This window comes from Bartonella sp. OC68QHHN (assembly GCF_042193875.1).
GTDB classification, from domain to species: Bacteria; Pseudomonadota; Alphaproteobacteria; order Rhizobiales; family Rhizobiaceae; genus Bartonella; species Bartonella grahamii_A.
Map to the genome: position 1 here is coordinate 79,472 of NZ_JBHIME010000019.1, position 57,671 is coordinate 137,142.

At 35.5% G+C, this 57,671-nt stretch carries 52 protein-coding genes, 2 tRNA genes and 8 pseudogenes (1 of these 62 cut by a window edge); 32 read left to right on the top strand and 30 right to left on the bottom strand.

Annotated features, from left to right (window positions below):
* The 7 pseudogenes from ACFIJ0_RS02140 to ACFIJ0_RS08825 form a co-directional block, all read left to right on the top strand.
* Positions 1-186: pseudogene (locus ACFIJ0_RS02140) on the top strand (exonuclease); the annotation flags it as partial.
* A gap of 74 nt (positions 187-260) precedes the next feature.
* Positions 261-323, top strand: a pseudogene (locus ACFIJ0_RS02145) (DNA-binding protein); the annotation flags it as partial.
* A gap of 5 nt (positions 324-328) precedes the next feature.
* Positions 329-496: pseudogene (locus ACFIJ0_RS02150) on the top strand (exonuclease); the annotation flags it as partial.
* A 73-nt stretch (positions 497-569) separates the two neighbouring features.
* Positions 570-683: pseudogene (locus ACFIJ0_RS02155) on the top strand (helix-turn-helix transcriptional regulator); the annotation flags it as partial.
* Positions 684-685: 2 nt separating this feature from the next.
* Positions 686-922 (top strand): annotated as a pseudogene (locus ACFIJ0_RS02160) (hypothetical protein); the annotation flags it as partial.
* Positions 923-957: 35 nt separating this feature from the next.
* Positions 958-1,263, top strand: a pseudogene (locus ACFIJ0_RS02165) (hypothetical protein); the annotation flags it as partial.
* A pseudogene (locus tag ACFIJ0_RS08825) lies at positions 1,261-1,356 on the top strand (DNA-binding protein); the annotation flags it as partial. The pseudogenes ACFIJ0_RS02165 and ACFIJ0_RS08825, both read left to right, overlap by 3 nt.
* Positions 1,357-1,455: 99 nt before the next feature.
* On the opposite strand, the gene ACFIJ0_RS02170 reads toward ACFIJ0_RS08825, so the two are convergent.
* From ACFIJ0_RS02170 to ACFIJ0_RS02185, 4 genes are all read right to left on the bottom strand, one after another.
* Positions 1,456-1,531 (bottom strand) — tRNA-Thr (locus ACFIJ0_RS02170).
* Between the two features lie 202 nt (positions 1,532-1,733).
* On the bottom strand, positions 1,734-3,092 hold the full coding sequence (gene accC / locus ACFIJ0_RS02175; protein ID WP_375623694.1) for an acetyl-CoA carboxylase biotin carboxylase subunit: 1,359 nt from the start codon (positions 3,090-3,092) through the stop codon (positions 1,734-1,736).
* Positions 3,093-3,106: 14 nt separating this feature from the next.
* Entirely contained in the window at positions 3,107-3,604 is a 498-nt protein-coding gene (accB, locus tag ACFIJ0_RS02180; protein ID WP_375623692.1) for an acetyl-CoA carboxylase biotin carboxyl carrier protein, read from the bottom strand.
* 242 nt (positions 3,605-3,846) lie between these two features.
* Complete coding sequence (locus ACFIJ0_RS02185; protein WP_375623689.1) at positions 3,847-4,704, bottom strand: DsbA family protein; 858 nt, start codon at positions 4,702-4,704, stop codon at positions 3,847-3,849.
* Between the two features lie 347 nt (positions 4,705-5,051).
* On the opposite strand from ACFIJ0_RS02185, the gene glpD reads away from it, so the two are divergent.
* The 3 genes from glpD (at position 5,052) to cobT (ending at position 9,647) form a co-directional block, all read left to right on the top strand.
* Positions 5,052-6,581 carry a glycerol-3-phosphate dehydrogenase gene (gene glpD, locus ACFIJ0_RS02190; RefSeq protein ID WP_375644179.1) on the top strand — a complete coding sequence of 510 codons (1,530 nt, stop codon included), beginning with the start codon at positions 5,052-5,054 and terminating at the stop codon, positions 6,579-6,581.
* A 686-nt stretch (positions 6,582-7,267) separates the two neighbouring features.
* On the top strand, positions 7,268-8,248 hold the full coding sequence (dusA, locus tag ACFIJ0_RS02195) for a tRNA dihydrouridine(20/20a) synthase DusA (protein WP_375623685.1): 981 nt from the start codon (positions 7,268-7,270) through the stop codon (positions 8,246-8,248).
* 391 nt (positions 8,249-8,639) lie between these two features.
* Entirely contained in the window at positions 8,640-9,647 is a 1,008-nt protein-coding gene (cobT, locus tag ACFIJ0_RS02200) for a nicotinate-nucleotide--dimethylbenzimidazole phosphoribosyltransferase (RefSeq protein WP_375623684.1), read from the top strand.
* Positions 9,648-9,674: 27 nt separating this feature from the next.
* Here cobT and ACFIJ0_RS02205 read toward each other — a convergent pair whose 3' ends face one another.
* From ACFIJ0_RS02205 to topA, 7 genes are all read right to left on the bottom strand, one after another.
* The gene (locus tag ACFIJ0_RS02205; RefSeq protein ID WP_330167634.1) at positions 9,675-10,166 is read right to left on the bottom strand and encodes an Lrp/AsnC family transcriptional regulator; all 492 of its coding nucleotides are present in this window, start codon (positions 10,164-10,166) and stop codon (positions 9,675-9,677) included.
* Positions 10,167-10,187: 21 nt separating this feature from the next.
* On the bottom strand, positions 10,188-10,817 hold the full coding sequence (locus ACFIJ0_RS02210) for a uracil-DNA glycosylase family protein (RefSeq protein WP_375623683.1): 630 nt from the start codon (positions 10,815-10,817) through the stop codon (positions 10,188-10,190).
* A 28-nt stretch (positions 10,818-10,845) separates the two neighbouring features.
* Positions 10,846-11,424 carry a thermonuclease family protein gene (locus tag ACFIJ0_RS02215; protein WP_375623681.1) on the bottom strand — a complete coding sequence of 193 codons (579 nt, stop codon included), beginning with the start codon at positions 11,422-11,424 and terminating at the stop codon, positions 10,846-10,848.
* A gap of 313 nt (positions 11,425-11,737) precedes the next feature.
* On the bottom strand, positions 11,738-11,905 hold the full coding sequence (gene rpmG / locus ACFIJ0_RS02220) for a 50S ribosomal protein L33 (protein ID WP_004864083.1): 168 nt from the start codon (positions 11,903-11,905) through the stop codon (positions 11,738-11,740).
* Positions 11,906-12,252: 347 nt separating this feature from the next.
* Positions 12,253-12,549 (bottom strand): hypothetical protein, encoded by a 297-nt coding sequence (locus ACFIJ0_RS02225; RefSeq protein ID WP_375623679.1) that lies wholly within the window; start codon positions 12,547-12,549, stop codon positions 12,253-12,255.
* 725 nt (positions 12,550-13,274) lie between these two features.
* Positions 13,275-15,551 carry a ribonuclease R gene (rnr, locus tag ACFIJ0_RS02230; protein ID WP_375623678.1) on the bottom strand — a complete coding sequence of 759 codons (2,277 nt, stop codon included), beginning with the start codon at positions 15,549-15,551 and terminating at the stop codon, positions 13,275-13,277.
* Between the two features lie 3 nt (positions 15,552-15,554).
* A complete protein-coding gene (gene topA, locus ACFIJ0_RS02235; RefSeq protein ID WP_375623676.1) occupies positions 15,555-18,128 on the bottom strand; it encodes a type I DNA topoisomerase in 2,574 nt (857 codons plus the stop codon).
* A gap of 264 nt (positions 18,129-18,392) precedes the next feature.
* Here topA and ACFIJ0_RS02240 point away from each other — a divergent pair, with 264 nt between their 5' ends.
* On the top strand, positions 18,393-18,599 hold the full coding sequence (locus ACFIJ0_RS02240; RefSeq protein WP_005773510.1) for a hypothetical protein: 207 nt from the start codon (positions 18,393-18,395) through the stop codon (positions 18,597-18,599).
* Here the strand turns inward: ACFIJ0_RS02240 and dprA are convergent.
* The 4 genes from dprA to ACFIJ0_RS02260 are packed head-to-tail and all read right to left on the bottom strand — an operon-like array spanning position 18,529 to position 22,625.
* Positions 18,529-19,743, bottom strand: a complete 1,215-nt coding sequence (gene dprA / locus ACFIJ0_RS02245; protein WP_375623674.1) for a DNA-processing protein DprA — start codon at positions 19,741-19,743, stop codon at positions 18,529-18,531. The two genes, ACFIJ0_RS02240 and dprA, sit on opposite strands and share 71 nt — an antisense overlap.
* Positions 19,718-20,350, bottom strand: coding sequence for a glycerol-3-phosphate 1-O-acyltransferase PlsY (gene plsY, locus ACFIJ0_RS02250; protein ID WP_375623672.1), 633 nt, complete (start codon positions 20,348-20,350; stop codon positions 19,718-19,720). The genes dprA and plsY overlap by 26 nt, the downstream gene beginning before the upstream one ends.
* Before the next feature lie 11 nt (positions 20,351-20,361).
* On the bottom strand, positions 20,362-21,663 hold the full coding sequence (locus tag ACFIJ0_RS02255) for a dihydroorotase (protein ID WP_375623670.1): 1,302 nt from the start codon (positions 21,661-21,663) through the stop codon (positions 20,362-20,364).
* The gene (locus ACFIJ0_RS02260; protein ID WP_375644180.1) at positions 21,660-22,625 is read right to left on the bottom strand and encodes an aspartate carbamoyltransferase catalytic subunit; all 966 of its coding nucleotides are present in this window, start codon (positions 22,623-22,625) and stop codon (positions 21,660-21,662) included. Before ACFIJ0_RS02260 ends, ACFIJ0_RS02255 begins: the two co-directional genes overlap by 4 nt.
* A 125-nt stretch (positions 22,626-22,750) precedes the next feature.
* Here ACFIJ0_RS02260 and ACFIJ0_RS02265 point away from each other — a divergent pair, with 125 nt between their 5' ends.
* Positions 22,751-24,370 (top strand): acyl-CoA dehydrogenase family protein, encoded by a 1,620-nt coding sequence (locus tag ACFIJ0_RS02265; RefSeq protein WP_375623666.1) that lies wholly within the window; start codon positions 22,751-22,753, stop codon positions 24,368-24,370.
* On the opposite strand, the gene ruvX is transcribed toward ACFIJ0_RS02265, so the two are convergent.
* Complete coding sequence (gene ruvX / locus ACFIJ0_RS02270; RefSeq protein ID WP_375623664.1) at positions 24,355-24,834, bottom strand: Holliday junction resolvase RuvX; 480 nt, start codon at positions 24,832-24,834, stop codon at positions 24,355-24,357. The two genes, ACFIJ0_RS02265 and ruvX, sit on opposite strands and share 16 nt — an antisense overlap.
* A 138-nt stretch (positions 24,835-24,972) precedes the next feature.
* Between ruvX and gatC the strand changes: the two genes are divergently transcribed.
* Both gatC and gatA read left to right on the top strand, forming a co-directional pair.
* On the top strand, positions 24,973-25,260 hold the full coding sequence (gene gatC, locus ACFIJ0_RS02275) for an Asp-tRNA(Asn)/Glu-tRNA(Gln) amidotransferase subunit GatC (RefSeq protein WP_375623662.1): 288 nt from the start codon (positions 24,973-24,975) through the stop codon (positions 25,258-25,260).
* 31 nt (positions 25,261-25,291) lie between these two features.
* On the top strand, positions 25,292-26,776 hold the full coding sequence (gene gatA, locus ACFIJ0_RS02280; protein ID WP_375623660.1) for an Asp-tRNA(Asn)/Glu-tRNA(Gln) amidotransferase subunit GatA: 1,485 nt from the start codon (positions 25,292-25,294) through the stop codon (positions 26,774-26,776).
* Positions 26,777-26,871: 95 nt separating this feature from the next.
* On the opposite strand, the gene ACFIJ0_RS02285 is transcribed toward gatA, so the two are convergent.
* From ACFIJ0_RS02285 to ACFIJ0_RS02305, 5 genes are all read right to left on the bottom strand, one after another.
* Positions 26,872-27,582, bottom strand: coding sequence for an ABC transporter ATP-binding protein (locus tag ACFIJ0_RS02285; RefSeq protein WP_375623658.1), 711 nt, complete (start codon positions 27,580-27,582; stop codon positions 26,872-26,874).
* Positions 27,569-28,351 carry an ABC transporter ATP-binding protein gene (locus tag ACFIJ0_RS02290; protein WP_375623657.1) on the bottom strand — a complete coding sequence of 261 codons (783 nt, stop codon included), beginning with the start codon at positions 28,349-28,351 and terminating at the stop codon, positions 27,569-27,571. The genes ACFIJ0_RS02285 and ACFIJ0_RS02290 overlap by 14 nt, the downstream gene beginning before the upstream one ends.
* On the bottom strand, positions 28,348-29,406 hold the full coding sequence (locus tag ACFIJ0_RS02295) for a branched-chain amino acid ABC transporter permease (protein WP_375644182.1): 1,059 nt from the start codon (positions 29,404-29,406) through the stop codon (positions 28,348-28,350). The genes ACFIJ0_RS02290 and ACFIJ0_RS02295 overlap by 4 nt, the downstream gene beginning before the upstream one ends.
* Positions 29,406-30,482: a branched-chain amino acid ABC transporter permease gene (locus tag ACFIJ0_RS02300; RefSeq protein ID WP_375623653.1), complete on the bottom strand. Its 1,077-nt coding sequence runs from the start codon at positions 30,480-30,482 to the stop codon at positions 29,406-29,408. The genes ACFIJ0_RS02295 and ACFIJ0_RS02300 overlap by 1 nt, the downstream gene beginning before the upstream one ends.
* A gap of 114 nt (positions 30,483-30,596) precedes the next feature.
* Positions 30,597-31,730 carry an ABC transporter substrate-binding protein gene (locus tag ACFIJ0_RS02305; protein WP_375623651.1) on the bottom strand — a complete coding sequence of 378 codons (1,134 nt, stop codon included), beginning with the start codon at positions 31,728-31,730 and terminating at the stop codon, positions 30,597-30,599.
* A gap of 323 nt (positions 31,731-32,053) precedes the next feature.
* Between ACFIJ0_RS02305 and ACFIJ0_RS02310 the strand changes: the two genes are divergently transcribed.
* The 4 genes from ACFIJ0_RS02310 to ACFIJ0_RS02325 all read left to right on the top strand — a co-directional run bounded on the left by ACFIJ0_RS02310 (position 32,054) and on the right by ACFIJ0_RS02325 (position 34,998).
* Positions 32,054-32,629, top strand: a complete 576-nt coding sequence (locus ACFIJ0_RS02310; protein ID WP_015856414.1) for a cold-shock protein — start codon at positions 32,054-32,056, stop codon at positions 32,627-32,629.
* 250 nt (positions 32,630-32,879) lie between these two features.
* Positions 32,880-33,392 carry a DUF192 domain-containing protein gene (locus ACFIJ0_RS02315; protein WP_375623649.1) on the top strand — a complete coding sequence of 171 codons (513 nt, stop codon included), beginning with the start codon at positions 32,880-32,882 and terminating at the stop codon, positions 33,390-33,392.
* Positions 33,389-34,162, top strand: a complete 774-nt coding sequence (locus tag ACFIJ0_RS02320; RefSeq protein WP_375623647.1) for an alpha/beta fold hydrolase — start codon at positions 33,389-33,391, stop codon at positions 34,160-34,162. Before ACFIJ0_RS02315 ends, ACFIJ0_RS02320 begins: the two co-directional genes overlap by 4 nt.
* A 623-nt stretch (positions 34,163-34,785) precedes the next feature.
* Positions 34,786-34,998 carry a DUF3126 family protein gene (locus ACFIJ0_RS02325; protein ID WP_375623645.1) on the top strand — a complete coding sequence of 71 codons (213 nt, stop codon included), beginning with the start codon at positions 34,786-34,788 and terminating at the stop codon, positions 34,996-34,998.
* A gap of 44 nt (positions 34,999-35,042) precedes the next feature.
* Here the strand turns inward: ACFIJ0_RS02325 and radC are convergent, their stop codons facing one another.
* Genes radC through sfsA form a run of 3 tightly spaced genes read right to left on the bottom strand, consistent with a single transcriptional unit; the run spans position 35,043 to position 37,394 of the window.
* Positions 35,043-35,837, bottom strand: a complete 795-nt coding sequence (radC, locus tag ACFIJ0_RS02330) for a DNA repair protein RadC (protein WP_375623643.1) — start codon at positions 35,835-35,837, stop codon at positions 35,043-35,045.
* Positions 35,838-35,854: 17 nt separating this feature from the next.
* Positions 35,855-36,685 carry a type I methionyl aminopeptidase gene (gene map, locus ACFIJ0_RS02335; protein WP_375644183.1) on the bottom strand — a complete coding sequence of 277 codons (831 nt, stop codon included), beginning with the start codon at positions 36,683-36,685 and terminating at the stop codon, positions 35,855-35,857.
* On the bottom strand, positions 36,678-37,394 hold the full coding sequence (sfsA, locus tag ACFIJ0_RS02340; RefSeq protein ID WP_375623639.1) for a DNA/RNA nuclease SfsA: 717 nt from the start codon (positions 37,392-37,394) through the stop codon (positions 36,678-36,680). The genes map and sfsA overlap by 8 nt, the downstream gene beginning before the upstream one ends.
* Before the next feature lie 282 nt (positions 37,395-37,676).
* Here sfsA and ACFIJ0_RS02345 point away from each other — a divergent pair, with 282 nt between their 5' ends.
* From ACFIJ0_RS02345 to ttcA, 4 genes are all read left to right on the top strand, one after another.
* Positions 37,677-38,507, top strand: a complete 831-nt coding sequence (locus ACFIJ0_RS02345) for an RNA methyltransferase (protein WP_375623637.1) — start codon at positions 37,677-37,679, stop codon at positions 38,505-38,507.
* Entirely contained in the window at positions 38,507-39,334 is an 828-nt protein-coding gene (gene murI / locus ACFIJ0_RS02350) for a glutamate racemase (RefSeq protein ID WP_375623635.1), read from the top strand. The genes ACFIJ0_RS02345 and murI overlap by 1 nt, the downstream gene beginning before the upstream one ends.
* 171 nt (positions 39,335-39,505) lie before the next feature.
* On the top strand, positions 39,506-40,123 hold the full coding sequence (rpsD, locus tag ACFIJ0_RS02355) for a 30S ribosomal protein S4 (protein ID WP_375623633.1): 618 nt from the start codon (positions 39,506-39,508) through the stop codon (positions 40,121-40,123).
* A 264-nt stretch (positions 40,124-40,387) separates the two neighbouring features.
* Positions 40,388-41,263: a tRNA 2-thiocytidine(32) synthetase TtcA gene (ttcA, locus tag ACFIJ0_RS02360; protein ID WP_375623631.1), complete on the top strand. Its 876-nt coding sequence runs from the start codon at positions 40,388-40,390 to the stop codon at positions 41,261-41,263.
* A gap of 543 nt (positions 41,264-41,806) precedes the next feature.
* Here ttcA and rimO read toward each other — a convergent pair.
* Positions 41,807-43,120, bottom strand: a complete 1,314-nt coding sequence (gene rimO, locus ACFIJ0_RS02365) for a 30S ribosomal protein S12 methylthiotransferase RimO (protein WP_375623629.1) — start codon at positions 43,118-43,120, stop codon at positions 41,807-41,809.
* A gap of 439 nt (positions 43,121-43,559) precedes the next feature.
* The gene (gene lexA / locus ACFIJ0_RS02370; protein ID WP_375623627.1) at positions 43,560-44,273 is read right to left on the bottom strand and encodes a transcriptional repressor LexA; all 714 of its coding nucleotides are present in this window, start codon (positions 44,271-44,273) and stop codon (positions 43,560-43,562) included.
* Between the two features lie 1,198 nt (positions 44,274-45,471).
* On the opposite strand from lexA, the gene ACFIJ0_RS02375 reads away from it, so the two are divergent.
* A tRNA-Lys gene (locus tag ACFIJ0_RS02375) sits at positions 45,472-45,547 on the top strand.
* Positions 45,548-45,662: 115 nt separating this feature from the next.
* On the opposite strand, the pseudogene ACFIJ0_RS02380 reads toward ACFIJ0_RS02375, so the two are convergent.
* Positions 45,663-45,847: pseudogene (locus ACFIJ0_RS02380) on the bottom strand (integrase); the annotation flags it as partial.
* Between the two features lie 277 nt (positions 45,848-46,124).
* Between ACFIJ0_RS02380 and ACFIJ0_RS02385 the strand changes: the two are divergent.
* The 8 genes from ACFIJ0_RS02385 to ACFIJ0_RS02420 all read left to right on the top strand — a co-directional run bounded on the left by ACFIJ0_RS02385 (position 46,125) and on the right by ACFIJ0_RS02420 (position 54,683).
* Entirely contained in the window at positions 46,125-47,024 is a 900-nt protein-coding gene (locus ACFIJ0_RS02385) for a septal ring lytic transglycosylase RlpA family protein (RefSeq protein WP_375623625.1), read from the top strand.
* Positions 47,025-48,118: 1,094 nt separating this feature from the next.
* Positions 48,119-49,282, top strand: coding sequence for a D-alanyl-D-alanine carboxypeptidase family protein (locus ACFIJ0_RS02390; RefSeq protein ID WP_375644185.1), 1,164 nt, complete (start codon positions 48,119-48,121; stop codon positions 49,280-49,282).
* Positions 49,283-49,309: 27 nt separating this feature from the next.
* Complete coding sequence (gene tmk / locus ACFIJ0_RS02395; RefSeq protein WP_375623621.1) at positions 49,310-49,954, top strand: dTMP kinase; 645 nt, start codon at positions 49,310-49,312, stop codon at positions 49,952-49,954.
* Positions 49,951-50,994 carry a DNA polymerase III subunit delta' gene (locus tag ACFIJ0_RS02400; RefSeq protein ID WP_375644186.1) on the top strand — a complete coding sequence of 348 codons (1,044 nt, stop codon included), beginning with the start codon at positions 49,951-49,953 and terminating at the stop codon, positions 50,992-50,994. Before tmk ends, ACFIJ0_RS02400 begins: the two co-directional genes overlap by 4 nt.
* A 76-nt stretch (positions 50,995-51,070) precedes the next feature.
* Positions 51,071-52,630 (top strand): methionine--tRNA ligase, encoded by a 1,560-nt coding sequence (metG, locus tag ACFIJ0_RS02405; RefSeq protein ID WP_375623617.1) that lies wholly within the window; start codon positions 51,071-51,073, stop codon positions 52,628-52,630.
* Entirely contained in the window at positions 52,620-53,393 is a 774-nt protein-coding gene (locus tag ACFIJ0_RS02410; RefSeq protein WP_375623615.1) for a TatD family hydrolase, read from the top strand. Before metG ends, ACFIJ0_RS02410 begins: the two co-directional genes overlap by 11 nt.
* 11 nt (positions 53,394-53,404) lie before the next feature.
* On the top strand, positions 53,405-54,214 hold the full coding sequence (locus ACFIJ0_RS02415; RefSeq protein WP_375623613.1) for an MBL fold metallo-hydrolase: 810 nt from the start codon (positions 53,405-53,407) through the stop codon (positions 54,212-54,214).
* 109 nt (positions 54,215-54,323) lie between these two features.
* Positions 54,324-54,683: a hypothetical protein gene (locus ACFIJ0_RS02420; RefSeq protein WP_375623611.1), complete on the top strand. Its 360-nt coding sequence runs from the start codon at positions 54,324-54,326 to the stop codon at positions 54,681-54,683.
* Between the two features lie 351 nt (positions 54,684-55,034).
* Here ACFIJ0_RS02420 and ACFIJ0_RS02425 read toward each other — a convergent pair whose 3' ends face one another.
* From ACFIJ0_RS02425 to pcsA, 3 genes are read right to left on the bottom strand one after another with little or no spacing between them, the layout of a single operon-like run.
* On the bottom strand, positions 55,035-55,448 hold the full coding sequence (locus ACFIJ0_RS02425) for a DUF6163 family protein (protein ID WP_375644187.1): 414 nt from the start codon (positions 55,446-55,448) through the stop codon (positions 55,035-55,037).
* Entirely contained in the window at positions 55,445-56,491 is a 1,047-nt protein-coding gene (locus ACFIJ0_RS02430) for an enoyl-CoA hydratase/isomerase family protein (RefSeq protein ID WP_375623607.1), read from the bottom strand. The genes ACFIJ0_RS02425 and ACFIJ0_RS02430 overlap by 4 nt, the downstream gene beginning before the upstream one ends.
* A gap of 21 nt (positions 56,492-56,512) precedes the next feature.
* On the bottom strand, positions 56,513-57,328 hold the full coding sequence (gene pcsA / locus ACFIJ0_RS02435) for a phosphatidylcholine synthase (RefSeq protein WP_375623605.1): 816 nt from the start codon (positions 57,326-57,328) through the stop codon (positions 56,513-56,515).
* A gap of 181 nt (positions 57,329-57,509) precedes the next feature.
* On the opposite strand from pcsA, the gene ACFIJ0_RS02440 reads away from it, so the two are divergent.
* On the top strand, positions 57,510-57,671 hold the start of the coding sequence (locus tag ACFIJ0_RS02440) for a UbiH/UbiF family hydroxylase (RefSeq protein WP_375623603.1). The gene runs 1,050 nt beyond the window's last position; only the first 162 of its 1,212 coding nucleotides appear in the window; it begins with the start codon at positions 57,510-57,512; the stop codon falls past the right edge of the window.

Below are 57,671 nucleotides of genomic sequence, written 5' to 3' on the forward strand. Positions count from 1 at the left end.
GGACGCAAATGGTGTGATTTCATGAGTTATAATCCAAACTTTGTAGGCAAATCTACTGGTTTGAGAATGAAAATCAAACGCATCAATCGTGATGAGAATCACATTGAAGAGATTAATAAAGCTGTCGAAATCTTTTTAGGGGAAATAGAACAAGAGATGCAAAAGATTTTGACAAAAGCTGCTTAAAGTTTATGGGGGTGCTTTCTCCTCCCAGCACCCCCGCCCATTTACATAACATAAACAAAGAGAAAGGTAATGAGATGATATTTGATGATGGCGATAGATATGTAACGACACGTGAATGTGCACAGCTTTTTAGTGTATNCATTTCATGAGTTATAATCCAAACTTTGTAGGCAAATCTACTGGTTTGAGAATGAAAATCAAACGCATCCACCGTGATGAGAAACACATTGAAGAGATCAATAAAGCGGTCGAAATCTTTTTAGGGGAAATAGAACAAGAGATGCAAAAAATTTTAACAAAAGCCGCTTGAAGTTTATGGGGGTGCTCTCTCCTCCCAGCACCCCCGCCCATTTACATAACATAAAAAAGAGAAAGGTAATGAGATGATATTTGATGATGGCGATAGATATGTAACGACACGTGAATGTGCACAGCTTTTTAGTGTATCCACAACAACGATTCGCAATTGGGTGATTCAGGGGTTGTTTCCGGAGCCGTNCTGACAGATGAAACAATCGAAATTGGGCGCAAAACGCTCCGCCGCATTCGTGCATTGAGAGATTTTGGGGACGTCAAGAAAGGTGATCTTGGCGGCTATATCGAGAAAGAAGACAACCTATCGCATCATGGTAATTGCTGGATTGGGGGTTATGCCAAGGTTTATGATGATGCTAAGGTTTACGAAAATGCACAAGTTTATGGTTATGCCGNGTTTAAAGAAAAAATCTATATTTTTTAATGTGTTAAACATACAAAATGGTGCCCAAAAGGCGCGATTTAATCGAAAAAACCAAGATTGTGACTAAAACACGCTACAGACATAAGCAATGTAGTATCACAAATCCAGCATGTATAAACGGTGCAGAAGAATGGGACGGTCCTACTTTTACCCAAACACCCAAACGCACTTATGATGCTGTTTACGGCACGATTGAAGCTGGGGGAACGCTTGATGCCAAGTTGACAGGCACTATTGATAATCATGCGGTGCGTGAGGGGGTTGAGCAAGTTGGCTTAAGCTCTGGCGATAAAGGTTTGGCTGGTGTTAAAAACACCGATTTTGACGGCTCCAAACCACNATATAAGCTAGGGAGAGCAGTGAGATGGAGAAAAAAAGAGATCTTAGCCTTCACTCCAAAGAAAAATAAGGAGCAAATAAGAACAAATTAGGTAAAGTTGTATAAACTGTAGAAGGTGGTCTAAAAGGTGGTCTGAAAATGGTTATTTAAAGAAAAAATCTATATATTTCAATATATTTAAGAAATAAAATGGTGCCCCCAGAGAGACTCGAACTCCCGACCCCCTGATTACAAATCAGGTGCTCTACCAACTGAGCTATAAGGGCGTAACAATGTAGCAGTTAGCACAAACTTACAAAAAGGAAAACAGAAAATTATCAAATTTTGTACATATTAAAAGAAAACTATATAACAAATAAAAAATAACTAACTTATTCCTTTTTTACCACTTTTTACAGCAAGGTTGGAATTATCCTTATGTTGATATCTTATAGAATTTTTATAAGAATTCATCATTTTGCTATCGAATTACGAATCTGAAGACTTTGATTGATGAGCAAGATATTTTTCTAGCCAGTGAATATTATAATTACCATCAGCAACATCTTGGTTATTGATAAGATCGCGAAAAAGAGGTAGTGTAGTTTTTATTCCATCGACGACAAATTCATCTAGAGCACGCCGTAAACGCATCATACATTCTAAACGGGTACGTCCATGAACAATCAGCTTTCCAATCATGCTATCATAATAAGGAGGGATACGATAACCTGAATAAGCACCTGAATCAACACGAATCCCTAAACCTCCGGGAGTATGAAAATGTGTAATGGTTCCAGGTGATGGCGTAAAGTTAATAGGATCTTCTGCATTAATACGGCATTCAATGGCATGACCAGAAAAATAGACATCATCTTGTGTCACTGAAAGCTTGCAGCCTGATGCAATATGAATTTGTTCATGAACTAAATCTATACCTGTAATTGCTTCAGTTACAGGATGTTCGACTTGTAAACGCGTATTCATTTCAATAAAATAAAATTTGCCATTTTCATAAAGAAATTCAATAGTACCAGCTCCACGATATCCAAGTTGGGCACAGGCGTTTGCAACAATACTGCCAATTTTTTTTCGTTCAGTTTCATTAAGTGCAGGTGACGTAGCTTCTTCCCATACTTTTTGATGCCGTCGTTGAAGTGAACAATCACGTTCTCCTAAATGAATAGCATTTCCTGCACCATCACCTATGACTTGAATTTCAATATGACGGGGTTTTTCTAAATATTTCTCTATGTAAACAGCGTCATCACCAAAAGCAGCTTTCGCTTCTGAACGCGTTGTTTTGAGAGCTATAGAAAATTCTTGTTCAGAATGAACGACTTTCATACCACGTCCACCACCACCGGCAGAAGCTTTGATAATAACTGGATAACCAATTTCATGAGCAGTGCGTAAAGCATCTGATTCTTCAGTGATTGCTCCATCTGAACCTGGAACTACAGGAATACCAAGCTTTTTGGCGGTTTTCTTTGCTTCGATTTTATCGCCCATGATTCGGATATGAGTAGCTGTTGGACCGATGAATGTAATATCATGGGCTTCTAGAACATCTGCAAATTTTGCATTTTCAGAAAGAAAGCCATACCCTGGATGAACAGCATCAGCCCCTGTAATTTCACAAGCAGCAATAATTTGCTGAATACTCAAATAAGAATCGCGAACGGGAGGAGGACCAATACAAACACTTTCATCAGCAAGACGAACATGCATTGCATCTGCATCAGCGGTAGAGTGAACAGCTACGGCTTTTATGCCCAGTTCTTTACATGCACGTAAAACGCGAAGAGCAATTTCTCCCCGATTAGCAATGAGGATTTTTCGAATCATGGTTGCCCCTCGCTTTATTCAACAATAATAAGTGGTTCACCAAATTCAACAGGTTGTCCATCTTTGACAAGAACAGTGGTTACCGTGCCTGAGCGTGGTGATGAAATTTGATTCATTGTTTTCATGGCTTCAATAATAAGTAATGTCTCCCCTTCAGAAACATTTTGTCCTATTTCTACAAAAGGTTGTGCGCCTGGTGAAGGTGCAAGATAAGCTGTTCCAACCATCGGAGAGGTTATTGTGTTTTTTGATTTATCTTCTTGGATAGATTGTATAGGAGATTCAGTTGTTGGGGCTGGAGAAGATGTTACAGAAAAAGTAGGAGTAGAAACAGGAGCATAGATTGCTTGCTCAGAAGAAGTTAAGGTATTTTGGCGTGAGACACAAATACGAAGTTCTCCTTGTTCAACTTCAATGTTCGTTAAATTTGTATCATTCAAAATTTCAGCAAGATCACGAATAATTTTCGTATCAATTGCGGTTTTTACCGAATCCATTTTTTTTGTTGCCATTTTATTTCTAACTCCTTGATCAATGAAGATCGTCATTATCTCATTTTATGAGTGAATATCTCTAGATTAGGGATGACATCTTTTGAGGCTTTAAAGATTTTTATTTCCTTTAAATCATTATACTTTGCAATTTAAAACTCGTATCTGCTTCACGCAAAATTGCACTTATAAGCCTGTTATCAAAAAAGAGAAAGCATAAAATTACCTCATTTACAGTATTCTTCCTAAAACTGATCAGGTATTCACTGTGTATTGTCTATTGCTTGTTTTAGAATATCTTGTCTGGCTGCGCCAATGAATATTTTATTACCAATGATGTAAGAAGGTGTTCCCGTAATATGAAGTGTAGAGGCAATTTGAATATTTTCTTTAAAAGCGTTTTGCAGAGTGGGATCTTTTATTGCATTACGTAGTTTTTTTTCATCTGCTCCTAATGAAACAGCTATTTTAATAGCTTTTGCTTCATTTGCGCGACCTTGATACATTAAAAGCATTTTATGAAACTGAGGATATTTCTCTGGAAATTGTTTTCGAAATGCGTAGGCGACAGTATGGGCCGCCATAGAATCAGAGCTTAAAATTGGTAAATCCTTAATAATAACCTTTAAATCTGGATATTCTTTTATCAAGTCTTCTATATGTGAATAGGAAATTTTACAATATCCACAGTTGTAATCAAAAAAATTGATAAGCACTCTTTTACCATTTGGGTTTCCCAAAACAGCGTCATGAGGAGAATGAAAAATTTCTTTTTCTAATATTTGTATTTGGTTTTCGTATTCATTCTGTTTTTCCAGTTTATCTTGAAGAATAAGCTGCATTTCAATCAAAATTTCTGGATGAGTAAGAAGGTACTCTCTAAAAATTTGTTGAATATGATGAGAATCAGTATGTGGTACCATTTTTTCTTTAAACTTAGATAAAAAGCTATAATCTTCCAAAAGTTCTGTTTTAAGCTTTTCTAAGCTTAAATGATTTGCTGTTTTTGAGTGTGATGTTGCGTTTGATAAAGAAGGTAAAAAGATTAAAATACTCGACATAACTGGGACTAAAATTTTTGAAAGAAGTGTTCTTTTCAAGTTTTGAGAGTGACAAGTCATCTGTATACCTTCACATTTTCTAGTGTGTCATTGAGTGAACTATATGAAAAGCGTTATCTATGTGCAATAAAGCATTTAGCTATAGTGTGTATTTAAGAATGAGAAAAAACATCAATTTTTCTCTAAAAAGATTTCATATGATAAACCGTGGCTTGGCAAGGATTATGTTTTGTAAAAGATAAAAAAATTCTCTTTAATTTGTCAAATGTTGTTTTGATGTATAAGGGTATCAAAAAGCTTTTTATGCGTGTTTATTTTAGGAAAAAGTACGTTGATAATACAATGAAGAACACTTGATATTATTTTTTCCTGTTGCTTTATTGAGTACTGAGAAACAAAATTAAATAATGAAAAGTGAAATTATGAAAACCACAACACATTATGAACTGTTTATCATTGGGGGAGGGATAAACGGGTGTGGATTGGCAAGAGATGCAGCAGGACGCGGATTTAAAGTGGGATTGGCTGAAATGAACGATCTTGCATCTGGAACCTCAAGTGCGTCAACAAAGCTTATTCATGGTGGACTTCGTTATCTTGAACACTATGAGTTCAAACTTGTTCGTGAAGCATTGAAAGAACGCGAGATCATTTTACGTATGGCTCCACATATTGTGCGTCCTTTGCGTTTTCTCCTTCCTTATCATAAAGAATTGCGTCCTGCTTGGATGTTGCGTTTTGGACTTTTTATTTATGATTATTTAGGGAATTGGAATCAGAAATTGTGGCGCAGTAAAACGATTAATTTTTCAAAAAAATTTTGCTCTACATTAAAGAAAGAATATCAGAGAGGTTTTGAATATTCTGATGCAAGAGTAGATGATGCGCGTTTAGTTATTGGCAATGCTCGTGATGCAGAAAAGTGGGGAGCTGATATAAAAGTACGAACAGAAGTTCTCTCTTTAAAAAAAGAAGACAATAAATGGCGTATCGTTCTTCAAGACAAGTTAAATAGTAAAGAATATAGTGTCACAGCTTCTTATGTCGCGAATATGACAGGACCTTGGATTAATCATGTTTTGGCAAGCATATTAGACTGTAAAGAACATCCACCAGTACGGCTTGTTAGAGGTTCTCATATTTTAGTTCCCAAGCTTTATACTCATGATCGTGCTTATATTTTTCAAAATGGTGATGGGCGTATTATATTTGCTATTCCGTATCAAGAAGAGTTTACCTTGCTTGGAACAACAGATTGTAATTATCAAGGAGATCCAGCTGACGTTCATATTACTGATACAGAAATTGATTATATTTGTGCAGCAGCCAGTGAATATTTCATACAACCAGTGTTGCCTGAAACGATTGTCTGGTCTTACTCTGGAGTTCGTCCACTCTATGATGATGGAGCTTCAAAAGCACAAGAAATTACACGCGATTATGTTTTAAAAGAAATAGGAACAGGAACAACACCAAAGATTCTTAATCTTTATGGTGGAAAGATTACAACTTATCGTAAGTTGGCTGAAGATGCGATGAAATTTGTTGAAAAAGCGCTTGGTAAAAAGGGAGAATCATGGACGGCTAAGACAGTACTTCCAGGGGGTGATTTTTCCTATAATCAATTAGATATAATCGAAAATAGGATTGCTCTTTTGATGCCAGATTTAGATGCTTTTACACATCGCAGACTTGCACGCTCCTATGGTACGGAAGCATTAGTGATATTTGCATATGGTAAGGCAAATAGAGGAAAAAATTTTGGACATGGGCTTTATGAAGTAGAAGTTAAATGGTTGATGGAAAAAGAATGGGCTAAAGCATGTGAAGATGTGTTATGGCGTCGTTCAAAACTTGGTCTCCTATTTAATGAACAAGAGGTTGATACTCTTTCTTCCTATATGCAAAGCCAACAAGAGATTGAACAACGTTTATGATCATTTCATTTTACAGATTTTATCTGCAATATTGTAAAATATTTTTCTTCAAGAGATACTGATGTCAGTCATACATATTAAAAGACAATGGTTGTCTATAATCTAATTTTAGTTTTTTATAAGAATCATAAAATGGCAAAATTAGATAGAATATTTAGGATGAAATTTGTTTATCTTATAAAGTGAAATCCAAGAGTAACTCATTGAGAAAAAATGATTTATAATTAGATTTCGTACGAAATAAGGATTTTGGTTCATTCTTGAAGAGAAGATAGAAGTACTTTCTGTAGCGTTTATTTGCATAATAAGTTAAAAAAATTTAAAGAAAATTAAATCGATCATGAAAAATTGTATAATGTGTTAGTTTATCATTTATTGTCTTAAACGCTGTGCTAAATCATGTAAGGGTAGAAGCTTGATGAGCGTAAGAAGAAGTTGTAAATAAGTTTCTTATATTATAGTAAAAATCTTCTTTTTTCATGTTTATATACCTCAACACTAATCTATGAGAAATGCGATAATGTATTTTATCATGATTGATTGTAGTAAGCCTTTATATCAATTGAAGATAATGAGCTGTTATTATATTCATGATAGTATAAGAGAATAAAACTTTCCGTAAACTAAGAGTAAGTATTTTTCTATGTATAAAGATAGAACTATAGGGATATGAGAGTAATGCCCTTATGATATTTTACAACCTTCCATCGCCTGTAAAATTTGCAGTAGCACCAATGTTGGACTGGACAGACCGACATTGCAGATTTTTTTATCGTCTTTTAACAAAAAAAGCACTCCTTTATACGGAAATGATGGTAGCAGATGCTGTCATTCATGGTGTTCGCGAACAATTGTTAGCTTTTAGCGATAAAGAACGTCCAGTTGCATTACAATTAGGTGGGGCAGATCCGAAAAAGTTAGCAGAAGCTGCACGAATTGCTGAAGATTTTGGCTACAACGAAATAAATCTCAATGTTGGTTGCCCATCAAATCGTGTTCAAGCAGGTGTCTTTGGGGCTTGTTTGATGCTACATCCAGACATTGTGGCAAATGCCGTGGAAGCGATGAAACGAGAGGTTACTATACCTGTAACTGTCAAATGTCGGATTGGAGTGGACGAACAAGATGAAGAGTTAGCGTTAGATCTTTTGGCTAATCAGGTTTGGAATGCGGGATGTGATGCGCTCTGGATACATGCACGCAAGGCATGGCTACAAGGATTGAGCCCAAAAGAAAATCGCAATATTCCGCCCCTTAATTATGAAAGCGTTTATAAATTAAAACGTAAATATCCTCATAAATTCATTGGGATAAATGGTGGAATTAAATCGATTGATGAGATCAAAAAACACTTAACTTTCTGTGATGCTGTCATGCTTGGTCGCCAAGTTTATCATGATCCAGCTTTGTTAAAACATATTGATTTTGAACTCTATGATGAGGCGCAAAATAATCTGCGTGAGAGTGATCTTATTGAGGTTATGTGTGATTATGCGGCTCGACATATTGCATCGGGAGGGCGGCTTTCTCATGTGACGCGTCATATGATTGGTTTATTTCATGGGCGGAGTGGGGCACGTCGATGGAGGCAAATATTATCAAATGATGCGACGAAACCAAATGCAGATATATGTATTCTAAAAGAAGCTTTTTATGCTCTCATTTAATAACAGCCTGACAATTAACATATGTTAAAGTTGAGATCCTTTGTGTTTTGATTTCTTTGCGATAATTTTGATCCCTTCAATTTTATAAGTTTTTGAAAGTTTATAACTTTTGTTATAGAAGGAATGTTAAAATTTATATATTAAACAACATGCTGATTGCTCCTATTTAATAGAGAAATAGGTTAAGAGCATAATGTAAAAATAGTAATAAAATATTGATAATATTTTAAATCTTGTATGTTTGTTATTTGATTATAAAATAGAATATAGAAATTATTGCTCTCATAATATTTAACTTTTTAAAGAACTGTTTAAAAAAACAACAAATTATTCATATCCTGTATATATGACGTGATTTTCATAAACATTGTAGATTTTAAAAGGTATCCTTATGACCGCTAGTCCATTTGATGATTTTCGTGCTTTGCTTACAAATTTACCTGTTGCTGATGAGTTTTCTATAATTTTGGCAAAAAAACGTCAAAAAAACTTAACAAAAGAGCAAGGAACATTGGGAAAACTGGGAGATATTGCTGTTTGGTATGCAGGATGGAGGGGGACAGAAAAACCTATCGTAACGCGACCTTTGGTCGCTATTTTTTCTGGAAACCATGGTATAGTAGAAGAAAATGTTACACCATTTCCACAATCTATAACACAAAAGATGGTGCAAAATTTTGCATCTGGTGGAGCTGCTATCAATCAAATTTGTATTGCTTATGATCTTGGATTAAAAATATTTGATTTAGCATTGGAATATCCAACAATGAATATTACGAAGGATGCTGCAATGGATGAGCGGAGTGCAGCTGCTACAATGGCATTTGGAATGGAATCTATTGCGGGTGGGGCAGATCTTTTATGTATTGGAGAAATGGGAATTGGAAACACAACAATAGCTTCAGCTTTATGCTTAGCATTGTTTGGAGGAGAAGTGGAAGAATGGACAGAAAATGGTATGGAATCAGAAGGTGATTTTTATCGGCGTAAAATTGCAGCGGTTAAGACAGCCATTTCTTTGCATAAGGATTATTTTAATGATCCTTTTGAGATAATGCGTCGCTTAGGAGGACGTGAAATTGCTGCTATGGTTGGTGCTATTTTAGCAGCAAGAATGGAAAGAATACCCGTTATTTTAGACGGTTTTGTGGCAACAGCAGCTGCAGCGGTTCTTTATAAAATGCATCCAAAAGCTCTTGATCATACCCTTGTTGGACATCTTTCTTCTGAGACAGCCCATCGTAAACTTTTAAAAAAAATTGGCAAAGAACCACTTCTGGATTTGGGGATGCATCTTGGTGAAGGGACAGGAGCAGCTATGGCAGCTGGCATTGTCAAAGCTGCTGTTTTAATACATGCACAAATGGTGGTTTTTAAACAAGAAAGTTTGAATGCCTAAAAGATAATGAGACGATATAAAAAACTCTTAAGAGTTGTGTTCATGCGTCTTGTCGTGTAATTTAATGTAATTAAGAGGAAGCTCCGTTGTATATTTAATCTGTTCCATTGCGAAAGAAGATGAAACATCACGGATGTCAATTTTGGAAATTAATTTTTTATAAAAAAGATCATAAGCTTCAATGTTGGGCACAACAACACGCAATAAATAGTCAATATCTCCACTCATTCGATAAAATTCAATAACTTCACGGAATTCTTGCACAATTTTTGAAAAACGCTTAAACCATTCATGACTATGTGTGTTTGTGCGAATAGACACAAAAACAGTGACGTGCGCATTTACTTTTTCTGGAGAAAGAACGGCAACACGACGCTGAATGACGCCATCTTCTTCAAGTTTTTGAATTCTACGCCAGCAAGGAGTGGTCGAAAGTCCCACTTTTTTAGCAATATCAGCAACAGAAAGTGTTGCATTTTCTTGCAAAAGATGTAAAATTTTTCTATCAAGACGATCCATATTTTTTCTCAATATTTTAATTTATAAAAAATTACGCACTAAACGACGCAGATATACAATAAGCTCATCGTTAAACCATGGGTTTTTCTGTAACCAAGAAGTATTTCGCCATGATGGATGAGGCAAAGGCATAACATTATAGCCTTGAGGTTGGGGGATGGGAAGAATATTTCTCCAATCACTAACGGTTGCTGAAACAGTTTTATGTTTTAATCCTCTAATATGCCACTTTTGCGCATAACTGCCAATAGCAAGAACAAGCTTTATTTGAGGCATCGCTTGAAATATCTTTTCATGCCATATTTCTCGACATTCACGCCTTGGTGGTAAATCAGCTTTATTGTTGTCATAACCTGGAAAACAAAATCCCATAGGAACAATAGCAAAAAGAGATCTGTTATAAAATTCTTCTTTCGTTACCCCCAGCCAATCACGCAGCCTTTTGCCAGAGCGATCATTAAAAGGGATAGAAGTTTCATGGACACGCAATCCTGGTGCTTGTCCTGCAACCGCAATCGAAGCCGTATCAGATAAATAAACGACGGGATTTGGTTCGTGAGGAAGAGGAGGGAAATAATGTGGTTGTTGGATACAAACACGACAGGAATAGATTTTTTTTTCAAGTGTAATAATCTGATTACATCGTTTCATTGGTCAATGAAATTAAAAAATATTTTTCTTATTCAGTGCGAGGATTTGCTTTGCGCCATTCTCGCGGTCGTTGAAAACTTGATGCCCATATTCCTTTCTTTTTCCTTCTAGCTTCTTGTTCTTCTTTAGGGTATTCATAATAACTTACAGCCCAACCATTATGTACAAGCGTTGCATTGATATTGCTCACTTGTTTTGTTTTACATGTTGCAAGAACACGACGGTATTGGTCTGTTTTATGCCAGTGACATGTAACAGTTTGATTTTCTAGTAGTTGTTCTAAATATTTTTTAGCCTCAAGCCCACAAGGGTAGCGTTCCTCCTTTTTTCCACAAAATTGGTGGAGTTCAGGAGCATCAATTCCAACCAGTCGAATCTTAATTGAAGAAATCATGATAGAATCGCCATCAATGATTAATGCATTTCCTCTAACAGAGTTTTGAGAAGAAAAATTTTCTTTTTGAGGAAACGGCTGATTCTGCTTAAAATAAATTAACATAACAATAAGAATGCTAGCAGCAACAAAAATATTGAAACCAGTGATTTTTTTTAAGCCTCTTAGATTAAAATGAGAATTTTTTTCATGAAACAACGAAACTGCTAACATTATTATAACGCACTCTATTTTAGTATTGCTTATAATTCGTCCAAGAAACTTTACTCATATGACGAAACAATGTTTCGTTTTAATGACAAAATTTTCGTTAGATATCACAATAATGAAATACTCATGTAGAATATATGTAAGCAACTTAAATAATAAATCAACTTATCCAAATCCGTACAAAACATACAAATTTTAAAGTAAACTTTTTAAACTTAAGGAAACAGAAAAAACATCTTTCAAAAAATAACTTTGAAGAGCAATATCCCCACATTTCTTTTGGAGTATAAATCTATCAATTCAATGATAAGCCTATTTATTTAATTTTTGTTTCTTTAAATTCAACGTGCTTTTTTACCACTGGATCATATTTACGCTTGCTCATTTTATCTGTCATTGTACGGCTGTTTTTCTTTGTTACATAGAAAAAACCAGTATCTGCAGTTGATAAAAGCTTGATCTTAATGGTTGCTGCTTTAGCCATAATGTAAGAACCTTATTTATACTGAAAAAATATTATCTTGCTATCAAAACCTATTTCTGATGTCATCAGATTTTCCAGCAACACTACGGATGTTCTCAAAAAAGTCAAGAGCTGATTAATTTTCTCATAAGTTGGACAAACATCAAAGTGGCATATAAACTAAAAAACAGCCATGGCTATTGAAAAATCGAAGGGATTAAAGATATCCATGGATTTTCCGATAAAGGTCGGCCAGATAGACATACCCATTTCATAGCAAAAAATAAAAGCAGAATTAGCAGCAGTAAGTTTTTGTCCCTTGAGACGTGCCCCTAGATGTGCAAGACCGATTGTATAAAGGCTCGTTGCTACACACTACCAAGAAGGAACAGATCAAGCATCAGAATCCATGGATATTGAATGATCCATGGTACCATGAAAGTTCCAACAAAACCTAAGATAGCGCAACTTATCAGCGGATAGAGTTGATCTTTGGCATAATCGCTTATAATGCTGATAGGAATTAAGAGGAAAACATTCCCGAGCGCAAGGGTTGCCATAAAGTATGCTGCTTCATTCTCATTATAACCAATGGATAAACTAAAGGGAGTAATAAGAGTTAATGCGCCCATTTGAATAGCACCGTAAACCAGTACTGCCATCATTGCGCTTGGAACGTGAAAAAGATAACGAAAAAATGGTGTATATTAGCTTTTTTGAAATTCTAGACTTAATTTCCAAGCGACAAGAATTGGGATAGCAGCCAATATAATAAGACTATTGCCAACAGCGTTGGACCTACCGCAAACTCTAATCCTAGAACAATAGCATAAATGGGACAGAACCAAACCACGTCTTTTAGGAGGAGCATAACTGTTGATCTAAAACTCTGACAGTATAAACATAACAGTCATAGTAAAATGTAATATAAACCTTAAAATGAACCAAACCCATATAGATTCAAAAAAATAGTATCCTAAAAAACTTAAAGATCCTATGGACATCATAAATAATATCGTTTTAGAAATGCCTAGGCATAAGGCGATTCGATAAGTAAAAACAGCTGCAATAATTGCATGCAAAGAATTGTTTTGAGAGTTAAAAGCTTTTCTCATTCCATGAGTATAAAAAAATGCAAGATTTTTACATGGTTATTATATATATAATGATAAAATAAACCCTCTTATATACTAAAGAAAGAAGATTGTACACATAAAATAATACCTAATTATAGGTCATTTCTTAAATTGAATTTATTATTATTTTATTATTCATATTCTATTTAATGGAGGACAAGAAGATTAATTTTTTTCAACAAAAATTTTAGATTTTAAAATAAAAAAATAAGACAGTAAAAATTATAAAAATGTTTTTTACTTTTTATTTTTAATTAATATTTTCTTTTCCCATAAAAACTACGCTTTTGTTTTTTTAATTTATTTTTATGATAGGATGTCGGTGAAAATTTTATTGGACGAGGTTTTGTTAAGAGCTCAAAGCATAAAGCGCCAGCAAAAGGTTGTACAGTTATAAGTTTTACTTCTACAACATCACTGAGCTGATAGCCTTTATGGCTACGCTGTCCTACAAGAACATGTTGTGCTTCATCAAAATGATAATAATCATTTTTAAGTGTAGAAATATGGATAAAACCATCTGTATTGAGTTTATCAAGTGAGACAAAAAGACCTGCTTTTGTAACTCCGGAAATGCGACCTGTAAAAATATGGCCGATTTTATTCGTTAAATAGTGAGCAACAAGCCTATCAATAGTTTCTCTTTCAGCCATCATTGCACGGCGCTCGTATAAAGAAATTTGCGTAGCAATTTCTGCAAGATTTTGTTCTTGTGTATCTGTTAATTGATCATTTCCTAATTTCAGGGCTTTAATGAGTGCTCGATGAATAATGAGATCAGCGTAACGACGGATTGGTGATGTAAAATGTGTATAATTATGTAGGTTTAAACCAAAGTGGCCGATATTTTTTGGATTATACTCAGCTTGAGATTGTGAGCGCAGAATAACTTGGTTGACTAATTCTTTTTGTGGCGTATTCGTCACTTTTGCCAGAATGCTATTAAGGTGCGCTGAGGTAAGTTCGCTTCCGCGGGAGAGTGGTATCCCCAAACTTTGAAGAAATCTCCGAAGTATTTCTTGCTTAGCAAGAGAAGGTTTTTCATGAATACGGTAAATGAGGGGCTGGTGATGTTGTTTTAATGTTTCAGAAGCTGCAATATTGGCTTGTATCATAAACTCTTCAATTAAATGATGTGCTTCTAATTGTGTTTCACTCACAACATCTTTTATGCATCCATTTTGATCAAGAATAATCTTTTTTTCTGCTATTTCTAATTCTAGTGGTTGGCGACGATTTCGCGCAGCTTTAAGGCATGCATAGGCTTCCCATAAGGGATGTAAGATATTCTCAAGCAAGGATACACTTTTTTCATTAATATGCTCTTTTTTTACCAATTGCATTTCTTGATAAGAAAGTTTGGCTCTTACACGAATCATAATACGATGAAAACTATGTTTTCGTTTATTACCGTTTTCATCAAAAATCATACGAACAGCTAAAGCTGGTCTTTCTTTTCCTTCACGCAGAGAACATAAATCATGAGAAAGGCGTTCAGGTAACATTGGCACAACGGTATCGGGAAAATAAACAGAATTTCCGCGTTTCAATGCTTCTTTATCTAAAGCGCTTCCTGTTTTGATATAGTAAGAAACATCTGCAATGGCCACAATAATAATCCAACCATCATTATTGGTTGGGTCCTTATCCTTGGTTGCATAAACTGCATCATCATGATCTTTTGCATCTGGTGGATCAATTGTAATAAATGGTAATTGTCGCCAATCTTCACGATTATCCATATTGGCAGCTTTGATATGTTTGACTTGCTCAAGAACACTTTCAGGAAAAATATAAGGAATTCCTTTCGAAAGAAGAGCAATCATAGAGAGTGTTTTTTCACTCTTAATATGCCCTAAAACATTCTTTATTTTTGCGCTCTTTAATCCGTAACCAGTATTTTTTTTAATTTCGACTTCAACGAGATCACCAATTTCAATCTTCATTTCTGGAGACATTTCAACGATGAGTTCATTGGTTTTACGGTCTATAGGATCAAGGCGCCATTGATTATTTTCCAATTTTCGTACAACAGCAAATGCGCTTTTGGGAGATACATCAATTTTACGAATAATTCGTCCCGTATAAGGGAGTCTTGAGCTTTCAGAATTTTTATTTCGAAAAACTTTTACAAGAATATGATCTCCAACACCAATAATACTTCCTTTTATGTGATGAAAAGACTGTATTTCAATATTGGGCTTTGGAGAATCGTCCCATTCAAGAGGTTGTGCAATAAAACTTCCATCTTTATCACGTCCGCTAATTTTTACTAAAGTAACAGGAGGTAATTTTCCTTTGTTTATTGCTCTTTTGTGCTGTTTAGATATAAGATTTTGATCCTTCAACTCACGTAATATATCTCTCAGCCAAATACGAGAATCGCCTTTTAAGTTAAAGGCTTTGGCGATTTCTCGTTTACTTGAGTGATTAGGATTCTCATTTATAAAGGAAAGGATTTCTTCCTTATTGGGAAAAATTTTCCCCTTGAATGAAGAGAGATTTTTTATGTTTTTTTCACCTTTAGCCAAAATTTATGTCTCTTTTATTTTTGCTTTTGTTTTAGAAGAAGCTCTTTTTGAAGTTGTTTTTTTACTCGATGCTTTAGCCAATATAAGTTCTAATGCTTCTGGAAGTGTTACGCTGATGGGATCTTTATCTTTTGGCAATGTTGCATTAATTTTACCCCAATTAACATAAGGACCATAACGCCCATTGCGTACAGTAATGGTTCCTCCTTCGGGATGTTCTCCTAATGTTGCCAATGCTGTAGGTGTTGGTCTGCTTTGCTTGGTTTTGTTTTCTTGTTGTTCTGCTAATATTGTAACAGCGCGATTGATACCAATATCAAAAACTTCATCTGCATGAAGAAGGCGCGCAGATTTTCCGTTATGGCTAAGATAGGGACCATATCGTCCAATCGTAGCCGTGATTGTTTTTCCAGTCTCAGGATGAATGCCAATTTCACGGGGAAGGGAGAGTAAAGCCAAGGCTTTATCAAGGGTTACATTTTCTGCACGCCATTCTTTTGGTAATCCTGCACGCTTAACTTCTTTGCTTTCACCAAGTTGAATATAGGGACCAAACCGGCCATTGCGAAGAGAGATACCTTTTCCTGTTTCAGGGTCACTACCAAGTATAATAGGTTCATCATTGCGTACAGCTTCATTCTCTTCTCCATTATCTGTACCAAGTTGGTGTGTGTACTTACATTCGGGATAATTGGAACAGCCAACAAAAGCACCATAACGACCGAGTTTTAATGATAATTGACCACTTTTACAAAGAGGACAGGAACGCACATCACTTCCATCTTCGCGTTCAGGAAAGGCGAGAGGTGCTAATGTTACATTTAAAACATCAAGGACATTGGTTATACGGAGTTCTTGGATATTGCTAATAGATGCATTAAATCCATCCCAAAAATCTCGCAATACGTCTTTCCAAGAAAGTTTGCCATCAGAGATAAGATCCAGCTTTTCTTCAAGATCTGCTGTGAAACCATATTCTACATAGCGATTAAAAAAATTTTCAAGAAAGGCTGTAACAATACGTCCCTTAGCATCGGGAATAAGCTTTCGTTTATCAATTACAATATATCCACGGTCACATAATGTCGCCAATGTGGAGGCATAAGTTGATGGACGACCAATTCCTAACTCCTCAAGCTTTTTAATTAATGAAGCTTCAGAATAACGAGAAGGGGGCTCTGTGGTATGTTGTACAGATTCAACTTTTTCTTTTGTAAGTGCTTCACCAGTGTTTATTTGTGGTAAACGTGTTGTTTCATTTTCTTCATTATTTTCTTCGTCTCGTTGATCGGTGTAGACGGAAATAAAACCATCAAAGCGAATAACAGATCCTGTTGCTCGTAGATTTGCACGGTTTTCTCCTTGCTGTGCTTCAATTTCAACAGTTGTACGTTCAATTTCAGCAGAACGCATTTGGCTGGCAATAGCACGCTTCCATATCAGCTCATAGAGCTTTGCTTGATCGCTATCGAGAAAATTACGGACTTGACTAGGATTGCGTTGAAAATCTGTTGGACGGATCGCTTCGTGTGCTTCCTGTGCATTTTTTGCCTTTGTTGAATAAAAACGTGGTTTTTCAGGAATATAGTCTTTACTGAAAGTTTCATGAATAACTTTTCGTGCTGAATCAATGGCCTCTGGTGCTATTTGCACACCATCGGTACGCATATAAGTAATAAGCCCTGCTGTTTCACCATTAATTTCAATGCCTTCATAAAGCTTTTGGGCAATTTGCATAGTGCGAGAAGCTGAAAATCCTAATTTTGAAGAAGCTGCTTGTTGTAGTGTGGAGGTTGTAAATGGAGGAAAAGGATTTCTCTTTGTAGGTTTTGCTTCAACACTGAGTGTATGATATTGGGCTTTCTCCAACATAAAGCGAATTTGGTCTGCTTGTTCTTGAGATTGGATATCAAGCTTGCCTATTTTTCTTTGATTGAACATTGTCAATCTTGCTTGGAAACTATCATTTCGGATGGTTTTTAACTGTGTTGTAACGGACCAATAATCTTCTTTGATAAAATGTTCTATTTCTGCTTCACGATCACAAATAATACGCAAAGCAACCGATTGAACGCGTCCTGCTGAACGCGCACCAGGGAGTTTCCGCCATAAAACAGGTGAAAGTGTAAAACCAACGAGATAATCAAGAGCGCGACGTGCAAGATAAGCATCTACAAGTGATGTATCAATATCACGTGGATTGTTCATAGCATCAAGCACAGACTTTTTGGTGATGGCATTGAAGACAACTCTTTTAATAGGTTTATCTTTTAAAACTTTTTTTTGACGAAGAACATCCAGAATATGCCATGAAATAGCTTCTCCTTCACGATCAGGGTCTGTTGCTAATATAAGACTATCGGCTTCTTTAACGGCTTTTGCTATTTCATTTAAACGTTTAGCGGCAGCAGAATCTATATCCCATTTCATAGAAAAATCTTGATCTGGTAAAACAGAACCATCTTTTGCAGGCAAATCACGAACATGTCCAAATGATGCGACAACTTTGTATTGAGACCCAAGATATTTATTAATTGTTTTTGCTTTTGCTGGAGATTCAACGATAACGATATTCATAATTTTACCCAAATATTGAAATAAAAAACTTTTTTATAAACGCCTTTTATACGAATAGCTAATGACAATTGCTTAAGAGCACATAAAAAATATTAGCCATATAAAAAACATGAATATTGTACAACTTATGATTGTTATTATTAGAATACACCCTATATAGAATTACAAGATTTATTTTCCACTGTTATTACAAAAACATACGGCGAAATACTAAGATAGCGTCTATTGAGAGGTAGGAGGGGAAATGCTCAAGGATAGAGGATTATGTTTATAAATCATTTAAAAGTTATCCAATATATTACAGACATGTCAAAGCAAATGAATCAGATGGCGCGTCAGGCGCATAGTCCGCTTTTAGCATTGCTTTTGGATATGGTTGCCAAAGAAGGGCAAAGCATTATTAATAGTGCTGAGGCTCTTGGGGAAGATCAAGATTCGACAATGACACACAACCACCAGAGTGTCGAATAAGCTTTCCAGCAAGGTCGAGTTCTACCAATAAGAGGTAGAGTGTTGGAAGTGAAATACCTGTGTGGGTACTGAGTGTGTCTAAATCGATTGGCGTTGTTGAAAGAGCGGAGAGAACTGCTGCACGTGCTGCATCATCACCTGCTAAAGAGAGGCTGCTGTTTTTTTCATCTGCTAAATTAAAATTCTTCTTTTCAAGTTGTAAAGAGGATGGTTCCTCAAAAAAATTGAGTTGGGAATTTGAAAGCGGTGAAATTAATGGCGTAAGTGTTTCTATAATGTCAGAAGGATGTGTGGTGAGTAGAGCACCGTCCTTGATAAGATTGTTTGTACCAACAGATCTTGGATCGAGTGGAGAACCGGGAATGGCAAAAATTAACCGTCCCATTTCAGCTGCTTGACGTGCGGTAATTAAGGACCCTGAGCGCAGGGCTGCCTCTACAACCAAGAGACCAAGTGATAGAGCTGCAATAATACGGTTTCTTCTTGGAAAATCGATAGCACGTGGCTTCCAAGAAATGGGCATTTCACTGATGATGGCTCCACCGTTGGCGATAATATCTTCATGCAACTTTTTATTTTCAGGAGGATAGATATGATCAATTCCTCCAGCCATGACTGCAACAGTTCCTGTTTTTAAACTTGCTTGATGCGCAACGCTATCAATTCCACGAGCGAGTCCAGAAATTGTTACAAAGTCCGCTTCTCCGAGAAAACGCGCAAATTGAGCTGTAAGCTTTTTTCCAGCAGCTGAAGCATTTCGAGAACCTATAATTCCAATAGAAGTTTTTTGAAAAATTGAAATATTACCTTTGATAGCAATAAGCGGCGGAGGAGCTTCTGTAACCTTAAGAAAAGCTGGATAATCTGGTTCTCCCATGCCGATAAACCGAACACCTAATCTTTTAGCTTTTTGTATTTCTTTTTCTGCATCTTCTAAGCTTGCTATTTTAATAGATACAGAACCACTACCTTTTCTACTAAGCTCAGGTAACGCTGCTAGAGCATTTTCTGCTGTTTTATAATGATCAATGAGATTGCGAAAACTCACTGCTCCAATATTTTCACTACGCAACAACCGTAACCAGTTTAGACGTTGACGATCAGTGAGCAGGATTCCTTTATTTATCCCCGTTCTGAGTCCCAATCTTAATTTCTTTCCCAACTAATAATCTACCGATATTTGCGTAATGCTTTATATACACAAATATGCTCATCGTAATCAGCATAAAATAGAAATAAGGATCGGAAAAGTAAAAAACAAATATCGCAGTTATAATAACAGCAACAAGTGCGGATAATGAAGAATAGCGTGTGAGTAGAAAAATCGCCATCCACACAACAATGAAAACAATTGCTGCTGGCCAGTAGACCCCTAAACACACACCAAGATAGGTAGCAACGCCTTTGCCACCTTTAAATTTAAGCCATACGGGGAAAAGATGTCCTAAGAAAGCAAAAAAACCCGCTAGAGAAACAAGGATACTATGGTCTAGCGGATCACTAAAAAACTTTATAACGAAAACAACGATAGTTCCCTTCAACATATCACAAAGAAGTGTTAGAGCAGCAAGCTTTTTATTTCCTGTTCGTAAAACATTTGTTGCTCCAATATTGCCGGAACCGATTGTTCTTATATCACCAATTTTGGACAATCTCGTAAAAAGAAGACCAAATGGAATCGAGCCAATTAGATAAGATATGAGGAAGATAAACCATGGAGTGAACTGAAAAAATATTTCTGCTTCATTCATTAAGAATCTCATTAAGTTTGTTGATCAAGTTTAAAAACGGTTTTCCCTTTTACAAAGGTCTGGAGCACGCGTCCTTGAAAACGTGCATTCTCAAAAGGGGTATTTTTTGAACGTGAATAGAGCTTTTCTGTTGACACAACCCATGGTTCTTCAAGATCAACCACAATAAGGTCTGCATGAGCACCTTTCTTTAGTGTTCCTGCATTAAGTCCAAAGAGCTTTGCAGGTGCCGTTGACAAAAGTTCAGTTATCCGTAGAAGAGATAGGCTTTCATCATGATAAAGGCGTAAGGCTGCGCTCAATAAGGTCTCCATACCAATAGCGCCGACTGCCGCGTCATTAAATGGTAAATGTTTTGTATCTGTACTCTGAGGATCATGAGAAGAGACAATAACATCTATAGTCCCATCCTTTATTGCTTCAATCATTGCTATACGGTCTTCTTCTGTACGCAATGGGGGCATTAAGCGAAAAGAGGTGCGATATTCACCAATGTCATTTTCATTGAAAGATAAATGATTAATAGATACGCCCGCTGAAATTTTCTTACTGCGTTTTTTACCGAAACGAAGTGCATCAGCAGAGAGTGCTGTCGATATTTGAGCTGCATGATAGCGTGTTTGCGTTAATATTGCTAATCGCAGATCCCTTTCAAGTGGGATAACTTCTGCTTCGCGGGGGATGCCAGAAAGACCAAGCCAACTGGCGAGCAGTCCTTCATTCATCACACCTTGGCCTGTAAGATCTTTGTCTTGTGTTTCGTGTATTAATGTGACATCGAAATCACGCGCATAAGTCATTGCACGCCACATAACAGATGAACTTTGAAGCGTTTTTTTTCCGTCACAAAAGGCAACAGCTCCTGCATCTTTTAGTAAGCCAAATTCCGTTATTTCTTGTCCGTTGAAACCTTGTGTGATCGCAGCAACGGGATAAATATTGACCGATGACTTTTCTTGTACTGTATGCCTAATAAATTCAACAAGTGCTACATTATCAATGATTGGACGCTTATCTGGCATCATGAGGAAAGAAGTAATACCACCTGCTGCTGCGGATTGACTTGTTGATGCGATTGTTTCACAGTGTTCATTCCCTAATTCTCCAACAAAAACGCGCGCATCAACAAGTCCAGGGAGAATTGCTTTGTTTTGTGCGTTAATAACTTCTGCTCCTTCTAGGATTCCTTGATTTAGGGCTTCTTTTCCAGCGGCTATAATCCGTCCATTTTCAACAATAACTGTACCAATTTCATCGATTGCGCGCGAAGGATCAATAATACGAGCATTTTGAAAAACAATTGGTTTTATCATTTTTTTTCTCCACTGATCTTTGCGCGTGAATCTAATAAAGCCTCCATGACAGCCATACGCACTGCAATTCCCATCTCTACTTGTGTATGAATCATACTTTGTGGTCCATCTGCTATGTCGGATGCAATCTCTACACCACGGTTTATTGGGCCAGGATGCAGAATAATGGAATCATTTTTGGCATAGGCTAAATTTTCTTTATGTAAGCCAAAATAATGGAAATATTCACGCGTAGATGGAATAAAAGAGCCTGTCATCCGTTCATGCTGTAAGCGCAACATCATGATAACGTCAGCATTTTTAAGACCTTCTTTCATTGTGTTAAAAACCTCAACACTCATATGAGCAATTTCTGCAGGTAAGAGTGTTGAAGGAGCAACAACACGAACACGAGCACCCAAAGCATTGAGACTCAAGATATTGGAACGGGCAACACGTGAGTGTAAGATATCTCCACAAATCGCAACAGTTAATCCTTCAATACGACCTTTTTCCCTTTTAATGGTTAGAGCATCTAATAAAGCTTGGGTTGGATGTTCATGAGCACCATCACCTGCATTAATGACACAACAATCAACTTTTTGCGCTAATAAAGCTGCCGCTCCTGCACTGTTATGGCGAAAAACTAGTATATCTGGCTTCATCGCATTAAGAGTTGTAGCTGTATCAAGTAATGTTTCTCCTTTTTTTACAGATGAGTTGCCAATCGCAAGACTCATCACGTGTGCACCTAGCCTTTTACCCGCTAATTCAAAAGAAGATTGTGTCCGCGTAGAGGCTTCAAAAAAGAGATTAATCTGAGTCCGTCCATGCAAAGTAGATTTTGTTTTATCAATTTTGTTAGAAAGGATAACATTTGCTTCTGCACGATCAAGCAATGTATTAAGATCTTGTACACTCAGATCTTTAATAGCTAAAAGATGTTGATGAGGGAAAAGTGGAAAAAAATTATCTTGAATCATAGCATTCTTCTTTATCTCTCTCTAAACAGGTTAAACAAGCATTTGTTTGAATATGATAAATGTTTCTTAACTCTAAAAAGACAAATAGTCTATGATATGAATGATTTGAATGTAGGAATATACCTATGAGTGCTGTATCTGCGCAAAATAATCGTCGAAAAAATACATTTCTTAGCGATACGCTTATGTTTCGTATTGCCTCTACTTTGCCTAAGTTTTTGTTAGCAAGTTTTGAAGAAATAGGGGATTTTGCAGCGAGTCGAGAAGCATGGAAACTCTCCTGCTTAGCGAATCATTATAAACCTTTATTATGTTATAATGATGAATGGGGGCAACCAACGGAAAAATTAGAGATCCATTCTTCCTATCAAGCTCTTCAACAATATTCTAGACAAGCAGGTTTGGTTACCTCGCTTTGGGAAAATACGAGCTCAGAAAATGGAGTCCGTTATCAAGCGCGTGCGATTCGTTTAGCTTTATCTGCTGGTTTAGAAACAGGACATTTGAATGAAGTTATTATAACGAGTGCAGCTATTGCTGTTTTAATTAGTGATATTGAGCTCTTCAAAAAATGGCAAAATGTACTTTTATCACGTCAATATGATTCTTCTTCAAAGTCTATTCATCATAAAAAGGCTGCTTCTCTAACTTGTGCATTTGATGATATTGAAAAATATGCTTTCAATTTTCCAAGTGTTAAGAAAATTTCTTTCGATGAAAGTATGGAACGTGATCTATATCGTTTAAATGTTGTAAAAACCAATGTTATTAATCCTACCGCTGACGGATATCTTGTTAGTGCAGATTTAAATGGTCATTTAAGTTGTTTTTTTATTCCACGCATACAAGAAAATGGAGCATTAAATGGATTTATATCGATTCGTCATTTAATTCAGCGTTCTGGAGAACTTTTAACACCAGAGGGGGTTGTTGATTTCCAAGGCAGTTATGGCTGGCTTTTGGGAAATGCTGGAGAAGGGCTTAAAGTTATTAAAGATATCGAGACGATGATGCGTTTTGATCAATCGGTTATATCGGCAGGTGTTTTGCGAGCAGCTCTTCAATTTGGCATAGATTTTTTCCGGAAAAAAATGCCTAATCAGCCTTTACCACCACTGACAGAACGTATTTTTGCAGATATTGCATTAGATATAGCTGCTTCACAAGCATTGGTTTTGCGTTTAGCGAGAGCATTTGACAATGCAGCAAACGACCGTTCTGAAGCAGCTTTTGCTCGCATTATGACACCTATTATTGCTTATCACGTAAGTCAATTGGTTGTGCCTATTATTGGCGAGATTATTGCACAACTTGGTATTGAAAGTTTTATAGAGAATAATCCATTATCACAAATGTTGCATAATGGGCCTGCGCGAATTGTAAGAAATAGTTCTGCTAATCAACTGGTAAAGGATGCCATTCTTATTGCTGAAAAAGCACCGGGATTATTTCAGAAATTGTTAGAAAAAATTGCTCTTGATATTGGACCAGCGGGACCACGAGCAATTGAAATTATTAAGTCAGCAGGTGATATGGCATCAGCGAATGAAGGTTCAGGAAGGTTTTTTGTTGAACAGGTAGCCTATGCAGCAGCAGCAGCAGCATTACGTTCTACAGACATAGAACATGTTGCAAATGCCTATATGGAAAGCCGCCTTGGGGGACAATGGAGATCTTCCTACGGAATGCTCATTGCACGATATAATGCAGGGCATTTGCTCAATGTCCTCTATCCTTCCATATGATGAAAGTTTTGAATTCTATTGAGAGCACCTTGCAATATAAAAGCGGCGGCGGCCGAATCAATTCGGCTTGCTCTTTTAGCGCGCGATACATTCATTGCTAGAAGAGAACGTTCTGCAGCAATTGTTGATAAACGTTCGTCCCAAAAAACAAATGGAATTTTTGTATAAGCTTTCATATTGCTCACAAAAGCTCTAGTTGCTTGAACACGAGAGCCGCTGCTTCCATTCATGTTAAGGGGTAAGCCAACGATAATAACGCCTACATTTTCACAGTCAAAAATTTTAATAAGTGTGTAAGCATCTTCTGTAAATTTTTTTCGCTGTAGTACAGGACGCGGATTTGAGACAGTCAGCCCCATATCAGAAATCGCAATTCCGATAGTTTTTGTTCCTAAATCTAAGCCTGCTATTGTTTGTCCAGGCAAAAGATGTGTCATAACTTCGTTTATATTAATAACGGTCATAAGGGTATAATGCGTTTTTTAATGTTTCAGATCTAATGGTTATATTCTTCATTCATGTTATCTAATATTCTTGCGCTTGCAAGCTCAGCCTTGTATAGCCAGAATAGAGATTAATAAAAACAGAAAGGCGTAAATAGTATGTCTATTGATCAAGAGACCGTCAAGCGGATCGCACATTTAGCGCGGATTGCTATCCACGATGATGAGATAGAACCTGTGACAAAAAAATTCAATGCTATTTTAGGTTTTGTAGAGCAATTGAATGAAGTTGATGTCAGTGGAGTTGAGCCATTAACATCTGTGATGCCGATGACTCTACGAATGCGTGAAGATAGTGTTACAGATGGCGATAAAGCAGCAGATATTGTAGCTAATGCCCCTGTTACAGAAGAAAATTTTTTTCTTGTCTCAAAAATTGTTGAATAACTTTTTATATTTTTGAAATTTGAGAACCAATATGACTGATTTAACAACCCTCACAATTGCGCAAGCTCGTGATGCTCTAACAAAGAAAAATCTCAAAGCAACAGAATTAACGGAAGCTTATTTACAAGCAATAGAATCAGCTAATCCAATTTTGAATGCTTATGTAACAATAACAGCAGAACAAGCAATGAAAATGGCTGCTGAATCAGATAGTCGCTTAGCGAGAGAGCAGGGAAGGCTTTTAGAAGGAATCCCCTTGGGGATTAAAGATCTTTTTGCAACCTATGGTGTTCATACTCAAGCTTGTTCAAATATCCTTGATGGTTTTAAACCGCACTATGAATCAACTGTCACGGCTAATTTATGGCAAGACGGTGCTGTGATGTTAGGAAAACTTAATATGGATGAGTTTGCTATGGGCTCATCCAACGAAACATCATATTATGGTCCCGTTATTAATCCATGGAGAAAAAAAGGCTCGAATGAAAGACTTGTACCCGGTGGTTCTTCGGGAGGATCTGCTGCCGCTGTTGCAGCACAAATTTGTGCTGGTGCAACTGCAACCGATACAGGTGGCTCAATACGTCAACCAGCAGCTTTTACTGGAACTGTAGGAATAAAGCCAACTTATGGACGTTGTTCACGGTGGGGCATTGTTGCATTTGCTTCATCCCTTGATCAAGCTGGACCTGTTGCTAGAGATGTTCGTGATTGTGCTATCTTACTAAGATCAATGGCCTCTTTCGATGAAAAAGATTCTACTTCCGTGAATTTACCAGTTCCTGATTATGAAAGTTATCTTGGTCAATCAATTAAAGGAATGAAAGTTGGTATTCCAAAAGAATATCATATGGATGGAATGTCTCCAGAAATTATTGAGCTTTGGCAAAAAGGCATAAGTTGGTTAAAAGAAGCAGGAACTGAGATTAAGAATATTTCTTTGCCCCATACAAAATATGCTCTACCTTCTTATTATATTATAGCTCCTGCAGAAGCTTCTTCTAATTTAGCCCGTTATGATGGTGTGCGTTTTGGTCTGCGCGTGCCTGGAAAAGACATCATTGAGATGTATGAAAATACGCGCTCTGTTGGTTTTGGTGATGAAGTCAAGCGACGTATTTTGGTTGGGACTTATGTTCTTTCATCTGGTTATTATGATGCCTGTTATCTAAGAGCTCAAAAAGTAAGAACACTCGTAAAACGTGATTTTGATCAATGTTTTGCTTCAGGCATTGATGCTATTCTAACACCAGCAACACTAACACCTGCCTTTGGTATTGCTGATGAAAAAATAAAAAATGATGCTATAGCTATGTATCTTAATGATATTTTTACGGTACCAGTTAATATGGCTGGTTTACCAGGAATCTCTGTTCCTGCAGGTCTGTCATCAAATGGTTTACCTTTAGGATTGCAATTGATTGGTAAACCTTTTGCTGAAGAAATCATTTTTCAGATAGCGCACATTATTGAAAAAGAAGCAGGGATATTCAGTGTAGAAAAATGGTGGATGTAATAGTCAAGCTTCACAAAAAAGCATTTCTCATTAAGGATGAGAAATGCTTTTTTAAAAGGTTGATGGAAGAGTTCTATTTCCTTAATTCGTAGTCTTTATCCACCAAGATAGGCTTCTTTAACACGCGAATCAGAGAGCATAGTTTTTCCTTCACCGTGAAATAAAATATGTCCTACTTCTAAAATATAAGCATAGTCAGCTATGGAAAGCGCAGCAAACGCATTTTGTTCAATAAGAAGGACAGTTTTTCCCATATCATTAATTTTTCGAATAATCGAAAAAATTTCTCGAACGAGAAGTGGAGCTAACCCCAATGAGGGTTCATCTAATATGACCATATCAGGATTGCTCATGAGTGCACGGCCCACGGCAACCATCTGTTGTTCACCACCTGACATTGTTCCTCCCAACTGTTTTGCTCTTTCACGTAGGCGCGGAAAAAGATCAAAAATCCATTCAATATCACGGGAAATTCCTTGCTTATCACGACGGATATAAGCGCCTAGATGAAGATTCTCTAAAACAGTGAGATGAGGCATGATACGTCGCCCTTCAGGACTTAGAGCAATACCTAATCGCAAAATCTCTTCTGGTGATTTTTTAATAATAGATTCGCCATTATAGGTAATTTTTCCATAAACAGAGCGATTAAGTCCTGTAATAGAACGTACAATACTGCTTTTTCCTGCACCATTGGCTCCAATTAAAGTAACAATACTTCCCTTTTTTATAGACATAGAAAGATTTTGGACAGCTTTAATGGCGCCATAATGAACGTAAAGATTTTTTATTTTAAGAATATCCATAAACATCTCCGCCAAGATAAGCTTCAATAACTTTAGGGTTATTACGAATTTCATCTGGTGTACCATTGGCAATGCAACAGCCATATTCCATAACCAAAATATGTTGGCAAAGCTCCATAACTACTTTCATATCGTGCTCAATAAGAAGAATTGTAAGATCAAAGTCTTTTTGCACTTTTGCTATGAATTTTTTAAGATCTTCACTTTCTTGTGGATTCATGCCAGCAACAGGTTCATCAAGAAGAAGCAATTTGGGCTTTGTGGCTAACGCGCGTGCAATTTCTAGACGTCGTTGCACACCATAAGGTAAAGCTGTTGCCGATTGATTAGCAAGGTGATCAAGTTGTAGCTGTTCAAGGAGCTCCAAGGAATTTTTATAAACTTCCTTCTTTTCTTTCATTGCTTTTGAAAAAAATAGAGCTGAAGAAAACCAAGGATATTTTTGTCGAACGTGCGCTCCTACCATAACATTCTGCAAAACCGTTAATCCTGAGAAAAGACGAATATTTTGAAATGTTCTGGCAATATGGCGTCTACAGATAATGTAAGGAGACGCTCCAGAAATTTTTTGCTCATCAAAAAGAATGATACCGCTTGTAGGAGCATAAAATCCAGAAATCATATTGAAAACTGTTGTTTTTCCAGCACCATTGGGACCAATTAATCCAGTAATACTTCCTCGTTTAATTGCCATATTAACATTATTTACAGCAACTAATCCGCCAAAACGCATTACAATATTATTGAGTGAAAGGATAGTGTCTTTCATAGCCTTCCCTCAGTATTAGGAAGCTTTTTGCGTGTCAAAAAGCTATAAATTCCATTCCATGAGAATTCTCGTTGTCCCATCAACCCTTTTCTCCAAAACAAGATAATTACTAGCAATAAAAGAGAAAAAACAACCATGCGAAGTCCTGGTGTTTCTGGAATATGTATAAAACCTAAGTCAAATGGACTTTCAATAATACGAAGCCATTCAAGCATAACTGTAATAATAATGCTGCCAATAATACTTCCTGTAATTGAACCGAGACCACCAGCAACTACAATCATCAAAATATTAAAAGTTAGAAGAAAATTAAACATTTTGGGATCAATGGTTGAAATAAGAGCAGCCATTAATGCTCCACCTATACCTGCAAAAAACGCTCCAACAGTAAAAGAAAAACTACGGTAGAAAAAAGCGTTAATTCCCATAGTTTTCGCAGCAATTTCATCATCACGAATGGCACGTAATACGTTACCAGTATTGCTTTGCAGTAAAAGGACAATAAAGAGAACTGTAAATGCTAACCAACCATAGTTCCACCATAATGTTGCATTTTGAGGTATTCCCTTGATTCCTAAAGAGCCATTTGTAAGCGATGTTGCGTTCGTAATGACAATGCGAATAATTTCTGCAAAACCCAATGTTGCAATTCCAAGATAATCACCACCAAGACGCAATATTGGCAAAGCAATCAATAAACCTACAACTGCAGCACATATACCACTTATAACAACAGCGACAAAAAAAGGTAATTGTAGATGATATAATGGTTCAGCGATAGGCTCCAGAATCCACATCATTTCTTTTTGTTCAGGGGAAAGAAGTAAAATTGCGCAGACATAAGCACCAATAGCCATAAATCCAGCATGTCCAAGAGAAAACATACCTGTGAAACCGTAAATCAAATTAAGCGAAATTGCCAATATCGCATTAATAGCAATCAGATTTATGATACGAAGCGTATAGTCATTAAAATGGCTATCAGCATAAAATAAAAAAACTATGAGAACTAAAACACTTATACACGATAAAACAGTTGTCACTGACTTTGCCATTAGATTTTCTCCTGACTTTTTTTACCCATTAACCCTGTGGGCAATATCAATAAAATCAGAATCAATAAAATGAAAGCGAAGGCATCTCGATATCCAGATAGCGCAGGTAAAAATGCGATAATCATAATTTCAATAAACCCTAATAACAATCCTCCCAACATTGCTCCTGGTATCGAACCAATACCTCCGATAACAGCAGCGATAAATGCTTTGAGACCAGGAAGAACGCCCATATAAGGCTGAATTTGAGGATAACGTAAAGACCACATAATACCTGCTATAGCTGCAAGAGCTGAGCCTATTCCAAATGTAAATGCAATAACTTTATTGACAGACACCCCCATCAAACGCGTTGTTTCAATATCATGGGAGATTGCACGCATAGCAAGACCCGGTTTTGTTTTATGGATAATCCATAACAGTAAAACAATAAGAATCAATGACACAACCGGAACGATCAGAGACATGGGAGCAATTCTAATGATACCATCTGCCTCTGATCCTAAATGCCATAGAAATGGTGTTACAAGAAAATCTGGTTGTTTTACACCTTTCGGAACACCACTAAAGAGTACAGTAGAAAGATTTTCAATAAAAAAAGAAACACCAATTGCACCGATAAGTGCCGAGATACGTGGAGCATGGCGTAGAGGTTTATAGGCAAGTTGATCAACAATAATACCCACTGCACTTGTAATAAAAATGGAAAAACAAAGAGCTAAAACCCAAATTGGGGTAAAATCTTGTGGAGAAATTTTAAAATAATAAACAAAAATTAACGCAAGAATTAAAAAAACAGCAATCCAATAAATTGAAGGGCGTCTTTTAAATCCTACAAAGACCGAATAATAAATAAGAGCCGCGAAAAACAAAAGAAGAAGTGCTGTCCAAGCAGGCATAAAGCTAATTGTGGAAAAGAAAACAAAATATGCTCCCAGCATAAAGATATCACCGTGAGCAAAATTAATGAGTCTCAGTATACCGTAGACCATGGTGTAACCAATAGCGATAAGCCCATAAAGAGATCCCAATGCCAGTGCATTAAAAAAATACTGGATGAACATTTCAGTGCTCATCTCTCATCCTTCCACATTTGTTAATTTACATAGGATAACAAGAAATTTCTAAGTTGTTGGTTTAGAAAAAAATCCTCAATCAATTCTTGCATTTTAATAAGTAAAACTTTTTAATTAAAAAGCAGGCTTAACTTCTTCTAAATAAACACGTTTTCCATCCTGTATTTTAATGATACCAATAGGAATTTTAGGGTTATGATTTTCATCCATTGACATATCACCGAAGGGGGTTTGAAAATCTTTTAATTTGCTAAGAGCAATAGTAATTTTTTCACGATCAGTGCTACCAGCATTTTGAATAGCCTTCATGAACATCATATAACTCGTATATCCCAAAACAGAATTGATATTCGGCTCTTTGTCAGGATAAGCTTTTTTCCATTCTTCTGTGAATTCTTGTGCAGCTACTGACATATTTGGCATATCCTCACTATAGGGAAGTGTTGTATGTAAGAAACCTTCTGCAGCTTTTCCTGCAATCGTAATGGTTTCTGGATTATCCATAGCATCTCCACCCATAATTTGAAACTTTGCTCCTAATTCTCGTGCTTGTTTCATAATGATAGCACCCTCAGAAAAGTAAGATGGAATGAATAAGATATCAGGTTTTTGTGCGATAATTTGCGTAAGAACAGCTGAAAAATCCTGCTCTCCGGAATTATAGTTTAAATTTGAGACAACTTCACCACCTAATTTTTTGAAAGCACGCATAAAATAGCTTGCAAGACCAATGGCATAATCGTTTGAAATATCTTTGAGGATAGCTGCTTTTTTTGCGTGTAAAGTTTGACTTACATAAGTCGCGATTCCTACCCCTTGATAGGAATCAATAAAACAAGCGCGAAAATAATATTTTTTACCCTGTGTAACAAGAGGACTCGTTGAGGAAGTTGCAATGGTTGGAGTCTTTGCTTTTTCAGATATTTCACCACCTGCCAACGAAAGCGAGGAACCATAGCTACCAATGATTCCACTCACGTTTTCACTTGCTGTTAAACGCATAACAGCATTAGCCGCTTCTACTTTATCAGACTTATTATCAATAATAACAAGGTCCACTTTACGTCCTAAAATTTCTGGGATTTTTTTATGGGCTAATTCTATACCTCTAATTTCAAGCTGACCTCCAAATGCATTTTGACCACTTAATGGAAGATAAACACCAATTTTGATGGGTTCACTTGCATAAACATTTGCTGTAAATGCTATGAATGCTGTGATTGTCGTAAGGATTTTCTTCAATTGCATTGCGCATTTTCCTTAATTGAATTGTCATTTTTGCACCTTATATTGAACTTCTTCATCATGCAAGTTACACATTTACGAAAATATCATTATGTAAAAAACCTTTTATATAACCTCTTTTGTAGGCCACTCCTTGTAAGATATGTAAAGCGTACAATCAAATAATTTTATAAATATTCATGTTGATATTCTCTGACATCAACATAGAAGATACGACAATATGGGGAAATCTTATCTTGGGGCTTGCGTGTTGATACAAGAGCAATGTTTACTTAAACATAGAGAATCAATATCGTACAATTTATAAGCTACAGGATCACGTTATTATGACGAGTAAGGATGCATTAAAGGATTGTCCCCTATCTGAAGATAGTATAGGTGCTTGTGGGGAGATTATCGAAATCAGTGGTGTCATTAAGTGGTTTGATGGTAGTAAGGGGTATGGATTTATTGTACCTGATTTACCTCATTTCCCCGATATATTATTGCATGTTACGGTAATGCGAAGGGATGGTTTTCAAACAGCTTTGGAGGGAGCTAAAGTTATTTGTGCTGTGGAAAAAACTGAACGAGGGTTAAAGTGCGTTCAGGTGAAATCCATAGATTGTTCTTCAGCAATTCATCCATCAGAAGTTCCAGCCCGTACCCATGTTGTTGTTACTCCAGAAAGTGGACTAGAACGTGCAATTGTTAAATGGTTTAATCGTGACAAAGGATACGGTTTTCTTAGCCGTGGGCAAGGAACAGAAGATATTTTTATTCATATGGAAACATTGCGCCGTTTTGGTTTAGCAGAGCTTCGTTCCGGACAAGTTGTTCTTGTACGTTTTGGTAAAGGAGAAAAAGGTTTAATGACAGCAGAGATTTATCCGGATATAGGCATTCCTTTAGCTACGCATTGAATTTCACGAGTGAAATCAGTATATTTTCTATTTTTTTTAAAGTAGTTATTCCATAAATTGCTATAGAGGTAGATTTTTAAAGAAAATATGGCTCTAGTGAATCGATAAACCAAATGGAAAAAATTGCGCATATTGCGTTGGAAGAAATTAGAAAACAACAAGGAAGCAATCCTCTTGTTTTTGACTTTTAAACTCTGGTGCTTTTTATTTTAGAAACAAAATTTAAAATTTTTCTGTAGTGGAGACAAGAATGTTAAAGCCTTTTAAAAAGGGGCATATTATTTTATTGGTGATGCTTTTTATGTTAGAAATGCGTGTTGTTGTAGCAAAAAAGCCCATAGAGATTCCTGTTCATCCGATTCCTTTAGAAATACATACAAAGGAAGGTACAGTTTTTTATAAGGTAGAGATTGCTTTTACGCCATCTCAAGCAGCAGCTGGTTTAATGTATCGGACTGATTTTCCACGCGATCGTGCAATGCTCTTTAAGCAGCTAAAAAGTTTTCAATCGGGAGATGAGCAGAAAATTTTTATGTGGATGGCAAATACGCCTTTACCTTTAGATATGATTTTCTTAAACTCTGAAGGAATTATTGTATCAATTATTGAAAATACTTCTCCATTTTCTAGAAATACCATTTCATCAAAAGTTCCTGCAGCTTTTGCACTTGAGATTAACGCTGGTGAAGTTTTTAAAAAAAAGATACAAAAAGGGCAACGTGTTATTCATCCTGTACTTTGTGGAAAGTGCAATAAAAAATGACCGCTGAAGATATTCGTTTTTTTGAATATGATGGTTTGCGATTTGCTTATCGAGAAGAAGGGCAGGGCGCGCCTGTTTTGTTGATCCATGGTTTTGGATCTTCTGCACGGGTGAATTGGTATGCAACGGGTTGGTTTCGTGTTCTTACTGAAGCAGGATATCGTGTTATTGCTCTTGATAATCGCGGTCATGGAGATTCAGTTAAAAGTTATGATCCTGTCTTTTATACATCTCAAGCTATGGCCGGCGACGCAATAAAGCTACTACAGCATTTAGAGTTATCTAAAGCCCATGTTATGGGATATTCTATGGGGGCTCGTATTAGTGCTTTCATGGCTCTTTTGCATCCAACATATGTACACAGTGTTATTTTTGGTGGCTTAGGTATTGGTATGGTAACGGGAGCAGGAAATTGGGAGCCTGTTGCTGAGGCCCTTTTAGCAGAAGATATTTCTACCATTACCAATACGCGCGGTTTAATGTTCCGTAAATTTGCAGATCAAACGAAAAGCGATAGACGTGCACTGGCTGCATGTATTATCACATCAAAACAGGAGTTAACGGCGTCTGAAGTTTACAAAATTAAGCAACCTGCACTTGTTGCCGTTGGTTCATTAGATGAAATTGGCGGTGCTGCAGAGCCATTAGCAGCTTTATTGCCTTGTGGTGAAGCTTTATCAATTCCTGGTCGAGATCATATGCTTGCTGTAGGCGATAAAGTTTATAAAAAAGGTGTTATAGATTTTCTTTCTCGTTATCCTATAAGATAACATTCTTTATAGGTTTTAGCATTTACAAAAATGCTCAGTATTTTGATCTCGTATAAATTGAAAAGTGAAAAAAGCTTATTTAAAGATTTTTCTATTATGACATAAGTTTTTATAAAAAATGGAAAGAAAAATAAACTCTTATTAGCTTATTTTGTATATTTTTTAGAGATGTAATTCTTCTAAGGTTAGATATTTATATTTTAAAAGTTATTAAAAAGAATTATTTTTGAGTGATGTAATAATATTTTTTGCTAAAAAATGTAGTTTTGAATAAAAAATTTATTGTTACTTGTATTTTTTTATAAAAGGAACAAAATGATAAATTATTGATTAATTTTTCTTACGAATATGAATTCTAAATGCAGATGCTAAAATTGGAGATGAAGTGACATTATTAAAAATATACAGTTTTTAGCCATTTTTAAATCTATACGGGTATATTTAATTAATGATAGAATCCTTTTGTAAAAGTTCTTTATGAATATATAAAGGACGTTGTAAATATATGTAACATTAAGTAAATATTCAAATTAAGCTTTTTTACTGACTTTACAGAATCATGAGAGTGTCTTATTTGCGCGATACGCAATTATTTTAATCGTTTTAAAAAACAGGAGAGCATAGTGAATGCTGATGAAATAAAAAAACTTGATAATTATTTAAAAAATATATTCCAAAACTCAGCATTGCAAGTCAGAGCACGGCCTAAAAAGGGTGATTCTTGTGAGGTTTATATGGGAGATGAGTTTTTAGGTGTTATCTATCGAGATGAAGATGAAGATGAACTCTCCTATAATTTCTCAATGGCTATATTAGATATTGATTTAGAAAATTGATTCGTTATTCATAGTTGAATAAAGTCTTTTTTATCCTATAAAATTTATATAAGTTTTAACGCTTTAAAGCTCGTATGGTTATTTCGTGCAATAATAAGATGGTCATGGATAATAATGCCTAATGCATTTGCTGCATCTTTTAATCTATATGTCATTGTTATATCTGCATCAGAGGGGGTGGAATCGCCAGAAGGGTGATTGTGGACTAAAATAAGTCCTGATGCGGATAACTCTAAAGCTCGAGAAATAACTTCACGAGGATAAACAGGGGTATGATCAATGGTTCCAGTTTGTTGCACCTCATCAGCAAGTAAGCCGTTTTTCTTATCAAGAAACAAAATACGAAATTGTTCACGTGTTTCATGAGCCATAACAGCTTTACAATAAGCTAATACTTTATCCCATGATGAAAAAATATCGCGTTTAAACAATTGCGCACGAGCAAGACGTCCAGCAACATCTGAAATAATTTTTAAATCAATTGCAGTGGCGGGACCGCATCCTGGAATTTCTTGAAGTCGGTGAATATCTGCTCCCAACACATCAGCTAATGAACCAAAACGTGCTATCAAATTTTTAGCTATGGGTTTTGTGTTTACACGGGGTATTGTGCGAAAAAGCAATAATTCAAGATATTCATAATCTTCGATTGCATTTCCTTTTGACTTTAAATAGCGCTTCCGAAGACGCTCACGATGTCCTTGATAATGTTTATGGAGCTGTGCGTTTTTCTGAGGCTCTTCACTTTTTCTTTCTGATACTGGGGTGAGTGGAGAACTCGATGTTAATGCAAAGTGATTACTTTGACTATCTTCCTTTTGATTTAATTTTTTAGCCATAACATCTCTACATTGCGTTAGGTATGCGAATTTGGAATGTAAAAAATATTTTTAGGAGATTGTGTGAATATTTCATACCCTTCATTTGTGACACCAATTGTATGTTCATATTGTGCTGTCAGAGAGCGGTCACGGGTAACAGCAGTCCAACCGTCAGATAAAATCTTGACTTGTGGTTTACCAAGGTTAATCATAGGCTCAATTGTAAATATCATACCTGGTTTTAATTCTATTCCTTCTCCAGGGTTTCCATAATGGAGGATATTGGGTGCATCATGAAAAAGCTGCCCAATACCATGTCCACAGAAATCTTTCACAATTGAGCATCGTTCAGATTCTGCATACTGTTGAATGGCTGCACCAATATCACCTGTGGTTGCTCCAGGCTTAACAACAGCGATTCCTTTCATAAGACTTTCATAGGTTATTTTTAGCAGGCGTTCAGCAGCACGCCTGATTTTTCCAACAGGATACATTCGGCTTGAATCCCCATGCCAACCATCAAGGATAAAGGTTACATCAACATTCACAATATCGCCTTCTTGCAAGGGTCTTTTATTGGGAATGCCATGACAGACAACATGATTAATAGATGTACAGCATGAATGGCTATATCCATGATAATTTAGATCAGCAGGAAGCGCTCCTCGCTTAGCACCAAAAATGAATACAAAATCATCAATTTCTTGCGTAGTAACGCCTGGCTTAATAATATCCGTAAGCGCATCAAGGCATTCTGCAGCAATGCGACCAACTTCACGCATTTTAGCAAAAGCAGAATCATCGAAAATGCGAATTTTCCCATTAAATTTTAAAGGGCTTTTATTATATTCAATATACTCAGTCATTGTTTTTTCTGTTTTCTATTTTTACTCTCTGAATCGGAAAAATGCCTTCTACACTTACGTGACACTTTACAGCATAACATTCTACCCCTGATTTTAATGCTAAATCAAATTTACGTCCATAGAGTGGATCAAGATCATGACAGATTGTAAAAGCTGCGCAATCTTCTCGTTGAATAATATAAAGTATAGCAGCTCGTTTTCCTTGTTGTACAACTCCTATGAGCTCATCAAGGTGATGTGCACCACGTTTTGTTTCGCTATCAGGAAATTCTGCTAATCCTTTTTGACGAATAAAATGAACATTTTTGACTTCTAGGTAACAATCAGGAAGAATGTCATCACGTAAAAGAAAGTCAATTCGTGATTGTGTCCCATAGCGTTGTTCTTTTAAAATTGTTTTATATCCACTTAATTCTGGTAGTAATCCGTTTTGAATTGCTTCTAACGCAAGTTTATTCGGTAAAACAGTATTAATGCCAACCAAAGTATTATCGGCTTCAATAATTTCTAATTGATAGGCATATTTTCGTTTGATGTTGTTATGATATGAAAGCCAAATATTGGAGTTGAAAGCTGTTAATCCAAGCATTGATCCTGTATTAGGTACAGACACGGTGAGGATATGCTGATCATCTTGTTGAACATCCGCAAGGAAACGTTTATAACGACGGATAAGCTTTGCAGGAAAAAGTTTGGGAATAAAGTGCATATCCCTTTTTTAGGATTTATGATTTCATAATTCAACTGAGATTATGATTTGTAGGGGTTGTTCCCTATTAAAAAAGATAAAATTTAGTAAAAAACGCTACGATATTTTGTATAAATTGTTATAAATTCCATCGTTCACTTTAATGGCTTTTAAAATTTATTATCTTTGAGTAAAAAATAGCATTGTCTATAATTTATTATTAAACGCCATTAGAGTACTGTGAAGAAGGTTTCGTAAAAAATAGTGGAGAGGGAGATAGTTAAGTGAAACTAGGTAAGATTGATGGCTGGAACGAATAAGAATCGTAAAAATTTAACAAATGGTCCCATTATTATTTTAGTTGAACCGCAGCTTCCTGAAAACATTGGTATGGTCGCAAGGGCAATGGCAAATTTTGGGCTTTCTAAGCTTCGGTTAGTCAAACCTCGAGAAATGTTTCCAAATGAAAAAGCTAGAGCTGCTGCAAGTAAAGCTGATCATGTCATTAACAACGCTGTGATTTTTAACACATTACGTGATTCAATTGCAGATTTACACTATGTTTTTGCTACAACAGCACGTGAAAGATGTGGATTTAAAACTGTAAAAAGTGCTGTCGAAGCAGCAAGCATATTACGTCAGCGTGAAAGTATCGGACATAAGACAGGTATTGTCTTTGGAAGAGAGAGATGGGGACTAGAAAATGATGAAATTAGCCTTGTTGATGAAATTATTACTTTTCCAGTTAATCCTGCTTTTGCGTCACTTAATATTGCGCAAGCGGTTCTTTTAATGTCTTACGAATGGATGAAAACAGGTCTAGAGAATGTCAGTGATACAGCATTTCGTGCCGCAGAGATGGAACCTGCAAATAAAACAATATTTCATGGTTTTTTATCTCAGTTAGAAGAGGCTTTGAATATCCGTGGGTATTTTAGACCCCCGGAACGCAAAGAAGTAATGCTTGCAAATTTGCGCTCTGTTTTTACGCGCCCTAACTTTAGTGAACCTGAGGTTCGTTTATTGCGAGGCATTATAGCTTCTTTGGATCATTTTTCGCCACAATATCCACGGGGGAGTAGAGCACCTGAAGAGCGTGAACGTAAAAAAATTAAAAATAAGTGTGATAATTAATGGATGAACGACCTGTTCTTTTTTTTGATAGCGGTATTGGTGGTATAACAGTGTTCAGGGAAGCGCGTATTCTTATCCCTGAAATGCAATTTATCTATGTTGCTGATGATGCAGGATTTCCTTATGGAAATTGGAAAGAAAATATTTTGAAAGAGCGTATTTTAAAGATTTTTACAAATCTTTTAACACGCTACAATCCAGTCTTATGTGTGATTGCTTGCAACACTGTTTCTACACTGATGATGGCAGATTTACGACAAAATTTTCCTCATGTCCCTTTTGTAGGAACGGTTCCTGCAATTAAATCAGCTGCTGAACAAACAAAATCTGGTTTTATTTCCGTATTAGCTACTCCTGGAACAGTTAAACGTGCCTATACAAATGAATTAATTAACTCTTTTGCTGGACAGTGTCATGTTCAGCTTGTGGGAAGTAAAAAGTTGGCTGGATTTGCTGAAGATTATTTACGGGGGAAATCTATCGATTCAGAAGAGTTAAGAAAAGAAATCCTGCCATGTTTTGTGGAAAAAAATGGGCAATATACTGATGTTATTGTTTTAGCCTGCACACATTATCCTTTTTTGATTAACTTCTTTCGTGAACATGCTTTATGGTCCGTTGAGTGGATTGATCCAGCGAAAGCGATCGCCAAACATATCAGATCATTATTACCATTGTCGGGAAAAATACATCATCAATATATAAAGAAAGATCAAGATGTTGCGTTTTTGACATCGAAAAATATCACTTCTTTAACGGAGAATTTGTTTAAAGGATTTGGCTTAAAACTCATGAAAGGAGTTGACTTTGGATTACGAGACCAATAATGATGATCTGGCTATTTTTTTCAAGAAAGTAGCATTAATTGACGTGTCCCGTGGATAACTTTGCATATTGATATGTTAAGGTATTCTGTCAGTCTTTAGGATTTAAAGGCAGAGGAGGGCGCGTTTCCTTGGGGTCTTAAGATCTCGTATTTTATTTTATAAGGAAATGCGATGAGTAAACGCGAAACAACAAAGTATAAAATTGACCGTCGTATGGGAGAAAATATTTGGGGTCGTCCAAAATCTCCTGTCAATCGTCGTGATTATGGCCCAGGTCAGCATGGACAGCGTCGTAAAGGAAAACTTTCTGACTATGGGGTGCAGTTGCGCGCTAAACAGAAATTGAAAGGGTTTTATGGAGATATTTCAGAAAAACAATTTCATAAAACCTATGAAGAGGCTGCTCGTCGGCGGGGCGATACTGGTGAAAATCTTATCGGTCTGTTAGAATCACGTTTGGATGCTGTTGTTTATCGTGCAAAATTCGTGCCTACGATTTTCGCTTCTCGCCAATTTATCAATCACGGTCATGTTAATGTAAATGGGCGGCGCACAAATGTTCAGTCTTATCGTTGTAAACCAGGTGATGTTATTGAGGTTCGAGAAAAATCGAAACAACTTGTTTTAGTTTTAGAATCAGTGCAATTGGCAGAACGTGATGTCCCTGATTATATTGAAGCAGATCATAAACAGATGAAAGCAACCTTTACACGTATTCCTGCTTTTGCAGATGTTCCTTATGCTGTGCAAATGGAACCTAATTTGGTTGTTGAATTTTATTCTCGATAATTTTTCTGTAAGAGAGATTGTTTCTCTCTTCTACTATTATAACTTCAAAATATTGTGTTATTTTTACAATCTTTGAAGTTAATAAATACTTATGAATGGTTCTGTATTAAGTTTATTGCTATGTTTTATAGTCATAAACTTATATAGTTCCATTTCTTTTTTGTGTATCTAATTTATAAAATCAAAAAACATAAATGTAAGCTTGCTTTAATATTTGTTTTTATCTTTGCAAAACGAGCTGTTTATTGTGCAGGATATGTTATTATGAATAATGTTTCAGTTGAATATCAGGCAATAGAAGAAAACGAAGGGAGAGATGATCCTTTAATAAGCGAAGCAGATAATTGTCATCCAATGTTTCGTGTTGCTCCTTCAAGCGTAGAATTTAATAAATTGCGCAAACGACTTTTACGTCATATGCGACAAGCTTTGGATGATTTTTCTATGCTCTCTACAGGAAAAAAATGGCTTGTTGCTTTATCGGGTGGAAAAGACTCTTATGGTTTATTAGCGCTTCTTTTAGACTTAAAGTGGCGAGGTCTTTTATCCATTGAAATTCTTGCCTGTAATCTTGATCAAGGGCAACCAGGATTCCCTAAGCATATTCTTCCAGACTTTTTAAGTTCTTATAAAATTCCATATCGTATTGAATATCAGGATACTTATTCCATTGTTACAGATAAATTGGCAGAGTCGCAGACATATTGTGCACTTTGTTCTCGATTACGACGTGGTAATCTCTATCGTATTGCACGTGAAGAGGGATGTTCTGCATTAGTTTTAGGTCATCATCGTGATGATGTTTTAGAAACATTTTTTATGAATTTGTTTCACGGTGGCCGATTAGCTGCTATGCCTGGAAAACTTAAAAATGATGAAGGAGATCTTTTTGTGTTACGTCCTCTTGTTTATGCTGCTGAGGAAGATATGGAAAAATTTTCTCAAGCAATGCAATTTCCAATTATTCCTTGTAATCTGTGCAGTAGTCAAGATGGTTTACAACGTAATGCAATGAAAGAAATGCTGAAAGATATCGAAAGACAAATGCCAGGACGTAAAGATACGATGATTCGCGCTTTAACAAATGTACGCCCAAGTCATTTGCTTGATAAGAAATTCTTTGATTTTAAAATGTGTTAATAAAAATTAGATATTTAAAAAAATAAGTTCAAAGAGCTTAAGGTAAGATACTTATTTATAATGATAATTTATTGTTTTTTAATTTAAATACCGTAAGATTGTTTTGTTTCAAATTCTCTTATATTGCATCCATAAAAAACATCCGCTCGCATATTACAAAGGAAATTCTTGTGTGCATAAAACACTATTGAAAAAAGTTTCCTTTCACTAACCAATGACTGTCGCAATATGAAAAATGGGAAAATAGTACAATTGTTGATTTGCTCTTTTGTTAAGTAAAAATGGTAAACATTATGGATTTTATTTTATTCTGTTGTGCCTCCGTCACATCATTTAAGGCTCATTTAAGGCATTAAACTAAGAGAATATATAACTGCTTGATCTTTTTGGAATGTATAGCAAACATTCAGGGCAAGGATTTCTCGTAAATTCTCATGAAGTGAGTTACATAAATGATCAAGCTCGATTGTGAGTAGCCGATCTTTTTATAAACCAATGCTGATAGAAATCTTCTTCATTGAGGAGAGGGAAGAAGTTAAATTTTCAAACTGCTACACCATAAAGATCATAGGCATCCGACTGTTCAATTTTAACGCTGACAAATTCACCAACACGCAATGGGCGTCGTGATGATATATGGACAACACCATCTATTTCTGGAGCATCGTATTGACTACGTCCTTTGGCAACTTTTCCTTGACTTTCATCGATAAGCACTTGGAGTCTTTTCCCAATTTTTTTCTTTAAAAGATGTGTAGAAATTTGTTGTTGTTTTGCCATAAAACGATGCCAGCGGTTTTCTTTCACCTCTTCAGGAATATTTTCTAATCCCAAATCATTTGCAGCGGCTCCTTTTACTTCTTCATATTTAAAGCACCCAGCGCGTTCAATTTTTGCTTCTTCTAGCCATTCTAGGAGTATATTAAAATCTTCATTCGTTTCACCAGGAAAACCAACAATAAATGTTGATCGCAAAGTAAGATCTGGACATATTTTTCGCCATTTTTCAATTCTACGGTTTGTTTTTTCTATGAGTGCAGGACGCTTCATGTGACGCAAAACAGCTGGTGATGCATGCTGAAAAGGAATATCCAGATAAGGAAGAATTTTTTTTGCGGCCATAAGTTCGATAACTTCATCAACATGGGGATAAGGATAAACGTAATGCATACGTATCCAAATACCCATATCGCCTAGTTCGCGACAAAGATCAAAGAATTTCGTTTTGATTGTACGATCTTTCCAAGAATTTTCGAGATATTTAAGATCAATACCATAAGAACTCGTATCTTGTGAAATAACCAAAAGTTCTTTTACACCCGCTTGCACGAGTTTTTCAGCTTCACGAAGAACATCGCTGATGGGACGTGAAGTGAGATTACCACGCAGAGTAGGAATGATACAAAAACTACACCGGTTAGAGCATCCTTCAGAAATCTTTAAGTAGGCGTAATGGCGAGGTGTTAAACGAATACCTTGGGGAGGAACTAAATCAAGAAAAGGATCATGAACAGGAGGAATTGCTGTATGAACAGCTTCTATAACGCTTTCATAAGCTTGCGGTCTTGTAATAGCCAATACATTAGGATATGTTTGGCGAATAACATCAGGATCAGCACCAAGACACCCTGTTACAATAACTTTTCCATTTTTTTTGAGAGCTTCATCAATATTGGCTAATGATTCTCTCCTTGCCGAGTCAAGAAAACCACAGGTATTCACAATAACGACATCAGCTCCTTGATGTTGACGTGAAATTTCATACCCTTCAGAGCGAAGGCTTGTAATAATTCGCTCAGAATCTACGAGTGCTTTTGGGCATCCGAGGGAGACAAAACTAATACGAGGTGCTACCATGATGATCCTACAATTACTATGAATGATTGAGTTACGCTTTTATAACTTAAAAATAATGTTTTTTATTTTACAATCTGTTACAAAGTTATTTTATTTTTTTCTACAAAATTTTATATGTTTTTATGCATGCATACAATTTTGTCTTATTATATCGTAAAATTCCGTCATTGAGGGCGATAAGGCTGCTTTCTTCAAAGTATTCAAGTTCTTTTATAAAGTACGTGGTGAATATTTTAAAGCTTACTTGTTATGCCTTTCGTAAGTGAAAGACATGGATGGAAGGGAAAGTGAAACCTGCTCGATAAGGATCCGGATTGTTTATAGACCGAATTGGGGGCATTCTTTGGCTGTGGAGAGGAAGTCAATTGCGTGTGGCACAATAAAAAAATACTCAACAGCTTCTTATTGCGATATCTATCGCGTACTATAAAGTTTATTTTTAATATTTGCGAATAAGTCCGGTAAGTTTGCCTTGTATTTCTACACGCTCGGATTCGTATGTACGTACTTCATAATGAGGATTTGCGGCTTCTAATGCAATAGAAGCTCCTTTGCGTCGATAACGTTTTAATGTGGCTTCTTTTTTATCAATAAACGCAACAATAATTTCACCTGTTATTGCTGTATTTTGACGTTTTACAATGATCGTATCTTTATCAAGGATACCGGCCTCCATCATAGAATCATCTTTAACTTCTAATGCGTAGTGCTCACCTGTATTAACCATATCGCGTGGGAGAGAAAGGGTGTTTATTTGTTGCAGTATAGCAGAGGTAGGCACACTCGCAGAAATACGTCCCATAATAGGTATGATGATATTTTTTTTTTCTTCTTCATCAAAGTGATCAAGGTTACTCAAGCTTTTTGATATTTCCCTTTTCTTTTTTTCTATCATACTGGGAGAAATTTTACGTGCTAAAGAAAGATTAAATGTTATTTTCTCAGGGAGTCGAATCACCTCCACTGCACGAGCGCGATTGGGCAAACGACGTATAAACCCTCGTTGTTCTAAAGCTATAATGAGCTTATGAATACCAGACTTTGAAGAAAGTTCTAATGCATTTTTCATTTCTTCAAAAGAAGGAGGAACACCAGTTTCTTTTGTATGGTTATGAATAAACAAGAGTAGCTCATATTGTTTACATGTTAGCATTCAATATTCCAATCAAAATAATAAAAAATGAGTAAAGTAAAAATGCATGTATATATAACAATTTTACAATTTTTTCTCGCCAAATCAAAATTATTTTCTTCATTTTTGATCTTATAAGTTAATTTAATAAATCAATGTATTTATTTATAGACATATTTACATTATTATTTATATAAATAATTACTTTAAAAATTTTATTAAATTACTATTTATATATTATATAACTACATTAATATTAACTAAGTTATAAAAATACTTTATAGCTCTGACTGAATTATCTAACACTAGATTTTATGATCAGTGTTATCCTTTTCTTCTAAAAATATATCTACGTATTTTGTAATTTCTGATATAAAAAATTTAATTAGAAGGCATTCTATATATTTAAAATACTCTATGGGTATTTAGAATCATTTTGCATATTATTTCTGCTTTTTTAGTAAAATTATCTACAGCTGTAATAGTGAGCATAATTTATAGTCATTCGGGAGGATAAATTGGCTTTCGTTATATATTCATTATGCATGAATAAAAATCATACCATCAAAATGCCATTGTTGCTCATTCTCCTACTTTCAGGTCTAACGTGCCAATGCTATATACTATTTTGCTGAACCCGAATGTTGCGATAATTTTTGGTTATTGAAAGGAGGCATAAAAGGTATTTTCATTTCTTTTTTATAGCGTTATTCTCCCACTTGTATCAGTCAAGAAAATGCTTTTTATTGTTTCAATGTAAAAAAAATTGAAATGGGAGAAGCATACAGTATTTGAGATCTCTCACTCAAGTGATAAAATGATAAATTATTATAAACCAATATATTATTTTATAAAGCTGTATTCATATTTGAAATATTAAAAACTAAAATATAAAAATAATATTATAGTCAAAGGTATTTTTTCTTCTCTACCCATTATTCTCAATAACCCATGTGAGGGGAAGGGGGGTCTTATAATTCTAGCGCTTCGAATCTATGCAATATTTTGCAGTGAAATTTTTCCTTTATTGAGACTTCAAGTAGAAGATTAAAGAGTACCTATGCAATGATGAAGAAAGGGAAGAAAACGGAAAATTATTGATAACTGAAGAAAATAATCATATTTTTCTCCAAAAAGTGTTGACCAAATGAAAAGTCAACCGTATGTTCCCTTCACTTTCTGCAAATTAGATAGTCTGCAAACTAGATAGCTTGTGTGAGAGCGCGTAGCTCAGCTGGTAGAGCAACTGACTTTTAATCAGTAGGTCCAGGGTTCGAATCCCTGCGCGCTCACCAACTTTAAATAATATCAATAGAGATATACAAAGATTTAAGAATCTCTCTTCGTTTGATTCTTTTTACTTTTATTGTTCCGATTCTTTTTAAAGTTTTTTATTGATTCTATAGTCAGTCATTTTCTATCATGTTTTGGAATAGAGCGATGCTATAATGTCTCCTGTCCAACAGAAAAGAGCTTTAAGCTTACGATACCGTTGCAGCTGCGTTGGCAGCACATGTGGTTGCTACTTTTCTCAATCCATAAATTGATTTTTTAATACCCATTGCATTACATGATTCGCAAAACAAGTTGCTAAAATCACCACTTATTCACAATTTATATTATGAAATGACTTTTCTATAAGATGTTGATTTTTTTAATTTTCATTCTTTTTAACATCTACTATAGTACATTTATTTCTTACGAAAATCATAAAAAGGTTAACAATATGTTAATTTCTTGATAAAAGAGGCCAATTCAAGAGTGGTATATGCGCGAGGGAAATCATTTAAAAACGTAAATTCTTCTGTTGCGTACAAAAAGCGTGACGTGGTTTTTACAGTAGTACTTAACAGAAATAAGTGGACTGAATAGATGCCTTCAAATAGGAAAAAGAAATTTACTTTTATTATTAAACCAGCACTTCAATTGTTTTCTATGATCGTCATTTCTCAGTCACTGGTATCTTGTTGCGCAAGCCAAACTATGAATTTTTCAATAAAAGATTCCTATCATAATAAACCAATAGACGTAAACACTTCTGTACTACCTCAACAAGTATCCAATAAGAAGAATCAGTCGGAAGAAAAAAAGCGTGGACGAGCTATTGTTGGTAAACCTTATCAAATAAAAGGAAAGTGGTATTATCCTCAAAATGATCCAACTTATAAACGTGTTGGCGAAGCATCATGGTATGGTTCAGATTTTCATGGACGTTTAACTGCCAACGGTGAAATTTATGATATGAATCTTTTGACTGCTGCTCATCCTACAATGCCTTTACCTAGCTATGCTCGTGTTACTAATTTGAAAAATGGGTCTTCAATCATTGTTAGAGTGAATGATCGCGGACCTTTTATGAAAGACAGAATCATTGATTTATCAAGGGAAGCTGCGACAATACTGGGGTATGTAGATAGGGGGGTTGCAGATGTTAAAGTAGAATATATTGCTGAAGCACCCGTTGGCTATTATGATGGTGCATATTTAATGGCCTCTTATACTCCTGGAAATGCTGCCTCATATTCATTAGCGTTGAAAAATGTTTCGAAAAAAAGAGAAACTGTTTTGTTAAAAGAGCAGCGCAATACAGGAAACAAAGAAGAATTAGCTAAAGCAGCTGCTGTTGAACAGGAACAACGTAATAAAACTGTTGCAGTTAAGTTGCCAGAAATTGGTCCTATCATGATTGATAAGCCGATGCCATTCGATCAAGTGGCTTCTATAAATAAGCTAAACAAAAAAACAAAGGTCAATTGGCTACAACTGTTTTAAGAAAAAATGCGTTGATTTTTGTCTATATAATTTTCTAATAAAAAGATAAGAACTTACGGATTTAGTGTAGGGTTTTCATCTTAGAGTGCGTTATCCTTTTAAAAAAGTGTGGTTGGGTGCTATTATAAAATTCAGTACGTTCTTTCCACTCCATTGCTGCTCTATTCGTCATTTTATGATATTGGTCGCTCAATAAAGCGCGTACTTTTCTTGCTGTAATAACTTTTTCTAGACGAGGGTAGATTATTTTGTATCGGACTGTTTGTGTAATCTCCAAAACAACTATACTCTCAATTTGAGAGGAATAAAAAGCTTAATCAGTAAAAAAATATTTTCTTTTGATTCGGTTTTGTACTTTTCCAAAGTATCCACGGTAATATCTTATGAAGAGATTATGTATTACCTCGTATTAACTCATGCCTTTATTTATCATGTTCTTTAATGGAGTAAATCCCCTCACAAAAACAGAGCGTCTCAAACAAAATACACTTACATTGCCAATTCACGTACTTATTTAAAAGAGACATATTTCAAAACGCTACAAGCCTATTTTACGATAGCGCCTGTGAGTGGTATGGCTGTAACGCCTTTAGACATCACTATCTTTACACTTATGAAGATATAAACCGACACCATCATACACTTTGCAAGCCCCCAATGTTTTGTGCTATAATTCTTAATACTTGAGAGGTTTATAAGAAGTATTTTTACTCTCTTTTTTTTTAATAATTTTTATCTATATATGAACCCTATTTATGATGCGTAAGCAAACGATTTTATTGAATTCAATATAAGAGGAAATATAACGAAATAATCTTACAGTATTTTGAATCAGATACAATTTAAAATGGTATAATAACTCAATGTACTATAAACATAAAAAAACAAATAAAAAATCTTTTTGTCTCTCATAATTTAAAACATTAAACTTAACCTAGGTAAAAGATAAAAAGTGCATCATATTACTTTTGCTAACGTTGAATAAAAATAAAATATTTTATTGAGTTGTCAATAATTCTTCAATTTACGGAAATAAAAAAGTTTTTTCCTATATAAGATTCTTTATGTTAATCTTTGGGATGGGAGGAGTAGCTATGTATATAACATTAAGGATCTTATTGACTTTATGGGGGATATTGGCATTTGACCCGTGGGGGAGAGCAGAAGATTTTCAAATTTCTGCATCACAATTGTTGTTACTCGATGATGATACAGAGACAATACTTTATGAAAAACAAAGTGATATTCCTTTTTTTCCTGCTTCATTAGCAAAATTGATGACAGTAGAAGTCGTATTTCATCTCTTAAAGGAGGGATTGTTAAAGAGTACGCAGAAATTCAAGGTCAGTGAAAATGCTTGGCGCAAAGGTGGAGCACCTTCCGGTACAACCACTATGTTTGCAAAGATAAAGACAGAAATCAGTGTTTCTGATCTTTTACGTGGTTTAATTATTGTGAATGGAAATGATGCTGCTATTATTCTTGCCGAAGGAATATCAGGGCATGAGGCTCATTTTGCAAAACTGATGAATCAGCGCGCAAAAATAGTTGGATTATCTCAGAGTCATTTTGTTAATGCAACAGGGCTACCCGAAGAGGGACAATTTGTAACCGTGCGTGATATGATTATATTAGCACGTCATATTGTTCAGGAATATCCGGATTATTATGCACTTTATCGTGAGCCTCATTTTACATGGAATAATATTTTTCAACATAATAAAAACCCTCTTATTTCTAAGGAAATAGGTGTAGAAGGATTTGGTTTTGGCTACAGTGAAAAAGAAGGTTTTTCAATGGTTGCCACCATTTCTAAAAATCATCGACGTCTTTTTTTAGCAATCAATGGCTTGCAAGATGTTAAAAAATATACAAAAGAAATAGAACGCATTCTTCAATGGGGAATGACGGCATTTGATCTCAAAACGATTTTCACAAAAGAAGAAACGGTTGGTCGTGCTTCTGTTTATGGTGGTAAGCAAAAATTTATTCCACTCATTGTAAAAAAACCAATAAGTTTTATGCTTTCGAATGAAAAAAAAGTAAATGTTAAAGCAAAAATTAAATATCATGGTCCATTGAAAGCTCCCATCGTTTCTGGACAATCAGTTGGCGTTATTCAAATTTTAGAAGATAAAAAGGTTCTTCTGGAAAAACCAGTTTTTGCCGGAATGAATATTCAGGAAGGAAGTTTCTTTGCAAAAGTAAAAAATGCATTCTATGAAATAACAATTGGATGGTTACGGAAATATTTGTAGTTACACGCTAATAAGGTAAGGTTATACGTGTCAGGTTATTTTATTACATTCGAAGGAGGGGACGGGGTAGGAAAAACGGTGCAGATTTCTTTACTTGCTGAGTCTCTTTCTCACCAAGGTTATGATGTTGTCACAACACGAGAACCAGGAGGAACGCCAGGAGCAGAAGCAATCCGGCATATTTTGTTGTCAGGGCAGGCACAACAGTATGGACCGTTGATTGAAGCTGTTTTGTTTACAGCTGCACGTGTCGACCATGTGACCGAGGTTATCGCGCCTTCTTTGCAAAAAGGTAAAATCGTTTTATGTGACCGATTTATTGATTCTACACGCGTTTATCAAGGACTCAATAATACAGTCAGTTCTTCTCTTCTTGCTGTTTTAGAGTGTATTGCGCTCAATGGTATCTTGCCTCATTTGACGTTTTTATTAGATATGCCAGCAATGTGTGGAATGAAGCGTGCAAATTTACGAAGAAAAAAAACAGAAGAAATTGATTATTTTGAAAAAGATCAGTTGGAAATTCAAGAACAAAGGCGTCAAGCTTTTCTTCAATTGGCCAAACAGGAACCCCATAGATTTCGAGTCATTGATGCCACTGGCTCAGTGGAAGCCATTGCACATCAAATAAAAAATATTTGTCTTCAGATATTGTTGGATCAGCTTTCATGAGTAATGTGAATATCTTACGCCAATATGATGATATTGATACAATTTTATCACCATCTCAGAATAATGTTGTCTTTGGTCATGAGGATGTTCGTCATTTTTTGACACAAATGCTTAAAGAAGAGCGTTTGCACCATGCATTATTATTTGAAGGAGAATATGGTATTGGAAAGGCTACATTAGCCTTTCATCTTGCTTGGAACATTTTAAGTTCTCAACAGGGTGCTTTCTTGAAACCCGATCCTTATTCTACTCCATGGCGCCAAATTACACAAGGAAGTCACCCTGGTCTTTTGTATATTTCACGCCGATTTGATGTAAAAACGCAAAAGTTTAAAACCGGAATACTCGTTGACGATATTCGTGATATTATGCATTTTTTAAGCCGAACATCGCAAGATAATGGATGGCGTATTGTTATTGTTGATTCTGCAGATGATATGAATAGAAATGCAGCAAATGCAATTCTCAAAATACTTGAAGAACCACCTACAAAAACGTTATTTGTTATTATCGCACATTCTTCAGGAAAATTGCTTCCAACAATCCATTCACGGTGTCAAAAAATTTCTTTTCGTCCATTGAATAACGATGAAATGGAAAAAGTTATTACACATATTTTTACTCCTCAGGATTTACCTGAGGAGAAAACAATTGAAATGATTATTAAAAAATCTAAAGGAAGTCCTCGAAAAGCTGCTTTACTTATTTTCCATGGCGGTCTTGAAATTATTAAAACAATTGATGCTCTCCTAGAGAAACCTATTTGTAACGCAACGATTGTACATACTCTTGCACAAACACTTTCATCTGTTTCTTCTACATTCCCATTTCAACAATTTTGTGATGAAATTCTTAATAAAATTCAAAAAAAAGCTATCATGCTTGTTGAAAAGGGAGAGTTATTTCTCTCAAAAAAATATGCGGAAAAATGGCAGGAGATTCATCAAGAAATAGAGGAAATACAACTGTTTAATCTCGATAAAAAGCAGTTTGTTATTAACTTACTTTTTAAAGTTCATAAGATTATTCATGAGGATTAGTTTTTCCGTGACAATGTGATGAACAGACGTTATGTCATTATATCTTTTATTGATGGCGTTTTAAAACGAGTATGACATGCGTGACACATATTACATAACAACTCCCATTTTTTATCCTAATGGTGCTCCACATATTGGACATGCTTATAGTGCAATTGCAAGCGATGTCTTAGCCCGCTTTCAACGATTAAACGGAAAAAATGTATTTTTTCTTTCTGGTACAGATGAGCATGGTCTAAAGATGCAACAAACCGCAGCAGCATTAGGCATGACACCTCAGCAACTTGCAGATCGTAATAGTGCTGTGTTTCAAAAAATGCTTGCAGTATTAAATTGTTCTAACGATGATTTTATCCGTACGACAGAAGAACGCCATTATCAAGCTTGTCAAGAAATTTGGAAAAAGATGGAAGCAAATGGCGATATTTATCTCGGTCGTTATACGGGGTGGTATTCGGTTCGCCAAGAAGCCTATTATGAAGAAAAAGATACGGAAATTGGACCAGACAACATCCGTCGTGAGAAGGAATTAGGCTCTCCAGTTGAATGGAATGAAGAAGAAAGTTATTTTTTTAGACTTTCTCACTATGAAAAGCCTCTTCTTGAATATTATGAAAAACATCCTGATTTTATTGCTCCATTTGAGCGGCGTAATGAAATTATAAGTTTTATCAAATCAGGTTTAAAAGATATCTCTATTTCACGCGCAAGTTTTAATTGGGGAATTACTGTTCCAGAGAATCCAAAGCACGTGATGTATGTTTGGGTTGATGCCCTTACAAATTATCTATCAGCAATTGGTTTTTTCAATGAAAATTCAAAAAAACGTGATTTTTGGCCTGCAAATACGCATATTATTGGTAAGGATATTATTCGTTTTCATGCAGTCTATTGGCCGGCATTTTTAATGTCTGCTGGAATTGAATTGCCTAAAAATATTTTTGCACATGGTTTTTTACTTAATCGTGGTGCAAAAATGTCAAAATCTATTGGAAATGTCGTTGATCCTTTTGAAATGGTTGATCATTATGGTCTTGATCAGGTTCGTTATTTTCTTCTCCGTGAAGTGCCATTTGGACAAGATGGTAGTTATAGCCATGAAAGCCTTGTAAACCGTATTAATGCTGATCTTGCTAATGATCTTGGTAATTTAGCACAGCGCTGTTTGTCTATGATTGCCAAAAATTGTGATGCAAAAGTCCCTAGACTAACTTCATTTTTAGCTCAAGATAAACAACTTTTAGAACAATCTCTTCAAGTGCTTGAAACTGTACACCAAGCTATGTCTTCTTATAGTATGCATTTAGCACTTTCAGCTATTTTTTCAATTGTAGCAGATGCCAATCGCTATTTTGCCAACGAACAACCTTGGAGTTTACGTAAAAATGATCGAGAGAGATTTTCTACAGTTCTTTATATAACTGTAGAAACCTTGCGGAGAATAGGAATTATGCTTTTGCCTTTCATACCCCAATCAGCAGCGAAACTTCTTGATAGCCTTGCGGTTGCTGAAAATGATCGGTTATTGTATCATATAAGTCATTCAAAAATTCAAGAAGGGCTTGATCTTCCACCACCAGAACCGATTTTTCCTCGTTATATCTTGAAGAAAGAAGACACTCATCATGTTGATTGATACACATTGTCATCTTGATTTTGAAGATTTTTCACAAGATTTGGATAATGTTATCCAACGGGCTTTAGATGCTGACGTTAAACGTATGATAACAATTTCAACCCATGTTCATAAGTTAGATAAGCTGTTAGCCATTGCACAAAGCTATGATCAAGTCTTTTGTTCCGTTGGAACACACCCCAATCATGCGCATGAAGAACAAAATATTACAGCGGAAGAGCTTATACAGCTCTCGAATCACCCTAAAATTGTTGCGTTTGGGGAAGGGGGGCTTGATTACCATTATGATTATTCTACACCAGAAGAACAAAAGAAAGTTTTTCAAGAACATATCATTGCTTCTCGAGAAACACAGATTCCTCTTGTTATACATTCACGCAATGCAGATATCGATATGGAGAAAATATTACGTGAACAGATAAAAAAAGGAGCTTTTCCCTTTATCCTTCATTGTTATTCGTCTGGAATGCAACTTGCTCGTGCTGGAATTGAACTTGGTGGTTATATTTCTTTTTCAGGTATTCTTACTTTTAAAAACGCACTTGAAATCCGTGAAATAGCAAAAATTGTGCCCCATGAGCATTTATTAGTGGAAACAGATGCTCCATTCTTAGCACCTAGTCCCCATCGGGGAAAAACAAATGAACCATCTTTTGTATGCTATACAGCAGCTGTTTTGGCTGAAACAATTGGCTTAAGCATTGAAGAAACAGCTCAAATAACAACGCGTAATGCTTTTCGTTTATTTAGCAAAATGAAATAAGGCAAAAGATTATGTGTGATCAATACCGATTTACAATATTAGGTTGTGGTCCTTCTCCAGGAGTGCCACGACCCAATGGTGATTGGGGAACATGTGATCCGAATAACCCTAAAAATAAACGCTACAGAAGTTCTTTATTAGTTGAACGTATTAAACCTTCAGGAGAGAAAACAACGATCGTTATTGATACAGGTCCAGATTTTCGCTCACAAATGATTGATGCGCGTGTAAGCCATCTTGATGCTGCTCTTTACACACATTCTCATGCAGACCATATCCACGGTATTGATGATTTACGCAGCTATGCACTTGCACAAAAATGTTTAATAGATGTCTATGCCGACAGATTTACACTAGAGCATCTCAAAAGTGCTTTCGGATATTGTTTTCAAACACCAAAAGATTCATCTTATTCTCCCATTTTAAAAGAGCACCTTATCAATGAAGATAGCCAATTTATTATTCAGGGGCAGGGCGGAGCAATAAGTGTCAATACACATTTACAACACCACGGAAACATCCATTCCTTAGGTTTTCGGATTGGGAATGTTGCCTATTGTACGGATGTTAGTGAATTTCCTGAAAAAACTTTATCCAAATTGATGAATTTAGATGTTCTTGTCATTGAAGCTCTTCAATTTAAATCCCATCCGAGTCATTTTTCTGTTGATCAAGCATTACAATGGATAGAATATTTAATGCCAAAACAAGCAATACTTACACATATGGATAGATCGCTGGATTACAACAAGGTTATAAATTATGTTCCATCCTATGTAAAACCTGCATATCAAGGTCTTACTTTTGAAACAGATGCGTAAGCTTATTATGGGCAACATTTTAAGTTAAATAAAATACTTTTAAATTTATCCTTTATTTTTTTTTACTTTTGACATATTTAGTGCTTTTTATATTGAACATGAGGCTTTTATGTATAAGAATTTTAAGCGGGGCGTATGTATTGTGGTTTTAGCGTTTTCCTTGACAGCATGTGGAGGGCGTTTAGAAAAAAATATTTCAACGACAACAATACATGACGGATCAATGAGTTGTGCCGATATTCAACGGGAGTTCTTTGCTAATAAACGTCAGATTAATGATACAATTGCAGAGCGTTCTAAAGCAAGAAATAAAAATGTGGCTTTAGCAGCAGCAAGTGTTATATTTGTACCTGCTTTATTTTTTATGGATGTAAAATCAAATGAAAGTAATGAAATTTCAGCTTTAAATAATCGTAATGCTGTTTTAAGTGATCTTGCACGTATAAAACGTTGTAAAATAGTACAGTAATTTTTATTATTTATACGACGTAATTTCATTACAACTATTGTGGTCTTTGAGGAACATCCTTAAAGGCCAAATATTTTAATGTGCTGTTCGATTATTATCGCCATTACCATAATTTTGTTTTAAAAGTGAATTGTACGATTACAAATATGATTTATGTTTTAAATTAGGGGTTACTTTGTTTTTCTCTATCGTATTATCGCATAATATATATTATGGAACTTATTGAAAGAGTCTATCTAGGATTAGCGCTTTGAGGAACGTATGTTTGAAAACTGTTTTTAAAAACTTGATGATCTTTTAAGTTAAGTAAGATTGAAAATCGAGCCTGTTATTCTGGCTCGAAAATTTCAATTACGATGTTTTTTTATTTTTTACTCTTTTAAAAAAAATCATCACAATTTGTAGTATTATAAAAGCTAAAAACAATATTCCATGAAATAATGGTACAAATGGCTGATAAATAAAATCGGAATAATATATTGTTATTGCTTCAATCAATGCTGCAACACACCACACAATGATACCCCATAATGAATACATCCAAAGTCCAACTAAGGCAATAGGATAGAGAATAGCCAATATAGCTGATGTAAATTGCCACTGCCAAGGCATAAGATCAAAACGCCATAGAATACCTGGAAAAACACCAACAAGGCGTATCCAATAACAAATACCTAGGACTAAGCAAATGAGTGCCAAAAACCGTAAATAACAGTTATAGATTAAATTGATTTTTGAAATCCGTTTGTGTGAATTATTTTTCACAATAATAACTCTTGCTCAACAGGTTGGAAGTAATAATCTACCATCTCATTTGTTACATTTGAAAGTTTATCTGGCTGCCATTGAGGACTTTTGTCCTTATCGATTAACATAGCACGTATACCTTCATGAAAATCATGTGAATTAATCATATGATGTGCAATGCGGTTTTCAATTTTCATACAATCTTCCAACGTTTGAGATGAATTTTGTTTCATTTGTTTCCAGATAACTTTTAAACTTATCGGAGAACGTGACTGCAAAATATCCAAACATTCTTGAGCAAATAAAATACCTTCATTACTTTTTTTATGTAGCAACTCAAGACATTCTTCTAAGGTATGGACACTAAAACAAGTGTTAATAATACAACGTATTTCATGACTCGTTTCATAGTCTTTTGTAATTGCTTGCTCGTTTAAAGCTAAAGTAGGATCTCCTTGCTCAATAATAGCTTTTCTAATCATATCGAATTCAATTTCAGCAACGGCGTGTGTTGCTAATCCTAAATTTAAGCAATCTCCCCACTTTATGCGTGCGCCTGTTAATGCAAGATAGATGCCAAAATGATTGGGAAGAGATGGTAAGAAAAAACTTGCACCTACATCTGGAAAAAATCCAATCGCACCTTCTGGCATAGCAAAAACTGTATTTTCTGTAACAATTCGATGCGAACCATAGATAGAAATACCTACCCCTCCTCCCATCCAAATACCGTTTAAGAAAGAAATGTAGGGCTTTGAAAAACGTTTGATATAAGCATTTAAACTATATTCGTCACTAAAGTATTGACAAGCAAAGGCACTTTTTCCCATATGATAGATTTCTACAACATCTCCACCTGCACAAAAAGCACGCCCCTCCCCTTCAATTAAGACACAAGAAACATTATCATCTGTTTCCCATGTTCTGAGAGCTTTTTTTAAAGCTGAAACCATTCGTTGATTAAGAGCATTTAATGCTGAAGGGCGTGTGAGCTTTATAATACCAGCACGCCCTTCTTTCGTAAAAGAAATATCATCATCTGCTCCAAAATCAATTTGCATCTCTAACCCTTCTTAAAATAACTATTTCGTTGTTTTTTTATATTTTTTTCCAAATTGAGGAAATATTTGCATGATTGCTCCAATACAATATATATAAATTCCTGTTATCGAAATTCCTATTTTAACCCAATAAGGAGCCTCTAGTTGATAAAAGAATGCAGAAACACCAAAAAAACACCATAAGAGAAAAATTGGAAAATTAACTCTACGTAAACGAAGAACTCTTACTGGATGGATAAAATAAATTGGCAAAAAAGATATAATCGCCGATAAAACAATAATAATAAAAGTAATCCACTCTCCCGGTCTTACGACAAAAAGCGTAAAAATCATCATATTCCAAACAACAGGAAACCCTTTAAAAAAGTTTTCTTTGGTTTTCATACTAGTATCTGCATAATAAATAGCAGATGAAATAACAATAATTGCACTCAATGAAAATGATAAGCCTACCCCCATAAAACCACTTTGATAGAGTGCAAAAGCAGGAATTAAGACATAGGTCACGTAATCAATAATATTATCTAACAGCTCTCCAGACCATGTTGGAAGAACGTATTTAACATCAAGTTTGCGTGCAATTGGTCCATCTATACCATCAACGAGAAGTGCAAGCCCAAGCCAACAGAACATAGCTGTCCATTCTTTTTGAGAGGCTGATATAAGAGAAAGGAACGCTAAAAATGATCCCGAAGCTGTTAGTAAATGAACAGAAAAAGCCTTTGCTTGTGGCATTGTTACTTTTTTATGGCGTAATAATTTAGCATTTGTTTTAATTTTCTTTGTTAATTTACGTTTCAAGGTTTTCTTATCCTCGTTTTTAAAGTCTTCAACCATCTATCAATACGCCATTTTTTACCGATGATATAACTCAGCATTTTAAAAAATCATAAAAAGGTTACTTTTTTATATCGCATTATTTATTACATACTATAATAGAAGACCTTCATATAATAAAAAGAGAGTGATCATTTGGAAATGTTAAAATATTTTCTCAATGGAAAAGGTTCAAATCGTTGTGATCTTTGAAAAGAAAGAGCATAAAGATATTGCTGTTATTGGTGCAGGTCCTGTCGGAATGTTAGCCGCTCTGAGTCTTGCACATGAGGGGCTTTCTGTTTTTCTTGTTGGCCCCTCTGCTCATACAGATGAGTTACGGACAACTGCTCTTATGATGCCT

What these genes read in the sequence shown, in the direction of transcription:
- ruvX (WP_375623664.1), bottom strand. Translation starts at nt 24,834, where the DNA reads ATGACCGTTATTAATATAAACGAAGTTATGACACATCTTTTGCCTGGA.
- ACFIJ0_RS02430 (WP_375623607.1), bottom strand. Translation starts at nt 56,491, where the DNA reads ATGCAAATTGATTTTGGAGCAGATGATGATATTTCTTTTACGAAAGAA.
- ACFIJ0_RS02260 (WP_375644180.1), bottom strand. Translation starts at nt 22,625, where the DNA reads ATGATTCAAGATAATTTTTTTCCACTTTTCCCTCATCAACATCTTTTA.
- ACFIJ0_RS02415 (WP_375623613.1), top strand. Translation starts at nt 53,405, where the DNA reads ATGTGTGATCAATACCGATTTACAATATTAGGTTGTGGTCCTTCTCCA.
- ACFIJ0_RS02385 (WP_375623625.1), top strand. Translation starts at nt 46,125, where the DNA reads ATGCCTTCAAATAGGAAAAAGAAATTTACTTTTATTATTAAACCAGCA.
- ACFIJ0_RS02255 (WP_375623670.1), bottom strand. Translation starts at nt 21,663, where the DNA reads ATGATAAAACCAATTGTTTTTCAAAATGCTCGTATTATTGATCCTTCG.
- ttcA (WP_375623631.1), top strand. Translation starts at nt 40,388, where the DNA reads ATGAATAATGTTTCAGTTGAATATCAGGCAATAGAAGAAAACGAAGGG.
- ACFIJ0_RS02300 (WP_375623653.1), bottom strand. Translation starts at nt 30,482, where the DNA reads ATGAGCACTGAAATGTTCATCCAGTATTTTTTTAATGCACTGGCATTG.
- accC (WP_375623694.1), bottom strand. Translation starts at nt 3,092, where the DNA reads ATGATTCGAAAAATCCTCATTGCTAATCGGGGAGAAATTGCTCTTCGC.
- ACFIJ0_RS02320 (WP_375623647.1), top strand. Translation starts at nt 33,389, where the DNA reads ATGACCGCTGAAGATATTCGTTTTTTTGAATATGATGGTTTGCGATTT.
- sfsA (WP_375623639.1), bottom strand. Translation starts at nt 37,394, where the DNA reads ATGCACTTTATTCCCAAACTTTTTCCTGCAAAGCTTATCCGTCGTTAT.
- plsY (WP_375623672.1), bottom strand. Translation starts at nt 20,350, where the DNA reads ATGAATGAAGCAGAAATATTTTTTCAGTTCACTCCATGGTTTATCTTC.
- gatC (WP_375623662.1), top strand. Translation starts at nt 24,973, where the DNA reads ATGTCTATTGATCAAGAGACCGTCAAGCGGATCGCACATTTAGCGCGG.
- ACFIJ0_RS02315 (WP_375623649.1), top strand. Translation starts at nt 32,880, where the DNA reads ATGTTAAAGCCTTTTAAAAAGGGGCATATTATTTTATTGGTGATGCTT.
- ACFIJ0_RS02205 (WP_330167634.1), bottom strand. Translation starts at nt 10,166, where the DNA reads ATGGATCGTCTTGATAGAAAAATTTTACATCTTTTGCAAGAAAATGCA.
- ACFIJ0_RS02265 (WP_375623666.1), top strand. Translation starts at nt 22,751, where the DNA reads ATGAGTGCTGTATCTGCGCAAAATAATCGTCGAAAAAATACATTTCTT.
- dusA (WP_375623685.1), top strand. Translation starts at nt 7,268, where the DNA reads ATGATATTTTACAACCTTCCATCGCCTGTAAAATTTGCAGTAGCACCA.
- ACFIJ0_RS02310 (WP_015856414.1), top strand. Translation starts at nt 32,054, where the DNA reads ATGACGAGTAAGGATGCATTAAAGGATTGTCCCCTATCTGAAGATAGT.
- ACFIJ0_RS02290 (WP_375623657.1), bottom strand. Translation starts at nt 28,351, where the DNA reads ATGAAAGACACTATCCTTTCACTCAATAATATTGTAATGCGTTTTGGC.
- pcsA (WP_375623605.1), bottom strand. Translation starts at nt 57,328, where the DNA reads ATGGTTGAAGACTTTAAAAACGAGGATAAGAAAACCTTGAAACGTAAA.
- ACFIJ0_RS02410 (WP_375623615.1), top strand. Translation starts at nt 52,620, where the DNA reads ATGTTGATTGATACACATTGTCATCTTGATTTTGAAGATTTTTCACAA.
- rpmG (WP_004864083.1), bottom strand. Translation starts at nt 11,905, where the DNA reads ATGGCTAAAGCAGCAACCATTAAGATCAAGCTTTTATCAACTGCAGAT.
- glpD (WP_375644179.1), top strand. Translation starts at nt 5,052, where the DNA reads ATGAAAAGTGAAATTATGAAAACCACAACACATTATGAACTGTTTATC.
- ACFIJ0_RS02295 (WP_375644182.1), bottom strand. Translation starts at nt 29,406, where the DNA reads ATGGCAAAGTCAGTGACAACTGTTTTATCGTGTATAAGTGTTTTAGTT.
- ACFIJ0_RS02420 (WP_375623611.1), top strand. Translation starts at nt 54,324, where the DNA reads ATGTATAAGAATTTTAAGCGGGGCGTATGTATTGTGGTTTTAGCGTTT.
- ACFIJ0_RS02210 (WP_375623683.1), bottom strand. Translation starts at nt 10,817, where the DNA reads ATGAAACGATGTAATCAGATTATTACACTTGAAAAAAAAATCTATTCC.
- radC (WP_375623643.1), bottom strand. Translation starts at nt 35,837, where the DNA reads ATGGCTAAAAAATTAAATCAAAAGGAAGATAGTCAAAGTAATCACTTT.
- map (WP_375644183.1), bottom strand. Translation starts at nt 36,685, where the DNA reads ATGACTGAGTATATTGAATATAATAAAAGCCCTTTAAAATTTAATGGG.
- accB (WP_375623692.1), bottom strand. Translation starts at nt 3,604, where the DNA reads ATGGCAACAAAAAAAATGGATTCGGTAAAAACCGCAATTGATACGAAA.
- ACFIJ0_RS02305 (WP_375623651.1), bottom strand. Translation starts at nt 31,730, where the DNA reads ATGCAATTGAAGAAAATCCTTACGACAATCACAGCATTCATAGCATTT.
- ACFIJ0_RS02225 (WP_375623679.1), bottom strand. Translation starts at nt 12,549, where the DNA reads ATGATGGCAGTACTGGTTTACGGTGCTATTCAAATGGGCGCATTAACT.
- rimO (WP_375623629.1), bottom strand. Translation starts at nt 43,120, where the DNA reads ATGGTAGCACCTCGTATTAGTTTTGTCTCCCTCGGATGCCCAAAAGCA.
- lexA (WP_375623627.1), bottom strand. Translation starts at nt 44,273, where the DNA reads ATGCTAACATGTAAACAATATGAGCTACTCTTGTTTATTCATAACCAT.
- topA (WP_375623676.1), bottom strand. Translation starts at nt 18,128, where the DNA reads ATGAATATCGTTATCGTTGAATCTCCAGCAAAAGCAAAAACAATTAAT.
- ACFIJ0_RS02240 (WP_005773510.1), top strand. Translation starts at nt 18,393, where the DNA reads ATGTTTATAAATCATTTAAAAGTTATCCAATATATTACAGACATGTCA.
- ACFIJ0_RS02390 (WP_375644185.1), top strand. Translation starts at nt 48,119, where the DNA reads ATGTATATAACATTAAGGATCTTATTGACTTTATGGGGGATATTGGCA.
- ACFIJ0_RS02400 (WP_375644186.1), top strand. Translation starts at nt 49,951, where the DNA reads ATGAGTAATGTGAATATCTTACGCCAATATGATGATATTGATACAATT.
- murI (WP_375623635.1), top strand. Translation starts at nt 38,507, where the DNA reads ATGGATGAACGACCTGTTCTTTTTTTTGATAGCGGTATTGGTGGTATA.
- ACFIJ0_RS02345 (WP_375623637.1), top strand. Translation starts at nt 37,677, where the DNA reads ATGGCTGGAACGAATAAGAATCGTAAAAATTTAACAAATGGTCCCATT.
- ACFIJ0_RS02215 (WP_375623681.1), bottom strand. Translation starts at nt 11,424, where the DNA reads ATGTTAGCAGTTTCGTTGTTTCATGAAAAAAATTCTCATTTTAATCTA.
- ACFIJ0_RS02185 (WP_375623689.1), bottom strand. Translation starts at nt 4,704, where the DNA reads ATGACTTGTCACTCTCAAAACTTGAAAAGAACACTTCTTTCAAAAATT.
- cobT (WP_375623684.1), top strand. Translation starts at nt 8,640, where the DNA reads ATGACCGCTAGTCCATTTGATGATTTTCGTGCTTTGCTTACAAATTTA.
- gatA (WP_375623660.1), top strand. Translation starts at nt 25,292, where the DNA reads ATGACTGATTTAACAACCCTCACAATTGCGCAAGCTCGTGATGCTCTA.
- metG (WP_375623617.1), top strand. Translation starts at nt 51,071, where the DNA reads ATGCGTGACACATATTACATAACAACTCCCATTTTTTATCCTAATGGT.
- ACFIJ0_RS02285 (WP_375623658.1), bottom strand. Translation starts at nt 27,582, where the DNA reads ATGGATATTCTTAAAATAAAAAATCTTTACGTTCATTATGGCGCCATT.
- rpsD (WP_375623633.1), top strand. Translation starts at nt 39,506, where the DNA reads ATGAGTAAACGCGAAACAACAAAGTATAAAATTGACCGTCGTATGGGA.